52 protein-coding genes and 2 tRNA genes (1 of these 54 running past the window's edge) are annotated in these 57,671 nt (G+C 38.8%); 19 read left to right on the plus strand and 35 right to left on the minus strand.

What is annotated here, in order from left to right:
* Positions 1–89: 89 nt before the first annotated feature.
* Positions 90–1,025, minus strand: a complete 936-nt coding sequence (dmeF, locus tag G9371_RS16350) for a CDF family Co(II)/Ni(II) efflux transporter DmeF (RefSeq protein WP_001175951.1) — start codon at positions 1,023–1,025, stop codon at positions 90–92.
* Positions 1,026–1,080: 55 nt separating this feature from the next.
* Between dmeF and G9371_RS16355 the strand changes: the two genes are divergently transcribed.
* Entirely contained in the window at positions 1,081–1,350 is a 270-nt protein-coding gene (locus G9371_RS16355; protein ID WP_000018740.1) for a metal/formaldehyde-sensitive transcriptional repressor, read from the plus strand.
* Between the two features lie 31 nt (positions 1,351–1,381).
* On the opposite strand, the gene G9371_RS16360 is transcribed toward G9371_RS16355, so the two are convergent.
* The 14 genes from G9371_RS16360 to G9371_RS16425 form a co-directional block, all read right to left on the minus strand.
* Positions 1,382–1,507, minus strand: coding sequence for a YHYH domain-containing protein (locus G9371_RS16360; RefSeq protein WP_000733641.1), 126 nt, complete (start codon positions 1,505–1,507; stop codon positions 1,382–1,384).
* A gap of 91 nt (positions 1,508–1,598) precedes the next feature.
* Positions 1,599–2,906 (minus strand): MFS transporter, encoded by a 1,308-nt coding sequence (locus G9371_RS16365; protein WP_000895211.1) that lies wholly within the window; start codon positions 2,904–2,906, stop codon positions 1,599–1,601.
* 80 nt (positions 2,907–2,986) lie between these two features.
* A complete protein-coding gene (locus G9371_RS16370) occupies positions 2,987–3,625 on the minus strand; it encodes a hypothetical protein (protein WP_000282061.1) in 639 nt (212 codons plus the stop codon).
* A gap of 11 nt (positions 3,626–3,636) precedes the next feature.
* The gene (locus G9371_RS16375) at positions 3,637–4,350 is read right to left on the minus strand and encodes a HupE/UreJ family protein (RefSeq protein ID WP_001165581.1); all 714 of its coding nucleotides are present in this window, start codon (positions 4,348–4,350) and stop codon (positions 3,637–3,639) included.
* A gap of 5 nt (positions 4,351–4,355) precedes the next feature.
* Complete coding sequence (locus tag G9371_RS16380) at positions 4,356–4,727, minus strand: hypothetical protein (protein WP_000181823.1); 372 nt, start codon at positions 4,725–4,727, stop codon at positions 4,356–4,358.
* A gap of 11 nt (positions 4,728–4,738) precedes the next feature.
* Entirely contained in the window at positions 4,739–7,867 is a 3,129-nt protein-coding gene (locus tag G9371_RS16385; RefSeq protein WP_000460236.1) for an efflux RND transporter permease subunit, read from the minus strand.
* 14 nt (positions 7,868–7,881) lie between these two features.
* Positions 7,882–9,357, minus strand: a complete 1,476-nt coding sequence (locus G9371_RS16390) for an efflux RND transporter periplasmic adaptor subunit (RefSeq protein WP_001041870.1) — start codon at positions 9,355–9,357, stop codon at positions 7,882–7,884.
* Positions 9,358–9,367: 10 nt separating this feature from the next.
* Positions 9,368–10,567: a TolC family protein gene (locus G9371_RS16395; RefSeq protein ID WP_000039774.1), complete on the minus strand. Its 1,200-nt coding sequence runs from the start codon at positions 10,565–10,567 to the stop codon at positions 9,368–9,370.
* Between the two features lie 48 nt (positions 10,568–10,615).
* Complete coding sequence (locus G9371_RS16400) at positions 10,616–11,071, minus strand: hypothetical protein (RefSeq protein ID WP_002086797.1); 456 nt, start codon at positions 11,069–11,071, stop codon at positions 10,616–10,618.
* 156 nt (positions 11,072–11,227) lie between these two features.
* The gene (locus tag G9371_RS16405) at positions 11,228–12,124 is read right to left on the minus strand and encodes a hypothetical protein (RefSeq protein WP_000589670.1); all 897 of its coding nucleotides are present in this window, start codon (positions 12,122–12,124) and stop codon (positions 11,228–11,230) included.
* A gap of 212 nt (positions 12,125–12,336) precedes the next feature.
* Positions 12,337–13,380: a YqaJ viral recombinase family protein gene (locus tag G9371_RS16410; protein ID WP_001090272.1), complete on the minus strand. Its 1,044-nt coding sequence runs from the start codon at positions 13,378–13,380 to the stop codon at positions 12,337–12,339.
* Positions 13,381–13,548: 168 nt separating this feature from the next.
* A complete protein-coding gene (locus tag G9371_RS16415) occupies positions 13,549–14,592 on the minus strand; it encodes a DUF932 domain-containing protein (RefSeq protein WP_000951122.1) in 1,044 nt (347 codons plus the stop codon).
* 58 nt (positions 14,593–14,650) lie between these two features.
* Positions 14,651–14,938: a hypothetical protein gene (locus G9371_RS16420; protein ID WP_000058781.1), complete on the minus strand. Its 288-nt coding sequence runs from the start codon at positions 14,936–14,938 to the stop codon at positions 14,651–14,653.
* Between the two features lie 215 nt (positions 14,939–15,153).
* Positions 15,154–17,301: a glycine zipper family protein gene (locus tag G9371_RS16425; protein ID WP_001009680.1), complete on the minus strand. Its 2,148-nt coding sequence runs from the start codon at positions 17,299–17,301 to the stop codon at positions 15,154–15,156.
* Positions 17,302–17,905: 604 nt separating this feature from the next.
* Here G9371_RS16425 and G9371_RS16430 point away from each other — a divergent pair.
* Genes G9371_RS16430 through G9371_RS16445 form a run of 4 tightly spaced genes read left to right on the plus strand, consistent with a single transcriptional unit; the run spans position 17,906 to position 19,186 of the window.
* On the plus strand, positions 17,906–18,160 hold the full coding sequence (locus G9371_RS16430) for a hypothetical protein (protein ID WP_000701730.1): 255 nt from the start codon (positions 17,906–17,908) through the stop codon (positions 18,158–18,160).
* Positions 18,161–18,162: 2 nt separating this feature from the next.
* Positions 18,163–18,303, plus strand: a complete 141-nt coding sequence (locus tag G9371_RS16435) for a hypothetical protein (RefSeq protein WP_001259410.1) — start codon at positions 18,163–18,165, stop codon at positions 18,301–18,303.
* Positions 18,293–18,520: a hypothetical protein gene (locus G9371_RS16440; protein WP_001087629.1), complete on the plus strand. Its 228-nt coding sequence runs from the start codon at positions 18,293–18,295 to the stop codon at positions 18,518–18,520. The genes G9371_RS16435 and G9371_RS16440 overlap by 11 nt, the downstream gene beginning before the upstream one ends.
* Before the next feature lie 12 nt (positions 18,521–18,532).
* A complete protein-coding gene (locus G9371_RS16445) occupies positions 18,533–19,186 on the plus strand; it encodes a hypothetical protein (protein WP_000838342.1) in 654 nt (217 codons plus the stop codon).
* A 57-nt stretch (positions 19,187–19,243) separates the two neighbouring features.
* Here G9371_RS16445 and G9371_RS16450 read toward each other — a convergent pair whose 3' ends face one another.
* Together G9371_RS16450 and G9371_RS16455 are read right to left on the minus strand one after the other, a co-directional pair.
* Positions 19,244–20,194 (minus strand): inovirus-type Gp2 protein, encoded by a 951-nt coding sequence (locus G9371_RS16450; protein ID WP_000284561.1) that lies wholly within the window; start codon positions 20,192–20,194, stop codon positions 19,244–19,246.
* Positions 20,195–20,568: 374 nt separating this feature from the next.
* Positions 20,569–22,296 carry a hypothetical protein gene (locus tag G9371_RS16455; protein WP_000344079.1) on the minus strand — a complete coding sequence of 576 codons (1,728 nt, stop codon included), beginning with the start codon at positions 22,294–22,296 and terminating at the stop codon, positions 20,569–20,571.
* Positions 22,297–22,480: 184 nt separating this feature from the next.
* Here G9371_RS16455 and G9371_RS16460 point away from each other — a divergent pair, with 184 nt between their 5' ends.
* Entirely contained in the window at positions 22,481–23,218 is a 738-nt protein-coding gene (locus G9371_RS16460) for a hypothetical protein (protein WP_000101621.1), read from the plus strand.
* Between the two features lie 31 nt (positions 23,219–23,249).
* On the opposite strand, the gene G9371_RS16465 is transcribed toward G9371_RS16460, so the two are convergent.
* Positions 23,250–24,170: a hypothetical protein gene (locus G9371_RS16465; RefSeq protein WP_000022452.1), complete on the minus strand. Its 921-nt coding sequence runs from the start codon at positions 24,168–24,170 to the stop codon at positions 23,250–23,252.
* A gap of 177 nt (positions 24,171–24,347) precedes the next feature.
* On the opposite strand from G9371_RS16465, the gene G9371_RS16470 reads away from it, so the two are divergent.
* Positions 24,348–24,614, plus strand: coding sequence for a helix-turn-helix transcriptional regulator (locus tag G9371_RS16470; RefSeq protein WP_000572501.1), 267 nt, complete (start codon positions 24,348–24,350; stop codon positions 24,612–24,614).
* Positions 24,615–24,669: 55 nt separating this feature from the next.
* On the opposite strand, the gene G9371_RS16475 is transcribed toward G9371_RS16470, so the two are convergent.
* The 3 genes from G9371_RS16475 to G9371_RS16485 all read right to left on the minus strand — a co-directional run bounded on the left by G9371_RS16475 (position 24,670) and on the right by G9371_RS16485 (position 28,258).
* Entirely contained in the window at positions 24,670–25,884 is a 1,215-nt protein-coding gene (locus tag G9371_RS16475) for a tyrosine-type recombinase/integrase (protein ID WP_000235462.1), read from the minus strand.
* Between the two features lie 168 nt (positions 25,885–26,052).
* Positions 26,053–26,142 (minus strand) — tRNA-Ser (locus tag G9371_RS16480).
* An 85-nt stretch (positions 26,143–26,227) separates the two neighbouring features.
* Complete coding sequence (locus G9371_RS16485) at positions 26,228–28,258, minus strand: NADPH-dependent 2,4-dienoyl-CoA reductase (protein ID WP_000205086.1); 2,031 nt, start codon at positions 28,256–28,258, stop codon at positions 26,228–26,230.
* Positions 28,259–28,523: 265 nt separating this feature from the next.
* Between G9371_RS16485 and argG the strand changes: the two genes are divergently transcribed.
* Positions 28,524–29,882: an argininosuccinate synthase gene (argG, locus tag G9371_RS16490; protein ID WP_009518994.1), complete on the plus strand. Its 1,359-nt coding sequence runs from the start codon at positions 28,524–28,526 to the stop codon at positions 29,880–29,882.
* A 59-nt stretch (positions 29,883–29,941) separates the two neighbouring features.
* On the opposite strand, the gene G9371_RS16495 is transcribed toward argG, so the two are convergent.
* Entirely contained in the window at positions 29,942–31,204 is a 1,263-nt protein-coding gene (locus G9371_RS16495; RefSeq protein ID WP_000013374.1) for a diguanylate cyclase, read from the minus strand.
* A 149-nt stretch (positions 31,205–31,353) separates the two neighbouring features.
* On the opposite strand from G9371_RS16495, the gene pyrC reads away from it, so the two are divergent.
* From pyrC to G9371_RS16515, 4 genes are all read left to right on the plus strand, one after another.
* Positions 31,354–32,388: a dihydroorotase gene (gene pyrC / locus G9371_RS16500; protein ID WP_001084867.1), complete on the plus strand. Its 1,035-nt coding sequence runs from the start codon at positions 31,354–31,356 to the stop codon at positions 32,386–32,388.
* Entirely contained in the window at positions 32,373–33,035 is a 663-nt protein-coding gene (gene rnt / locus G9371_RS16505; RefSeq protein WP_001982681.1) for a ribonuclease T, read from the plus strand. Before pyrC ends, rnt begins: the two co-directional genes overlap by 16 nt.
* 18 nt (positions 33,036–33,053) lie before the next feature.
* Positions 33,054–33,129: transfer RNA gene (locus tag G9371_RS16510), tRNA-Glu, on the plus strand.
* A gap of 183 nt (positions 33,130–33,312) precedes the next feature.
* Positions 33,313–35,427 (plus strand): TonB-dependent siderophore receptor, encoded by a 2,115-nt coding sequence (locus G9371_RS16515; protein WP_029423843.1) that lies wholly within the window; start codon positions 33,313–33,315, stop codon positions 35,425–35,427.
* A 58-nt stretch (positions 35,428–35,485) separates the two neighbouring features.
* Here G9371_RS16515 and G9371_RS16520 read toward each other — a convergent pair whose 3' ends face one another.
* The 6 genes from G9371_RS16520 to G9371_RS16545 form a co-directional block, all read right to left on the minus strand.
* Positions 35,486–36,730, minus strand: coding sequence for an NADH:flavin oxidoreductase/NADH oxidase family protein (locus G9371_RS16520; protein ID WP_029423842.1), 1,245 nt, complete (start codon positions 36,728–36,730; stop codon positions 35,486–35,488).
* A gap of 185 nt (positions 36,731–36,915) precedes the next feature.
* On the minus strand, positions 36,916–38,505 hold the full coding sequence (locus tag G9371_RS16525; RefSeq protein ID WP_029423841.1) for an ABC transporter ATP-binding protein: 1,590 nt from the start codon (positions 38,503–38,505) through the stop codon (positions 36,916–36,918).
* Positions 38,483–39,493, minus strand: coding sequence for an ABC transporter permease (locus tag G9371_RS16530; protein ID WP_029423840.1), 1,011 nt, complete (start codon positions 39,491–39,493; stop codon positions 38,483–38,485). The genes G9371_RS16525 and G9371_RS16530 overlap by 23 nt, the downstream gene beginning before the upstream one ends.
* Positions 39,493–40,545, minus strand: a complete 1,053-nt coding sequence (locus G9371_RS16535) for a microcin C ABC transporter permease YejB (protein WP_029423839.1) — start codon at positions 40,543–40,545, stop codon at positions 39,493–39,495. Before G9371_RS16535 ends, G9371_RS16530 begins: the two co-directional genes overlap by 1 nt.
* Positions 40,546–40,577: 32 nt before the next feature.
* The gene (locus G9371_RS16540) at positions 40,578–42,410 is read right to left on the minus strand and encodes an extracellular solute-binding protein (protein ID WP_029423838.1); all 1,833 of its coding nucleotides are present in this window, start codon (positions 42,408–42,410) and stop codon (positions 40,578–40,580) included.
* A gap of 15 nt (positions 42,411–42,425) precedes the next feature.
* Entirely contained in the window at positions 42,426–45,641 is a 3,216-nt protein-coding gene (locus G9371_RS16545) for a lytic transglycosylase (RefSeq protein ID WP_029423837.1), read from the minus strand.
* 232 nt (positions 45,642–45,873) lie between these two features.
* Between G9371_RS16545 and dnaQ the strand changes: the two genes are divergently transcribed.
* From dnaQ to nudC, 3 genes are all read left to right on the plus strand, one after another.
* Positions 45,874–47,253, plus strand: coding sequence for a DNA polymerase III subunit epsilon (dnaQ, locus tag G9371_RS16550; protein WP_002036374.1), 1,380 nt, complete (start codon positions 45,874–45,876; stop codon positions 47,251–47,253).
* Between the two features lie 133 nt (positions 47,254–47,386).
* Positions 47,387–49,030, plus strand: coding sequence for a hypothetical protein (locus G9371_RS16555; RefSeq protein ID WP_029423836.1), 1,644 nt, complete (start codon positions 47,387–47,389; stop codon positions 49,028–49,030).
* A complete protein-coding gene (nudC, locus tag G9371_RS16560) occupies positions 49,030–49,773 on the plus strand; it encodes an NAD(+) diphosphatase (RefSeq protein ID WP_001292948.1) in 744 nt (247 codons plus the stop codon). Before G9371_RS16555 ends, nudC begins: the two co-directional genes overlap by 1 nt.
* A 22-nt stretch (positions 49,774–49,795) precedes the next feature.
* Here the strand turns inward: nudC and G9371_RS16565 are convergent, their stop codons facing one another.
* The 3 genes from G9371_RS16565 to G9371_RS16575 all read right to left on the minus strand — a co-directional run bounded on the left by G9371_RS16565 (position 49,796) and on the right by G9371_RS16575 (position 51,852).
* Positions 49,796–50,659, minus strand: coding sequence for an alpha/beta hydrolase (locus G9371_RS16565; protein ID WP_029423835.1), 864 nt, complete (start codon positions 50,657–50,659; stop codon positions 49,796–49,798).
* Between the two features lie 3 nt (positions 50,660–50,662).
* Positions 50,663–51,370: a BON domain-containing protein gene (locus G9371_RS16570; protein ID WP_000919363.1), complete on the minus strand. Its 708-nt coding sequence runs from the start codon at positions 51,368–51,370 to the stop codon at positions 50,663–50,665.
* An 80-nt stretch (positions 51,371–51,450) separates the two neighbouring features.
* Positions 51,451–51,852 (minus strand): YraN family protein, encoded by a 402-nt coding sequence (locus G9371_RS16575; protein ID WP_000959396.1) that lies wholly within the window; start codon positions 51,850–51,852, stop codon positions 51,451–51,453.
* A 193-nt stretch (positions 51,853–52,045) separates the two neighbouring features.
* Here G9371_RS16575 and rsmI point away from each other — a divergent pair, with 193 nt between their 5' ends.
* Together rsmI and G9371_RS16585 are read left to right on the plus strand one after the other, a co-directional pair.
* Positions 52,046–52,882: a 16S rRNA (cytidine(1402)-2'-O)-methyltransferase gene (rsmI, locus tag G9371_RS16580; RefSeq protein WP_029423834.1), complete on the plus strand. Its 837-nt coding sequence runs from the start codon at positions 52,046–52,048 to the stop codon at positions 52,880–52,882.
* 93 nt (positions 52,883–52,975) lie between these two features.
* Entirely contained in the window at positions 52,976–53,362 is a 387-nt protein-coding gene (locus G9371_RS16585) for a hypothetical protein (RefSeq protein ID WP_029423833.1), read from the plus strand.
* A gap of 2 nt (positions 53,363–53,364) precedes the next feature.
* Here the strand turns inward: G9371_RS16585 and G9371_RS16590 are convergent, their stop codons facing one another.
* On the minus strand, positions 53,365–54,255 hold the full coding sequence (locus tag G9371_RS16590; RefSeq protein ID WP_000887357.1) for a LysR family transcriptional regulator ArgP: 891 nt from the start codon (positions 54,253–54,255) through the stop codon (positions 53,365–53,367).
* A 107-nt stretch (positions 54,256–54,362) separates the two neighbouring features.
* On the opposite strand from G9371_RS16590, the gene G9371_RS16595 reads away from it, so the two are divergent.
* Complete coding sequence (locus G9371_RS16595) at positions 54,363–54,965, plus strand: LysE/ArgO family amino acid transporter (protein WP_000950251.1); 603 nt, start codon at positions 54,363–54,365, stop codon at positions 54,963–54,965.
* A 57-nt stretch (positions 54,966–55,022) separates the two neighbouring features.
* Here the strand turns inward: G9371_RS16595 and G9371_RS16600 are convergent, their stop codons facing one another.
* Positions 55,023–55,664, minus strand: coding sequence for a cation transporter (locus tag G9371_RS16600; protein ID WP_000896580.1), 642 nt, complete (start codon positions 55,662–55,664; stop codon positions 55,023–55,025).
* Positions 55,665–55,729: 65 nt separating this feature from the next.
* Here G9371_RS16600 and G9371_RS16605 point away from each other — a divergent pair, with 65 nt between their 5' ends.
* On the plus strand, positions 55,730–56,131 hold the full coding sequence (locus G9371_RS16605) for a MerR family transcriptional regulator (RefSeq protein WP_000058923.1): 402 nt from the start codon (positions 55,730–55,732) through the stop codon (positions 56,129–56,131).
* A 54-nt stretch (positions 56,132–56,185) separates the two neighbouring features.
* On the opposite strand, the gene G9371_RS16610 is transcribed toward G9371_RS16605, so the two are convergent.
* Both G9371_RS16610 and G9371_RS16615 read right to left on the minus strand, forming a co-directional pair.
* A complete protein-coding gene (locus tag G9371_RS16610) occupies positions 56,186–56,437 on the minus strand; it encodes a hypothetical protein (RefSeq protein ID WP_000129799.1) in 252 nt (83 codons plus the stop codon).
* A gap of 209 nt (positions 56,438–56,646) precedes the next feature.
* A protein-coding gene (locus G9371_RS16615; RefSeq protein WP_021511454.1) for an FAD-dependent monooxygenase crosses the window boundary here: on the minus strand, positions 56,647–57,671 show its 3' portion. The gene runs 208 nt beyond the window's last position; the window shows 1,025 of its 1,233 coding nt (coding positions 209–1,233); its start codon lies beyond the right edge, outside the window — the gene reads right to left on this strand; its stop codon occupies positions 56,647–56,649.

The raw sequence follows: 57,671 nt of genomic DNA on the forward strand, positions 1-57,671 counted from the left end.
TATTGATGTTTATAACATCATTTGGGGAGCAAAATATCACTTATAAGTGTTGTTCAAATTTCCTGATCCACCTCTAACCATTCAATAATTCAAATAAAATGTATTTCAACACTTGCATGCACAATTTCTTCATGGATAGAGAGTGCCTGTTTCACTACATCTGGTGTTAAATCTACACCTGTACTCTCTAAAGCCAAGATGCAAGAAAACTTGCCTCTACCAACTTTCCAAACATGTAAATCAGTAATATTAACTTGAGGAAATTCCTCTATAACCTCTTTGATTTCATCAACCACAGGGTGAGACATTTCTGCATCGAGTAGTGTCTTTCCTGTCTCATTTAATAATCCCCATGACCATTTAGCGACAAGAATAGCTCCAACTACACCTAATAGTGCATCTAAGAAACTCCAACCAAAATATTTCCCCGCAAACAATGCAACAATTGCCAATACAGAAGTAACCGCATCAGCTACTACATGCAGAAACGCCGCCTTTTGATTTAAGTCATGATGATCGTGGTGGTGGTCGTGTTCATGGTGATGATCATGCTCGTGGTGATGGTGGTGGCCTCCGTCATGTAATAACCATGCACAAACCAAGTTTACCAATAAACCAACAATTGCAATTGGTATTGCCTCATTGTAATGAATATTCACGGGATTCATTAATCGATCGATAGATTGAATACCCATTAAAAGTGCTACAACCATAAGTAAAATAGCACTACTGTACCCTGCTAGAATCTCAATTTTCCAAGTACCAAAACTAAATCGCTGATCATGAGCATAATGTCGGGCCATTCGATATGCGAAATAAGCTAAGCCGAGAGCAACCATATGTGAACTCATATGCCAGCCATCTGCGAGTAAGGCCATCGAATTAAAAATCCATCCCCCCAATATCTCTAGTACCATCATGATTGCTGTAAGAATTGTCGCAATCAGTATTTTCTTTTGTGCTAAAGGATTTCCTTCATCGAATTGATGAGAATGACGACGATCTAAGTTACTATGAAGTTGCATAAATTTTATCTTTCCAAGATACTCCCCCCAGTATATATTTTTTTTAGGAAAAATCATGTCTCATTTGCATCAAGATAAAAAAATACTTAATCGCATCAAGCGGATTCAAGGACAGGTTACTTCTGTTGAAAAGTCATTATTAACACCTGAAAGCTCTTGTCTTGAAGTATTACAACAAGTTGCAGCAATTAAAGGTGCTGTTAATGGGTTAATGCAGCAACTTCTTGAACAACATTTAAGAGAACATGTATTGAAAGGGGATCAAAATTTTGATGAAGAAGAAATGAAACAGTACTTATTATTATTAGATCGTTATTCAAAATGAGTAGAACAAAATGTTCTACTCATTTTTATTATTAATGGCAGTGACGATCCCCTGTCTTGCTATTCGTGTGGCAGCCTGAAGAATCAGTACCACCTGAATGAGCAAAAGCATTTGTTACCGCAAGCCCCATTAAACATACCAAGATTAGTTTTTTCATGTTGTTCCCCTTTTTTTATTGAACAATAAAATAAGCTTATAATTGTACAACAAACAAACGGAATCTTTCTAAGTCATTAGTCGAAAAAGAGTTATTTAGGCCACTTTTCATGATAGTCATCAATAATATATTCATGGACGTGTACTCCATTGATTCGATGCTGCTGCAAATGCTCATGATCTGGAGGTAAATCATCATGACTGTGGGGTAAAAGAGCCTCATCCTGTGATGGCCACAAACGCATTGCAAGTAATAAAGAAATCGTTGCAATCACTGCCATCGGTATAAAAGTTTGTAATGTTCCTATGTTAGTAGTGAGCCATCCAACCAAGGGATAAGTCACTAACCAGCAAGCATGTGAAAACGCAAATTGCGCTGCGAATAGAGAGGTCCTACTCTCACTCGATGCAGATTTTCGAATCAAACGGCCTGTAGGTGTTTGTGAAACAGAATATCCAATACCAAGCACAAACCAAAGTACAAGCAAACCATTATAAGATGTAATGAAATAACCACTTAACAGCCCAATTACAAGAATTGTTGTTCCCGTCAACATCACTGATCGATCTGGGAACTTATCCAATATCTTAGGCAAAATGAAAGCCGAAAGCATTGAACCAAATCCAAATAAACCAAAAGCCCAAGTAGTCGCATTTTCAGTTAGCTTAAATGTCGATTGAACCAATACCACGGTATTTACAATCACTACAGCGCTTGCTGACGCAATTGCTAAATTGAGAGCAAGCAATGCTTTAAGTCTAGGCGTATTAAAATAAATTTTAGCTCCCTGCTTAATACGGCTATAAACACCTCTAAACGCAGGTACTTTGGCAACTGGTAATTTCGCACTTACCACAAACAAAGCAGAACCGATAAAACCTAATACCGTTCCCAAAAATAAGTTGTGATAACTCATCAAAGTTAATAAAAATGCCGCGAGCATCGGACTAATAATATTTTCTAAATCATAGGCCAATCGTGATAATGATAGCGCATTGGTATAGTCTTTTTCTTCAGGTAAAACATCTGGAATCATTGCCTGAAATGTTGGTGTAAATGCAGCAGAAGCAGATTGCAAAATAAAAATGAGAATATAAATTTGCCAAATTTGTGTCACAAACGGTAGACACAATGCTGTTAATGCTCGAATAACATCTAGCCCAACCAATACTTTTTTTCTTGGTAATCGCTCAGCAAATGCAGATGCTATAGGCGCTACACCGATATAAGCAATCATCTTAATTGCCAATGCAATACCAAGAACTTGGGCTGCTTCCCCCTTTGCAATATCGTACGCCTGTAAAGCTAGGGCGATTGTGATTAACCCCGTTCCGATTAGCGCTATTACTTGGGCCAAAAACAAATGCCGATATGTTGTGTTTTTTAGTACTTCTAGCATCTTATGGATTCCTTTTAGAACCTGACTTCTTTAGCAATTGAATCTCCTTGGAATATTATTCCAAGGAGATTGATCAAAACTTAAAAGACTTTCTTCATTTCACTAAACTGCCCTTCTACAAGTAGAGTTACAGTCACTGGATTTTCCGTACGGTTACGCCAGAACCAACCATGCTTGCCATCAAAAGCTGCCTTTAAGACACCCTGCTGAGTTGTTTCATTCTTTCCTTTTCCATAGCCATGATAGAACCCTTTAGGAGCGTTCACTGGATCACCATGGGTATCATAATTAAGACCACCTCCAACAGCTTTCCAGTCAAAGTTGACACTTGCACTTTGTGGCATCGTCAGTTTCACTTCGGTTGCTTGGCCCGGTTTAAGCTCAATACTAATGCTCTCTTTATTAATAGCAGGCATAATCATTTGAGCATTATCAGTTGCCGTTTGAGTCGAAGTTTCTACTGATATTTGTTCAACACTATTCACTGCCTGTGCAGCATTGATACCATTTTCTGACTCTTCAGTTAGTGATTGTTTGATTTCTCCCATTTTCGTTAAACCAAGCACTTTACCCATACCTGTCGGATCAATTGCATACTCCGCAGGCATGACACAGGTAACTAGCACAATAACGGCACTTACGGCAGCAATTGCTGTTGATTTAATTAACTTTTTTGATGAAGGTAATTCGATATCTTTTGGAATTTCAGCGTTATACATAATTTAGATCCTTATTGAGTAATGAAGCCAGTAAGTTGATAGCCAACAAGTAAAAAACCGAGGAACATGAGGAAGACATTGCTTTGATAAGCTGTTTTAAAGAAATAAGGTGTCTTTCTCCAAAACGTCATTAATAACAAGATGATGCACAGAGCCATAAACTGGCCTAATTCAACCCCAATATTGAATGAGATTAAATTTGCCAACAGTCCATCACTCGGAACTTCATATTCCTGAATTTTTACTGCGAGTCCAAAACCATGAATCAGACCAAAAATTAAAGTCGCGATTTTCGTGTTTGGTTGAAAACCAAACCAACGCTGATAAGCCCCCAAGTTATCTAGAGCCTTATAAACAATCGAAAAACCAATGATTGCATCAATGATGTAGGCGTTTATCGAGATATTGTAATAAACACCCACCAGCATCGTAATCGAATGCCCAAGTGCAAATAGGCTGACGTACAAGCCGATATCTTTCATTCGGTATAAGAAGAAGATAATGCCAACAAGAAATAGTAAATGGTCATATCCAGTGACCATATGCTTCGCACCCAAATAGATGAATGGAATCACATGAATGCCATAAATTTCTTGAATATAGCCCTTATCACCTTCCGCTACTCCATGAGCAAAAAGTGTAGGGCTTACCAATGTAATGAATAAAGCAAGTAATAGCTTTATGTAAGCACTTAATTTCACAATGTGTGAAGCAATAATTTGCATGTATATCAAACTCCAAAATTTAAAATGAATTGAAAATCCATTAACTTTTTGGGCGGTTTAAAAATACGACTCACCATCAGATAAACATATTCTTTTGACCAATCTAAAATCGAAATCCCTTTTAAGAGATGAGCTAAAGCGGCCGATTTAAGTACGTCATAGCCAACAAAATGTTCATAGTAATTATCTTGGTGACTATGTGAATGTTGTTGGCTTATCTCATGATGGTGAGAGTTAATTGCATCAATTGAAACGTGTCTCTGAAATTCATTTTCAGTTACATGCTCTTTAAAGTGCAAACATAAAGCGAGACTGATCATGCAGACTAGCAACATCATCACAAATTTGTTTTGTTTATCTCGCAATATATTTGTCATTAAAGATGCCCCTAAACAACCTGTTTAGCAGCTTCGTTTGATTTTCTTGACCTACCTTGGTTAAACCACACATATAAGGTTGGCAAAATAATCAAAGTCAGTAAGGTTGATGAAATAATCCCACCAATAACAACAGTTGCAATTGGGCGCTGAACTTCAGAGCCAATGCCTACGTTTAAGGCCATCGGAATAAAACCTAATGAAGCGACTAAAGCTGTAATCAACACGGGACGGAGTCTTTCCATTGCACCATGTTTCACTGCATCAATGACACTTTCACCTTGAACTCTAAGTCGCTGAATGGCTGAAACAAGAACCAAACCATTCAGCACAGCAACACCCGATAAGGCAATGAAACCCACAGCCGCAGAAATTGAGAATGGAATATCACGTAGTGCTAAAGCAATCACACCACCTGTTAGTGCAAATGGCACACCTGTGAATACCAAGATACTGTTTCTAACATTACCTAAAGCCATATAGATCATGGCAAAGATCAGAATTAAAGCAATCGGTACTACAACCATAAGACGATTTGAAGCAGATTCCATTTGCTCAAACGTACCGCCCCAAGTCAGCCAATAACCATCTGGTAATTTAAAATCAGCATTCAGCTTAGATTGTGCTTCTGAAATGTAACTACCAATATCAGTTCCACGAACATTTGCTGTAATGACGATACGCCGTTTACCATTTTCGCGAGAAATCTGGTTTGGTCCTTGAACGTTTTTTAACTCGATCAATTCTGATAAAAGAACACTCGAACCATCAGCTAAGCTCACAGGAATCTGATACAGCTTTTCTAGATCTGTTACCGAGTTTTGATCCATACGTACCACAATGTCGAACTTTCGATCTCCTTCAAACACCTTACCTACTGTCTCACCTGTGATTAGGCTAGAAACCTGTTTTTGTACATCCTCTGCATCAAGCCCATAGTTGGCAATCATGTCTTTTTTCAGCTCAACAGAAACCATGGGTAAACCAGACATCTGTTCGACTTTAAGATCAGCAGTACCTTTGACTCCCTCTAAAATCTTAGCGGCAGCGTTTGCTGATTCAAGCAACTGCTCTAAATCATCACCATAAATTTTTACGGCAACATCTGTTCGGACACCTGAAATAAGTTCGTTAAAACGCATTTGAATCGGCTGTGTAAACTCATAATTGTTTCCATATACGCCTTTAGATACGCGTTCAATTTCAGCAACAACCGCAGACTTTTCCTTATCAGGATTAGGCCACTGACTACGAGGTTTCAGCATGACAAAGTTATCTGCTACGTTAGGTGGAACAGGATCAGTCGCAATTTCAGCAGTCCCCACTTTGGCAAAAATAGTCTGAACTTCTGGAATTTTCTTAATCTCTTTTTCTAACGTGTATTGCATTTCAATTGCTTGAGTCAACGACGTACCAGGGATACGCAAGGCATGTAGTGCTACATCTCCCTCATCCAAGGAAGGTATAAACTCTGAGCCTAAACGAGTCGAAAGACTTGCACTAAAAACAAAGAAAATAGAGACAAAAGCGATTAGCAAATATCTGTGATTTAAAGACCAATCTAGAATTGGGTTATAAAATCTTTTGATGCCATGGACGATTTTTGACTCTTCTTCTTTAATTTCACCAGTAGTGACCAATGCCACCATTGCAGGGACAAACGTAATTGAAAGAATCATTGCTGCCACTAAAGCCATAACCACTGTTGCAGCCATTGGTGTAAACATCTTTCCTTCAACACCAGTCAGAGTCATTACAGGTAGATACACCAAGATAATGATCAATTGACCATAGAGAATCGCTTTGCGGGATTCTTTAGTCGCCTCAAACACAGTCGTAAAGCGTTCTTGCCTTGTTAAAACTCGCCCAAGCTCTTTTTGTTTAATTGCCAACTTTGCTAAGGAGGCCTCAACAATTACAACAGCACCATCTACAATAATCCCGAAATCTAGTGCCCCAAGACTCATAAGGTTTGCACTAATTTTCTGGTTCACCATACCTGTGATTGTCATCAGCATGGATAAAGGAATGACCAAAGCGGTAATCAGCGCAGCACGGAAGTGACCAAGAAATACAAACAGAACAACGATTACCAGAATCGCACCTTCTAAAAGATTCTTTTTCACCGTCTGTATCGTTGCATCAACCAAAGTTGTACGGTTATAGACAGCTTTTGCTTCCACACCTTCTGGTAATGATTTTTGAACCTGTTGTAGCTTTTGATCAACAGCGTGAGCAACATTTCGTGAGTTCTCACCAATAAGCATGAATGCTGTACCCAGTACAATTTCTTGCCCATCTTTAGTTGCAGCACCTGTACGTAATTCGTGACCAATAGATATTTTGGCAACATCTTTCAATCTGAGGATATAACCATTGCTCGTCGTAATCGGGATATTCTGGACTTGCTCAATCGAGTTAATTTGAGAATCAGAACGAATTAAATACTGTTCACCATTTTTCTCAATATACCCCGAGCCTTTATTCATGCTGTTCTTAGAGATAGCCTCTAAAATTGTCTTCTGATCCAGCCCTATGCTACGTAAATAAGCATAATCAGGTTGAACTACAAATTGTTTGAGATAACCACCAATGGTATTGATTTCATTAACACCCTCTACATTTCGAAGCTGAGGTTTAATCACCCAGTCTTGTAAGGTGCGTAATTCCGTTGGTGAAAGTGGATTAGGATTGTTCTTGGCATTTTCAACGGTATACATGAAGATTTCGCCAAGTCCTGTAGAAACAGGCCCCATAGAAGTTGCAATTCCAACGGGAAGATTTGGTGTCACTCCTTGTAGCTTCTCATTGACTAATTGTCGGGCAAAATAAATATCCGTCCCTTCTTTGAAAATTGCCGTTACTTGAGATAGACCATATCGAGATACGGAGCGTGTATAGTCTAAATTTGGAATACCTGCCAAAGCAGTTTCAATGGGATAGGTCACTTGAGACTCCATCTCCATTGGAGAGAGTCCTTGAGCTTCACTATTAATCTGGACTTGTACATTCGTAATATCAGGGACTGCATCAATCGGTAACTTGAAATAGTTATAAACCCCTAATGCACCAACAAATAAAAATACGATAAGTACAAGCCAACGATTCTTAATCGAGAGCTTAACAATCTGGTCAAACATAGTCGCTACTCCCCTTAGTGGTCATGAGTAGCGCCAGATTTCCCTAGCTCTGCTTTTAAAAGATATGAATTTCCAGCGGCATAAACCTGTCCTACGCGTAATCCAGATTTAACTTCCACATACCCATTGTACTTTTCACCAAGCTCCAGAGGCCTAGCTTCAAAATCATTGCCAACACGAATGAATACAACATCCCAATCACGGAAGCTCTGTAGAGCATCTTCACGCACAACCATCGGCTTCAAACTTTGATTTTCAAAAATTTGGGCCGTGATTAACTGTCCTGAGCGCCACTTAAACTGGTTTGGTACTTCAATAAAGACCTGTGCTGTACGTGTCTTTGGATCAATGACATCACTGATATATTTAATTCGTCCTAAAGCTTCTTCTGTATCCACAGGGCTTTGAGGTTTAACTTTAACCTTATTGTTAGGATTTATAGCATTTAGCCTGTCAGCGGGAACATTAACAACTGCTAAAAGTTGAGAAGTATTTGCGATTTTAAAAATAGGTGTTGAAGAACTTACATTTGATCCAACAGCACCAAGGACTTCTAATATTGTTCCAGACATTGCAGCACGAACTTCAACAGTACCATTACTAGAACCACCATAAGAGTTGATTAAGTTATTCAACTCATTTGCACGAGTTTGTGCTGCGTCAAAGTCTCGTTTTGCTGAAATATAATCAATTTCAGGTGATACACGCTTTTGCCATAGCGCTCGTTCCTGTTCCATTTTTTGACGAGCAAACTGTAGGCTGTCCAAAGCAACTTTACGATCGGCATTCAAACGAATTACATCTTGGCTTTGAACTACAGCAAGTAAGTCTCCCTGACTCACCTTATCACCTAGATTACGGTAAGTTTTGATCAATGTCCCACTGGCTTTAGGCGTAATAAAGCTTTCAAAATTATCAGGAAACTTCAGTTCGCCTTTTAACTCCAAAGCATTTTCAAACATCTTTGATTCAACTTTTAAAAGCTCTAATCCACTGCTCTTAATACTACTGTCCAACATGGTGACACGGCCTTCCTTCGTATCCCATTTCCAAGTATGCTTTTTCCCTTGATAATCAACGTTTATCATCATTAAAAAGGAATGTGGCTCGTAAACAATTTCATTCCCAATTAAGTAATCACTCTCAGGTTGAAATTGAATATTTTGCTCGGCATCCAAACGTTTGATGTAGATATTTGCTGTTAAGTCTTCAGGTTTAAGTAGTTTATCTTTCAAATACCCATAAACACGGAGGTGTGGTTCCACTCCTTCCTCAAATATCTTGACCTCAGCAGAGAAATCTCCATCTCGATATAAACGACCACCGTGAGGCCCTTTCTCATCTCCAGCCACAGCTACTTTTTCTTCGGCGACCTCACCATGTGCGCTCGCTTGTGTTTTATTGCCCGATTTATACCAAGCAATTGCACATAAGACGATAAGTAAGGCAACGACACCAGTTGCAATCAATGTATTGGTTTGTTTATTCATATTCTTGCCCTTATTCTTGATCTAAATGAGTAATGTAGTTACGTTCGACATCTGCAATTTCAGTTTGCAAAGCCAACCACATATCGAATCGAGCAAGATGTTTGTCTAACCAAATTTGCTTAATATTATTGAATTCAAGTAAAGAGTTTTTCCCTGCTTGGTATCCCATTTCAGCAATTCGGAGACTCTCATTTGTTGCGGGCAAAACCGTTTGATCATATTGCTTAATCGCATCAATCAAGTTGGAAACCTCAATAGCCTTGTTTTCCAATTCAATTTTAGAATTACGATTCACAAGCACCGACTGTGTTTCTGCTTTCGTATGCTCTGCTTGAGCGATCGCAATATTGCCTTTATTTCGACTAAAAATATTGAGGGGTATTGATGTCGAAACCTGAAAGACTTTGTCATTGGTTTCTTGGTAGTTTCTAACCCCTACTCCCAAAGTAATATCTGGTATTGCTTCTTTACGAGCCAACTCAAACTGAGCTTTTTTCAGCTTTGAACTTAAAGTTGCTTCTTGCTCAGACAAACTTATTTTGTCTGTGAAATTAAAGCTTAGCGGAACCTCCAATGCACTACTGGGCAGGTTGGAAGTGAACTTAGAACATAGATTTTTCTGGAACTGAATCTTCTTCACTTCATTTTGATGGCGCAATTTCGACTCAGATGAAAGTGCTATGCTTAGTTGAGCATCGGAAGGAATTACTCGCCCGTACTTAAGACGTTCGGAAAGAACGTTAGCTTGTCTGGCATTCAATTTACTCTCAGAAGAATAAATTTCAGCACGCTGAGTAGCTACATACCAGTTCGCCATACAGATTCTTAAATCTGCTTTGAGTTCAGCCTGACGCTTTGCTATTTCGAACTGATTACGATCACCTTGAAAACTCGCAATCTGTTTTCTCAAGGAAAGTTTATTACTGAGGGGGATCTCTTGTGATAGCCCCAGCAAGGTTGTTGGGCCATCCAAATCTTTCAATTTTGAATTACCGAGATTATCCAACTCCATATTGAAAGTCGGATTAATTAATCTGCCAGCAAACTTTTGATTGATTTCATAAGCTTGCTCGGACTGCTGTAAGCTATTGAGTACAGCATCATTTGCGATTACCTGCTTTTGTAGTTCTGCATAATTCGTTTCTGCGAATACATTTGCTGCTGTTGCTACAAATCCACAGGTAAGAAATATCTGATATTTTTTAGACATGACTTTACCTATACAAAAAAATTAAAAACTATTTTTTGTATAGAAAGATCAATTACGTAGGACGATTAAATCTTTAGAGAAAGTATAAGAATTACTAAATACTAGAGGGGATCGCCGCTTTAAAAAGACTCGATAAACGGGCTTTTCAAAAAGCTGGAAAAAGAATAAAACTAGTGGAAGTGCGAAACTAAGAATAAAGATTGGATCTATGCTGAAATCACTATCAGAAGAAATTGGCTTTACTGAATGATGATAGATCGGCTCATCAAAATTCTTCCACGTATGTGCTTCTGCATCATGATCAGCAGAACTTTTTAGAGAATCATCTGAGTGCTGTAAAGACCAATGACTAGAAGCATCATCCTCTACAATGATACTCAACTCATGCTGATGTTCAATATTTTCAAGTAGAACAGGCGCCCACGCATGAACTCCCGTAATTGTTATGGTAAACAAAAACAGGACAAATGCGAGTATAAGCTTAGAAAACCTACTTGAACGCATAGTCATGAACATACTTCTGATTTGCTACCAAAATACTAAAAAGCGTTATTAAAGTAAATCCATCTCTCAAAAATTCTAGGAGTGAGTATTTTCTTATCTACAGTCCAAAATCTGCAAAAAAAAGAGTACAAGTACTCTTTTCTAACTAGGTCCATTTCAATTGAGAGCCTGCACAGAATGCTGCAACCCTTTCTGAATGTCTTGAACATGAGTTAAATCACTAAGCTGCTGACCCTGCTCTGGTTTTGGTTCATTGATATAAAACTCCTCAACAATATCCAGTCCCTCCTCACCTCCTACCTCAAATCTGGCATTACCATAACCTAGCCTTGCCACATGATCTAAAGCCTCCTGATAAAACCCTGCTGTCTTGCTTTGTCCATCGATCTGTTTGGCTGAAGTAATGGCTTCTTGTAGATTGATTCCATCACGTAAGGTTAAGTCCACGTAATAAATTGGGGTACGGTAACTTTGCGTTGTGCTTTTTCCTCGTAAGGTCAGTTGCAATGGCAAACATGAAAGTAAATCACCTGAAGCCGCATGGTAATAACGAAGCCGTGCAGCTAAGGTACGAATGCTATTGAAACCTGTAGTCCTAAAAATGAATGTACCCAACTCATCCGACTCATCTAGATTGACGTAAAGCCGCCCATAAGGCTTGCAGTGTCCACCTTGGGCCAAGGGGCATAAATCAGGTGATGGACATGGATGCTGTTCAACCCCGTTTTGTCCAAGTCGCTGACAGGTTTCACCATTACCAGTACAGATGGGCCGACCAGTTTGTCGGTCGAATAGAGTGTACTCAGCTCGCAAGTTGAGTTCAGGATCATTAAAAATCATCCGGACAGGAATGGTTCTGAGTTTCTGGTTTTGTGCCTTGGCTCTTAGCTGCTCATCCAGTGGGTGTTTCACCCAGCCATCCTTATTCTGAATTTGGCTAGTAATCGTAAATTGATCATCTTTTTCAGGCAGACGTTTACCATTCTTTTCGACCACTTTACCGATACTAATTCTGCCGAGTATTGGCGGTGTAATCGCTAAACCTTTGATCATGTTGTTTGTCCTATAAGTAAAATTTTACTGATTACCCCTTGCTATGTAAGTAAACAGAAATATGAAAAGCTACGACTTCGCAAAAACCGCCATTGTTGGTCTACCGCTCCTTCGGGAGTCGGTAGATCGGGGGTGGTTTTTTTGCGCTTTTGGGAAGAATGGATATTTCATGCATATATAGTTAGCGATATAGATGCATGGTTTTGATCGGGTCAGTCATCATTGCTATAGATTTGAAAACGTCGTGTCCCCACCTTGTTTTGTGGAAACTCATTGATTAGTTCAGGATGCATTTTCAATACAGCCTTATTATCTAAAGCAATGGAGTCTTTAGATCGTTTCCACGTCACTGAACCATTGGCAAAAGTTGCTCGTTCAGCATCTTTCATTAACATCTGAATTTGATGCTTAGTTTCATCAAAGCTGTTTTGGTGTTTTTCAATATGATGCTTTTCTTGAATCAGTTGAGCAAACAACTGATTGGCTTGTTCATTTTGACTGAGATCTTCGACACTGAGTGGAATATGTTGAGGATAGAGTTGCTGAATGGCTTTAGCTGCCGATTCACTGGCATCGACTGAAGGTGGCGTGTCATTTTCCACACACTCCCAAAAGTATCGCTCTGCATTCACAATATGTTGAATGACTGATTCACTGCGTGCCACTTTATAGATACGAGTTTCATGACCACAGATCAGCACACAAATATGCGCTGCCTTTTTGCCTGTTACAGCGAGTTGATGTTGCACCTGACACAATACGTATAAAGGCACACCATCTCGCCATAACTTTGCTCCATATTCCCCTGCGGTTTTGCATTCTAAAATCTGTACTTCCTCACTACCTACCACCGAGTAATCTAAGTTAGCCAGCATAAAATGCTTATCCTCATCAGGATGTTGTAGTACGGCATTGATACGACGAACTTTGTTGTTGGTATGCATGCTGTAGTATTCAGCGACCAAAGGTTCAAGTTGTTTACCCCAATATAAAGGGGCATGACCTGTGCTTTCATCTTCAATGGATTGTTTAACTCGACCTGTCTTGATCATCCACAGTTCTAGCATCGACATATAGGGATTAAGTCCACAGGCTGCGGCACAGTCACTACTGCCAATACCTTGGCGTCTGACTTCAAGCCATTCTGCTTGAGTCATATTCTTTGTATTGACCAAGCGTTTGGCTGTGAATAATTTTGGGGCAATAAATGGGGTACTTGCCTGTTGCATAGATGGATTTAAAATTGCGGTATTCATATTGAAGTCCTGATTATTTTGCTATGTAAAATGATGGGGATCACAAAAAATGGGCATAAAAAAACCACAGCCGAAGCTATGGTTTTAATAATTTTTAAAATTCGAAATTCCATTTAAAAATGCTTAGTTAGGTCTAACTTTCCATGATTGAAAAATGTATATTCCGCACTATGCAAGCATGTTAAGTGCCTGTTCCAATCCTCGTTGTTTGATCGATGCGCCAGCACCAAACCAAGCTGAATCAAGCCGGTGATCGGTACTCATGGCACGACGTTCGTGGTCTATAAATTCTGTGATTGAACACAGTAATCCATAGGCTGTTCCTTTGGCTGAACTTAGCTCCGCACCTCGTCCTTGACCATTAAACATTTCCATAGCTCGACTCATCGATTTGGCATTTGGTTCAGCTTTGTCCTTGCCATTGGCTTGGGCTTGTAAGGCTACATCACGGTAGAACTGGATGATGTTGTCCTCCTGATCCACCACGTTGTTCATTGTGCTGTTATTGAACACGGCATCAAAGTAAGCGGATGCTTCCATCTGACTCACTTTACGTTGTGTCAGTTGCTTCATTTCATACATGTGTTCATCCCATGCACGTACTGAAATACCGAGTTGCTGTTTGACCTTATCAGCATCAAATTTAGTACTGTGTGGAACTTTGACCACACCTGCACTGCTGTTCTGTCCTTTTAAGGCAATCGCTAAAGTATTGTTGCACACTACTCGGATCGAGGTAAATTGTGCGGTGGTGGCAAGGGTTCCGTCACATGCTGTTGCCAAGAGCATATAGCCATTACTGACATCTTTGCCCTTCAACATGGATGTTTGCCCTGTACGTGCTAGTGCCCAGAATTTCTTGCCACCTTTGAGTACACCTGCGGTTTCAAGTTCAAAACCTGATTGCTCGGTGAGGTCACGATAGAATTCTAAAATCTCTCTCGGTTGCACTTCCTGAAAGCGTTGACTGACGACTGACAGTGGAGCATGGGTATCAGAGCGATATAAAACTCGTTGTTCTTCATAAGGCATGATGATGCTTTGCCCACGGTCATTCTGCGCCATATAACTGACATTAGAAGATTCAATCCGCCAATCCATACCTGCCTGCTGTGCCCAGACTTCAATCGGTTGGTTTTGTGTCAGTTGATTCCCTAGTCCGTGCCAAGGGGTTTCTCCGACATACGCCATTTGTTCAAGTTGATGTGCCATAGTTTTATTCCTTTTAATTTGAAAATGAAATTTGAATTTGTGTGGTTACTAACGATCTTTAATGCAAAAGGTGCGCTGGAAACTTTTGGTAGCAGTTGTGGCAGAAGCATAAATTCTGCTGTGGTGGTGTGCTTTGTTCGGTAAATGAATTCAACACACTGCCGAGTACCGTTCCTGCTATTCCACCGACAATCGGTGGCAGATTGAAAGACTTTGCGACCGTGGTTCCCAATGCACCCAATGTGGTCGGTGTGACCAAATTGGTTAAGGTCGTATTTGATTGTTGTGTACTTGCTTCAACCAATATCACATTCGTTGAATGGCAAAAGGGACAGCTCAAGCTCATAGCTCGACTCCTTAAATTTTGTGCATAAAAAAAGCCTGCTCGATGGCAGACTTTGTTTTCATATTTTCATGAAGAACTCAAAAGAGTTTCATGATTCTCATTAGGATATTATGTGTCTGAAATTATTTGGAATAACTTTTAATTTACTAATTCAATTAGTAAATAATCTCTCCAATTTTTTATTTCAAATACAACTATCAATATTATTCCAACACTCAAGCAGGTTTAAGCTGATGAGTACGATTAGGCTGTGCTGAATCAGGTTTGGCAAGTTCCCTATAAATCTCTAATTGACGATTAATTTCATTAATTTTTGGCTGTAGATCAACTGATATAAAATTACTTGACTCATCAATAGCCACCCAACCAGCTTGAACCTTTTCCATTTCATTACCTTTTTGCAACTTATGTAATATCCATTGGTTCAGATGATAGGCACGCATATAAGCTTCATGTTGATAGATCAATAAAGTACTAAAAGTAATAATACGATCAGCATTATTCAACATATGAGTTTCAAAACTTTGTAGCTGTTTGAATAGCACATTTGTTCGATGAACCAATAAATTTTCATTGAACCACGCTGCGAATTCAATGAGTAATTTCACTACGATATCTCTCTGATTACACAAGGCTTCTCGATTCATACTATTTGCACCTGTAGAACCAGCAACCCCTCCCATATATGCACCAATACCACTCGCAACAATGACTCCAACACCACCTGTAGCAAGACCTGCTAATGCGCCGAGTAGCATTGACCCTGTCATTGCACCTCCAGCAATTGCAGCAGTTTCTTTGCCAACATTTTTTAAGTATTGCTCGCCATCCACTTTACCTGAATTAAAATCACCATAATTACGATATGCCGCTAAACCAATCGTTAATAGTGGGATTGGTAGCATATCTCCTACATCCGCAAAATCTGAAACTTGCTCTAGTCCTACACCAGTAGTTTCCTGAACAGCTTCATAGCTTAAAGTGGTATCCACTAACACCATCGGATGATTACCTAGCTGCTCTGCAAGTTCACTGTTCACAATCACTGGAATATCTGGATACTTATCAAAATGACTTAATACATAATCAGCATCCATTGAGCACTTAACTTGCATCGGTGTGCCATCAACAATCAAATCATAACCAGCTTGGTTTGCGCTATCGGGAAATTCAACTGTATGTCCTTGTTGTTGTAAATTCAGTGCAACCTGTTGTTCAGCAACATAACCAGTTAAACGAGTCACTGCTCCTGCACTATCTAGTGTATTCGCTGAAATGTCTTGTAAAGTATTTAAGTTTTCAGGATTTCCTTTTGATGCAAAGCTCAATGCATCTAATACAGATGGATCAATATGTGCATAATCCCAAATTAATCCTAAAGAATATGCGGATGCCGTTAAGCCCACACCCACCTTTAGCCCTTGATCAGATAATATTTTTTCTAGCTCTTTTTGTGCTTTTTGATTTTGGTTAAGACACTCAACAATTTTTTTATTTTTCAAAAGTTTTGGTGCACTCGCAATAATTCCTTCACTATATGGAATCTGCGAATCACGCCCTCCAAAAAATGTACCAACTCCCTTACTAAAACTATTTAGCCCACGTCCCATGTCAGCTAAGAAATTCGTATCTTCAGGACGAGTTGCAATAACGTCTTCTGGTAAAAGGGCTGTTATAGCACGATTGAGTAGATTCCCTTGTAATGCTCTATCTTTCGCATCGTCTATAGAGCAAAGTAAATATACAGCATATTGCAAATCACCAAACTCTCCTTTTTCCTGATTATAGATAACATTCTTCCGCATTATTAAACATTCAAGATAATCAAAATATAATGTTTCTTGATAAGAACAATGCTCAAAATAGTACTCAAACTTTTCTATAGCGCTAGTATAGATTTGACTACGTTTGTACACTATCGCCTGTGCTTTAATGACAGCATTGCTAGGCTCACGCTCAAATAAAATTTTTAAGATCTCTCGACTAATCTGTAAATGTTCACTTTTTTCAATCTTCGATAAATACCGACTGACTAATTCAGAAATATTCATCGACGCTTGATGCTTGAGTTTGAATAAAATACATTGCTCTAACCAAGCATAATTTTTTGCATGCCCCTGATAGTGAGGGATAAATACTGTTTCAATCAATTCAACCAATTCTAAAGCAACGCCAATTTCCTCAGATGAATTGATAGAAAATTCCCATTTTTGTGGAATAGTCACACTAAATAAGCGAGAGAAAAACCCCGAATTAAGATCAGCTTTTTCTTGAGTAACTAACATCAACATATCTTCTGGAGTAAGTGTATGTTTTTGAGTTTTAATTCTATCTAGTCGTACTTTAAGTAATTTAAAATTCATATATCCCCCTAATTTTTTGAATTTTCAGATAATTTACTATTTTAGACACCAGAATTATATTACTTAAAATTGAAAAAGTACTAGTGTATTAAAAATAATAAAATTATTGATTTATTTATATATTTTCATAACCTCGATTGACTAAACTCACCCTTAATTTTATCATTCGACTGCTGACCTACATCGTCAGTCGGTTTTGACAGACCGTTTACAAAAGGCGCACAACAACGCTGTGATGGTTTTGTGCGTTCTCTTAAGTCACGCCTTTACGGTGAGACTGGGAGGGGCACGCTTGCGTGCGCTGATTTCCTTTTGTATCAGTCTGTCAACCCGCCCAGTCTTGCCACCATTATTTGACAGTAATTTGGTAAGACTCTCTTTCATACAAAAGGAGTAGTCACCATGACTCAGCACTTTCTATCTATATTATTTTCCCTAAAACGATTTTCTATTCCTCTGTTGCAATAGCAACTTTCAAAATTTTTTGCTTATTTGACTGATCTAAACGCTATCTAGCCTTGGAAAGCTTTTTCAGATCTACACTTTAGTCAATTCAGCAAAATATATTACACATCAAATAACACAATAAAAATTAGGGGAAATGATGAAAATTCAAACTTCACTCATTGTTGTCTCAGTTGCACTTCTAGCATCAGGCTGTGCCAGCAAAACCGAACGCCAGTTTATCAGTGGTTGTAAAACAGGCGGCATTAATGACAGCACTTGTTCATGCATCTACGACAAACTTGAAAAGAAATATGGTGAGGGTGGACTGAAAGAAAATATCTACACCTTACAACAAACTGAATCCTTCCAGATGGATATGGTCAATGTGTCCTATCAGTGTATGAAGGAGTAGCCATGAGAACACTTGCAGGCATTATCTGCGTCATCGCTGTGATTTGTGTACTGGGTCTACCCTTCATTAGCTTCATGATCGTGATGGGAATTTTTATTGCATTGGCAAAATTTGCAACTGGGGGGGAAGTAAATGAATTCTAATCTTAAAGCTGGACTGATCAGCACTTATCTGGTCATTGGATTCTTTTTTGCCATCTATCAACATTTCTGGGGGCAGTATAACTATAAGCCATTTACCTACAATTTAGGGCAAGGCTTAGTGTGGCCTGCGGTGATGTTTCCTGTAATCGGTAAAATTGTTGGTGGAATTTTGATTCTACTATTCGTCTGGTTTGTTGTTATTCGTCCTAAATTATAAGGGAGTGCAATCATGAAATCATTATTTTCCACCATTGCCTTGTGTTCCCTGTTAATGGCATGTAGCCAGAACAATCAACCACCAAAAACTGATACTTCAGGTGAGCCTACCAATAATGCTGCTCAGCATACTCAATCAATCTATGCTCCTTATACCGAGGAAGCAGTTAAAGCTAAACTCAATGAAATGCAGATGATTATTGACAATGGTCATGTCTATTTACCTGCTGAGGTCAAGGAAGCGGAGTCTTATATCAGTGGATGGAATAAGTATCCTGATGTGCTGAAAGCCATGATGGAAACTGACCTTAATCCAAACAACACTCAGGAAGCTGCTGACATTCCGCTTGAGAATGAATCTGCACAAGTTAGCGATCTAAATGTTAAGGCTCGCATTAGTGCTAGAGAATCTCAATCTGCTTTTAATGTACAAGGGGCAATTGAATATATTCTTGAAATTCAATCGACCAGCAATCAGCCTTTTGTTCTACAAGGCATGAAAATTAATCGTGGTCGTTGTGGTTATTACACCGCTGACTTTCATAGCAAGATGCCTGTGCAAATGAGCTATAGCTCTACAGTATCGTACTTATTGAAATGCCGTGGTGATCAGGTGCTTGAAGCTGAATTAATCACCGATCAAGGAAATGTAAGTTTGTCTTTTTGATGTCAAACTGTACAAGATAGAGAATACATCTGATAGTCGTGTTCTCTATTTTTAATATCATAATGACTCATTTTGTTCAATATCTCTGCGCCATTTTACTTCAAACTGACCTGTACCAAAAGTCCGCATCTGTGGAGAGGTTTTAGCCCGTAAGCGCTGATCTTCTTTTTCAGGATTGACCAAGTACATCGCTGCACGAATCGCATTTGTAACTTGTATTGGTTGATCACGATGAATCATTCCAACCCCAAGCAATCCATTTTTATCAAATTTTTCCTTGTTGTCTTTGGTATTACAGTTGTAGTGAGTACCCTGTTGATTGGTGATGTGCTTCCAATACTCAGCCACCAGTTTTGCTAAACCTGAATCCTCTATACGACTATTCCCATCATAGATGAGTAATAAATGGCAGTGATAGCCTTTTTCTACACCCTGCTCTAATGCCCATACATAACCTTGTAAGTGCTTAAAACAGGTATCTTTATTTGACATACGATTACATAGAATATCCAATGCATACTTAAAGTCTTGAATACCCCAATGGATTTGATATTCTTTAAGAATAGAGATATCTACTCGAACAAACTGTAATCTAGCATAGTGTGTAAGCAGTTTATTTAGGTAGCATTCCAGTTTAAAGCGATTACGTTGTTCTTGACGCTGAAAATCGAATTGTTCTCGTATTGTATTTTTCATCTCATGTTGAATTATGCCTTGAATATGGAAGATGTGGTTTAGTTCAAATCGTAAAATATCTTCATAAAGATGGGAGTCCAATTTATCCATAATGTAATCTACGAGATTAATCACTCTTTTGAAAACATTAATGATTCTGGAATAAGTAAAATCTTCTCTGTAAATCACCTTAAAAGCACACACAGCATCCAACAGCTCTCGCTTGAATTCTTCATGATCATCAACAAATTGCTCATGGCATGTACTAACCATAAAATCTTCGATTGAGATAAGAATGGATGATTCACTTTCTAATGGATTATTCTGGTACATTTAGGTTCTCACTGAAACATAAGGTTCATATCTAAGTGAGAGATGTAAAATTTTACTGATCATGATTCTAAAGCAGGATGTTGTGGTCATCCTGCTTAGCTGAACATGCTTAGAGACTTTGGAACATACTATAGGGTTAATTTAGAATGCTTTTAGTGATTTGATATTGATACATTGTCTATAACCCATTTGAGTATGGGCTATACTTAACTAAATAACTCACTGTATTTAATCAACGATATAAGTTATTGTTTATATTATTAATAGATAATAATATATATTACCTGTTAAGCAAACCTGTCTAGACTGACCATTACACCACTGCGCCATACAGCGAGAATAACCAAATTATGGGAATATTACAGAAGCTAAACTTACGCTACTTTTTTATTCAGCAATTCAGTTCCTCCTGTATAAAACTGATCCAGCAATCCATATTTTTTCATGTCATCAACACTAGGTTCAATGAATTTCAGCAAATAGTCTTCGTTCGAATATTCCTCCTCTTTCCCACGAATTGGATGAGGGATATCGATCAGAAAAAACTCATCTTTAGTGAGTGTTGAATCGGGCACATAGATACAACTATACATTTTCTGCGACTCGACTTTTGGTATAATTTGAAAAAACTTGCCTGCTACATGACTGAGTCTTCGCGTACTTTTTAAAAATGGTAAAATCTGATTTTTGGCAATCAAATTCAAACAAAATAATAAGAATTCTAGGATGAACCGTTGCTCCTGTTTCTCTAGCTTCTGAATCTGTATTTGGATGTCCGCATCTGGATCGCTGTTTCTGATTAAGTCAGGATTTGTAATCAATTCCAAACGGTATTTTTCTTGAAAGACAAAAGGATAAATATCTTTTTCAATTGTAGTCCGATTTAAAATATCTACACCATATAACAGTGAACCTTGTAAGATATGCTGACGTAAACCCCGCTGATCAAGCAGTCTGCAACACCATGATTCAAAATAGCATTGCATCATTGTCAAATTTGAATCCAAATCATTCAACTTGATATGTTGCTTCTTTTTATTGATTAATGCTTGTTTGAACACTTTTGCAAATACTGTCAAATCTCCTTGTTCCTGATGGCATTGTTGTAATTGCAAATAATGAATTAGACATTCTTTAATGAAACTAGAAATCGTCTCCTGAACTTGTGATGAAGACTGGATACGCTCAATCATTGTTCCAGAAATAATGTTGATTTTATCTGAATCAAGCCCCTTAAGAACCAATGTCGTAAGGTGATTGAGATCGCGTGAGTTGTCAGAATCCAACGGCTGCACCTGCTCAGAAATTACCGTAAAAATATCAGCAATCATTTTTATTTCAAAATGATGTCTTTCACTCGCTTCCAATATATAAAACCGACCATACCGAGCATGATTACCCCAAAAGGTATGAGATAAATTCAACACGTAGGTTGGCGTTATATTTTTTATAAATTTGTTATTGATCGTCCCATGCACATGTACCCGAAGCAGACCTATCTTTTTCAAAAAGTAGATCGAATCAAATATTGCTTGCTTATTTAACCCTGTTTTAGCAACCAGTTGTGTTGTACCTATATTACGTATCACCCCATAAGCATCACATGAGCGAGTCAAGTTTGATAATGTCAACAATACCCTAAAATCCAGTTTTTGTTCGGGTAGTAAATCAAACTTTTTAGTGGTCACTCTGACTTGAGATAATTTGATTAAAATAAGCATTAAAAGGTCAAACTGCTTAATCGCTCTCTTAAGGCGGACATACCTATGATGGGATGTTTCATGTTGATTAACTTTACTCAATAGCAGATTTAAATAATCTAAATTCAGCTGTATTGTTCTAACTCTTGCCCGCCGACCTGTTTCTGGATATGAAAACTCCAATATCTCAAAGCCTGATAACTCCTCCAATACCAGTTTTAATTTTTTATGTTGCACACCTATCTTTTCAGACAATTCCAACAATGAATCGTTGGTTTTTTGTGTACCAAAGAGACTAATAAATTTAATCAGCACCAGTCTAGCGTAGGAACTTAATCTATGTGGTGATAACTCATTAAAATTAAAAATGAGCTGCTTATGCTCTTCTGTCATTTCATCCATACATTTTTATTCATTCAACATTGCTATTAGTAAATTTTAGAATTATTTTTAGATAGGCACAAATATTTACTATAAAATAAATTTAAAACAAATAAACATTTACTAAACGTATTTAGAAATGTTTATTCCACCTTAATTAAAATCTATAATCATATTAGAATTTCAAACATCATAGAACATCAAAATGGCAAGAAAACAACTGACATTGCAACAATGGCTTGATAAAGATCAGACATTAAAATCCTTGTTTTTAGAGCACGAATGTAACAAAGAGCAGGCACTACTGCAGATAGTTCAGCTTCCTGATGGACGATTGCAAATTCAGCCCATCGAAACCATGATCCACCCATTACTCGTAGCAGAAATAACGAATCAATGGGTACTTTTACTCAATGAAAAATATTTTTCCGATCTAAAAAATAGATTCAGAAATTTCAAATATTCCAAGAAAAATCATGCGAATGTGAGAAAGCAATTTTATCTAACCTCACATACAGCCAAAAAAATGGAGGCATTGACTGAAAAGCTCAAACTTAAAACTGAGGCAGAGTGTCTAGAATTCCTGATGAATACGTATGAGGCAAAGCAAACGCTCCCTCCACCCTATAAGCAAAAATTAAATGAAAAAGACATGATTATTGAGGAATTGAACCAACGCATCAAAGCCCTTGATAAAATGCTTTATATTAAACAGCTTCAGGTACGCAAACAGGATGAAGTCATCCAGAAGTATCTCATTAATGAATTAATCAACAGTAAAATTACCATTAATGAATTAACCAATAGCCCCCTTCAGGACGCCAGTGAAATTCAGAAATTAAAACTCCAGTTTTTAAAGGAAATACAGAAAAATATTCAGCTAGAGCAAATCAGGCACCTATCCGTTGATCAAATTGCTTCTGATACTTTTGGTAATGAATAAGCTGATGATTGTTTTTTATGAGTACTTCTTATCACTTTTGAATAAGAATATCCTGTAACAGTTCAGTACAATCCCTTAAGTGGTGAAGAATACTTTCATCATTATAAATGGTGTTATAGGGTATTTTTTTCCCCAGCAGCAAAGCAGGGTCAGTTGACTTCTGAGCAATGATTAATTCGTTTATTTCTAACTGAAGTTTGTCGATCCTGTTCTGATATTTACGATTCTGATAAACCTTTCCATGATAATTTTCATTCTGTTTATTATGGGAATTAATGAGTCGTCCCTTTTCCAATTCTTCAATCAATGCCAGCTTAGAATCTATTTCATTCTGAATCCAGACCAGATTATTTTTTTGATATTCAAGTCTAAGTATTGGCAAAATTGATTTTACCGCCTGTGATAAATTCTCCCACCGACCATTTTTATGAGCTTCATCCCTTAAAACCCGATACAGAATTTGATGCCGTGGGTATACATTCTTATCATTACGAACTTTGACTGCCCGAATACCTCTCATTCGTTTCAAAATCTTTAAATTGCGTTGGGTGCAAATATTTTCATCCAGAGCCTGATAAGCCTGTAAAATGACACTATAACGTTTTTTTTGAATTGTATTTGAAAGCGTATCAAACTCGTCTTTTAATGCATTTAGCTGTTCCAATAGTACTACTATCTGCATAGGTGAAATGACAGTATTCTCACCTAAAATCAGTTGATGAAATTCATTTATTTCTTTCAGAATTAAATCATTGAGGTGTAGTCGCTCGTTCAGCACCTTTCGCTGTATATCGCTTAACTCAGCAACGATGATTCTTTTTTCTGGCTCATCAGCTGTTTTTATATTTCCACATGCCTCATTTTGTAAAAAACTGGATTCATAATAAGTAAACAGACAATCAATGAACTCCTGTTCCAATTCATTTAAGTCTTCAAATTTTATAATAGACATATTTTTATATTCCAATATGTTAACAATGTATAATAGTAATGTTTTTTTATAATTATGCACTGTTCTTTTATCACTGTATACCACTGTCTATCATGAGCCATATGAAAGTATGCAATGTTCAATATCAATACTTTCATACTGTTAATATTTATGTGTATAAAATCCTAGAGGTGGAAAATGATAGAACAGCATTATCGTGTCAAAGACTTAGTCAACTACCCTGAACGCCCTGCCAAGGACTATGTAGATCGTGGTGGTCGCAGACGAAAGCTATCTTATAAGCCTGCAACCAAAGGGATATTGAATATTGCAGAATCCACCTTCTGGAAAATGATTCGTCGGGGTGATTTTCCTGAACCTACCTATTTAACAGCAAGTATGCCCACATGGGCTGAAAGCCAGATTATTGAATGGCTTGAACTCAAAGAGCTTAAAGCAGCATAAATTAAATAGCCTGTCGTTTGACAGGCTATTTTTTTATCATTGGATTTTCATCTTTTTACTGTTGCTGATCCAGCAATGATTCTAGGTAATTCGCCCACTCCTGCATCATCTCCCGACGATTGTTTAAAAATTTGGTTCGATTGTAGGCTGTACCATTATTATCTTTTACTTTATGTGCCAATTGATGCTCAATAAAGTCTACACGTTGTTCTAATATTTCATCCAACATGGTTCGTGCGGTTGCACGTAATCCATGTGCCGTTTGCTTCCCAGCATAGCCCAAGCGTTTTAACGCTGAGTTAATCGTATTATCAGAAATAAAAGTTTTACCATCCCGACCCACGAAAATGTATTCACTGTATGGGTGCAGATCAATAATTGAATCAATTAAGTCAAAGGCCTGATCTGACAATGGTACAATATGAAGCTGCTTGGTTTTACTAGCTGTAAATTTAAAGCATCTTTCTTCACAATAGAAATACTCCTTTTTCAGCTTGCGTATCTCCCCAGGTCGCTGAAAGGTCAACACGGAGATTTTTAACGCCACTTGTGTGATATGTGAACAACGTGGATAAAGTTTGGAGTAGTTCCAAATTTTATTGAGCATTGGAGCTAGTTCCTGCTCCTCTGTCACGGCTGCAAAGTTCCCACCCTGTGGTTTGGGCAGTTCAATATCCTCAATAGGATTGTATTGAATCAGCTTCTTTTTACGTGCTGACTTAAATATCTGGTTCAAGTCCGATTTTAGGCGTTTGGCAACTGACAATGCACCACGTTCAATAATGCGCTTAAAGACCTTAATCTCAAGAATTTCCAAGGTAAGCTGTGGAAAGGTTAAATCACCAATATAGGGATAGACATCGTGCTTTAAACGACGGATCGTCTCTTCATCCTGTTTTTGCTCTAGCTCACGTTTATATAGCCATGCTTCAGCAACAATACGAAAGGTATTTTCTGCTTCTTTCTGTTTCTGGGACTTGGTTTCAATCCGCTCCATTGCTGGATCGATGCCCTGCTTAATGAGCTTCTTATATTCATCACGAATAGTGCGAGCATCATCCAGTGAAACTTCAGGATAAGTACCTAAAGATAAATCATTACGTTTGGCTAAAAATGGACGTGTGTAATTGAATATCCAGTACTTGCTACCACTCTGATCAATACGCAGGTACAGGTTTCCCCCATCAGACAGCTTATACATCTTGTCAGGATCAGGTTTAGCTTTTTTAACTTGTAAAGCACTAAGCTTATTGATTCCACGAGTCGCCATAATTCAGACATAAAAAAATGCAGTAAGAAATAATCTTACTGCATTTTTTACTACTTTATAACTACCGATTGGCGTAGTGCGTCACGGCTTGTCATATCGTATATTTCCAACTTTAACCTTATAAATCATAAACTTATATAGTGTTAAACAGTGTCAGAAACTTGAATTTGGCGGAAGCGGTGAGATTCGAACTCACGGAGGACTCACACCCTCGTCGGTTTTCAAGACCGGTGCATTAAACCGCTCTGCCACGCTTCCATGTGCGTAAGAATACAAAGCTTATTCATTTTATTCAAGAAAAAAATCATCGCTTTGTGTTCAAGTGCATATTGTTTCATCAATTTTACAACTGGGCAGCCAATTCTGCTCCTTCTTTAATCGCACGCTTCGCATCTAGCTCTGCTGCGAGCTTTGCACCACCAATAATATGGTAGTTCGCTATAGTCGACTCCCCTTCTTTTGGCATCAAGTCTTTTACCGACTCTTGCCCCGCACACACCACAACGGTATCTACACGTAAAAGCTGGTCTTGACCATTATGCTCAATCCAAAGCCCTTCATCGGTAACTGCTTTATATTGCACGCCACGAAGCATGCGTACACCATGCTTTTTAAGCTGGGCACGATGTACCCACCCCGAAGTCTTGCCAAGACCAATACCGAGTGGGGTTGTTTTACGTTGCAATAAATAAATTTCTCGTATTGCTGGCTCAACTACTGGTGGTTGCATACCACCTTCAGAAACATAATTTGGATCTGGGTCTACACCCCACTCACGTTGCCACTCGGCTAAAGGTTGAGGCTGTGGTTGATGTGGTGGTTTAAGTAAAAATTCTGAGACATCGAAACCAATACCACCTGCCCCAATCACTGCAACCTTTCGTCCAACTTCAGCGCCCTGTAAAACTTGAGCATAAGAAAGAACTTGAGGTGAATTACTTCCTTCAATCTTTAATGCACGCGGCACGACTCCAGTCGCCACAATCACCTCATCAAAACCTTCACGTTCAAGTTGTTCACGATTAACACGAGTATTTAAACGAACATCTACCCCAGTTTTTTGAAGTTGTACTTTAAAGTAGCGAATCGTTTCGTGAAATTCTTCTTTACCCGGCACAACCTTTGCAAAGTTAAATTGACCACCTACATCTGCATTGGCTTCAAACAGGGTCACTGCATGACCACGACTTGCAGCAACAGTTGCAGCAGACATACCGGCTACACCACCACCTACAACGGCGATACGCTTTGGTTGTTTGGTTTTTAAATAAACCAATTCAGTTTCATGGCCTGCACGTGGGTTTACTAAACAAGATACACGCTTATTTTTAAATGCATGATCTAAACATGCTTGGTTACAGGCAATACACGTATTGATTTCATCTACACGATTGGTCGCAGTTTTATTTACCCAAAAAGCATCCGCCAATAAAGGGCGAGCCATTTGAATCATATCTGCTTTGCCAGTTGCCAAAATCTCTTCAGCAGTTTCAGGCATATTAATACGGTTAGACGCAATTACCGGAATTGAAATATGTTGTTTTACATGAGCCGTATAATCGACAAACGCTGCACGAGGGACCGAGGTGACAATAGTCGGCACACGTGCTTCATGCCAGCCAATACCCGTATTTAATAAAGTGACACCCGCTTTTTCTAAAGCTTTCGCAACCGTAACCACTTCTTGCATGGTGTTACCGTCATGCACAAGGTCAAGCAGCGATAAACGGAAACAGATAATAAATTTTTCGCCAACTTTTGCGCGGATCGCTTTGACAATTTCAACCGGGAAACGCATACGGTTTTCAATTTCACCACCCCAACGGTCTGTACGCTGGTTTACATGGCGACTTAAAAACTGGTTAATCAGATATCCTTCCGACCCCATAATTTCAACGCCGTCGTAGCCTGCCTTTTTGGCAATGTCGGCACACTGTGCATAATCTTCAATGGTACTGAGAATATTTTTTTCAGAAAGTTGACGTGGTTTAAATGGTGAAATTGGTGATTTTATTGCACTCGAAGACACTACAAATGGCTGGTAACCATAGCGTCCTGCATGCAAAATTTGCATCAAAATTTTTGAACCATGTTTATGGACGGCATGAGTCACCAAACGGTGCTGCGGAATATCAAATAAACTATTCATGGTTCCGCCAGCCGGAGCCAACCATCCTTGACGGTTCGGAGAAATACCGCCAGTCACAATCAAACCAACTCCACCTTTGGCACGCTCTTCAAAATAAGCTGCCAGTTTTGGGTAGTTAAAAAAGCGGTCTTCAAGCCCCGTATGCATAGATCCCATGACCACACGGTTTTTAATGGTTGTGAAGCCCAAATGTAATGGTTTTAATAAATTGGCGTAACTTGTCATGCTGCGTCCCAATATTTTTTTGCAACTTGTTGCATAGTACTTTAATACTTTTTTGATAATTTTGGATGACCAAGAATTATTTTTTATTTGAGATTATGGTCAATCTATAAATGAAGCAGATAATCCCATATTTTTCTTTAAATAATAAATAGCCATCAGAACAAGTGAATTAATGCTTTTTTTGCCAAAAAAAGCACCATGAATAGTGCTACAATAGCCGCCATTCAGAATTCTCGAGACCGCCTCAACGGGGTCTTTTTCATAAATGTTAGGATTAGCAATGACTGATAATGCAACTATCTTGCAGCATGTACCAGTAGGCAAAAAAGTTGGGATTGCCTTCTCTGGTGGTCTAGACACTTCAGCTGCTTTATTGTGGATGAAACAAAAAGGCGCTGAGCCTTATGCATATACTGCAAACTTAGGCCAGCCAGATGAAGATGACTACGATGCAATTCCAAAGAAAGCAGAACAATACGGCGCTGTAAAAGCTCGCTTGATTGACTGCCGCTTACAATTGGCGCTTGAAGGTATTGCTGCAATTCAGTGTGGTGCATTCCATATCAGTACAGGTGGTGTTCCTTATTTCAATACGACTCCACTCGGTCGTGCAGTAACAGGTACTATGCTCGTTACTGCCATGAAAGAAGATGACGTAAACATCTGGGGTGACGGTTCAACTTATAAAGGTAACGATATTGAACGTTTCTATCGTTATGGTTTGTTGACCAACCCAAATCTTAAAATTTACAAGCCGTGGTTAGATCAAAACTTTATTGATGAGCTTGGTGGCCGTGCAGAAATGTCACAGTTCCTCATCGACAACGGTTTTGACTACAAAATGTCAAAAGAAAAAGCGTACTCAACTGACTCAAACATGTTGGGCGCAACTCACGAAGCAAAAGATCTTGAATACCTAAATGCAGGTATCAAAATCGTTGACCCAATCATGGGCGTTGCTTTCTGGAAAGAAGAAGTTGAAATCAAACCAGAAGAAGTGACTGTACGTTTTGAAGAAGGTGTACCTGTTGCATTAAATGGTCAGCGTTTTGAAAATCCGGTTGAGCTTATTCTTGAAGCAAACCGTATTGGTGGCCGTCATGGTTTAGGTATGTCTGACCAAATCGAAAACCGTATTATCGAAGCGAAATCTCGTGGTATCTATGAAGCACCGGGTATGGCCCTTCTTCATATTGCTTACGAGCGTTTGGTTACTGGTATTCACAACGAAGATACGATCGAACAATACCGCATTAACGGTTTACGTTTAGGCCGTTTACTTTACCAAGGCCGTTGGTTCGACTCACAAGCGCTTATGTTGCGTGAAACTGCACAGCGTTGGGTAGCTAAAGCGATTACTGGTGAAGTAACACTTGAACTTCGTCGTGGTAATGACTACACCATCATGAACACTGAATCTCCAAACTTAACGTACGAAGCTGAACGTTTAACAATGGAAAAAGGTGATTCAATGTTTACGCCAATGGACCGTATTGGTCAGTTGACTATGCGTAACCTCGACATTACCGATACACGTGCAAAACTAGGTATCTATACAGATGCTGGTTTACTTTCAATCGGTCAAGGTTCTGCTGTACCTCAATTAGACAATAAGAAAAAATAATTTCTTATAACGTCAAAAAAGCCACCTCAATAGGTGGCTTTTTTATATTTAAAATTAAGTTAGGCAATTTCGGCGACTTGTAATGGCTGATAATAAATTTGATTACGGCCAAGCTGTTTTGCCCGGTATAAAGCCTGATCTGCCGCATGAATAAGCCTATCTTGTCCCATCTTTAGCCCACCCGTATATACGGTAAACCCTAAACTGATAGTGACATACTTTGACACTAAAGAAGCTGCATGAGGAATCGCTTGCCGTTCAATGGCTTTATAGATATTTGCAGCTACTGAATAAGCACCCTGTGCAGGTGTTTCAGGTAATAGTACAACAAACTCCTCGCCTCCATAACGCGCAACAAAATCGACATGACGAATTGAGTTTTTAATTGCTGCGGCAATGCTAGAGATGACTTTATCTCCCATCTGGTGCCCGTAAAAATCGTTATAGTTTTTAAAAAAATCAATATCAATAAATAAAACAGCTAAAGGACGCTTCTCTTGATTTGCTCGGTAGTAGAAAAAATCAAACATCTCATCAAATGTACGTCGATTCGAAATTTGAGTCAGGGCATCCTGCTGGCTTAAATGCAATAACTCCGACGCTTCAATCCGTAAGATCTGCTCATTAATTTCAGCAAGCTGGTTATTTAAAAAAAGGCTTCTTTCTCTTGAGATGAGCATACTGCTAATCGAGAAACCTAAAATACAACTACCGAACAAAGCACGACCCAGTGCAATATAGTCACAATTTACGTCTAACAAAATAAGAAAAGCAAAAACTAAAAATGCTGCCAATAAACCAACACAAAGCATGTGCAAAGGTTTAATACCGCTTAATATGAACCCGAGCATATATAAAAATGAAAGAAGCAACATAGACTGGTTCTTAAGCGCCATATTTCCGACACTAAGCAATAACATCGCATTAATAATAATGGTTAAAAATACAATGCCACATGCAGCTAAATAAAAGTGCTCGGAGAGTTTTGTAAATTTGGCAAAAACCCAGAACAATAACAGGGCAAGTGCAATATTCATTGCGCTAAGTAAGCAATGAATAAAGTCCAAAGTAATATAAGGTACCCCAATCACTAAATAGTCGGTCGGCAGGGCCAATAAAATAAAAATTAAATAAGTGAGTACACCACTTGCTAGAAACTTTGAGATGTTCTGTCTAGTTCGATCAAGATTTAAACACCAGAATTTTTTTTCCAGTTGTTTGGGCAAAGGCATATTGGCATAACGATGGGTATGTAGAGTGACCAAATACTCGATTTCTTCTTTAGATTTGAGTAATTGATGTACATTTCCCCTATTCGCCACTAGTCGATTCCTACATATTCTGCATTAACAAAATATAACATTATTTTTTAAAGCTCCCTGCGCTTTATTTTGCCATTTGTCCGTAATTCTCGTTACCATTTTCACACTTTATCGATTATCATTTGTTTTATTTCGAAGTTTGAACTGCCTTGAACTCTATTACCCTGCTCCAGCCAGATGATTGGCATGCACATTTACGTGATGGTTTAGCATTAAAACGTACTGTTCCAGATTTGGCTAAACAATTCGCCCGCGCGATTTGTATGCCTAACCTTGTACCGCCTGTAAAAACAGTAGAAGAAGCTTTAGCTTATCGCGAACGCATTCTTGCTCATGTTCCGGAAGGCAATAATTTTGACCCTCGTATGGTGCTTTATTTTACTGACCACACTTCACCAGATGAAGTTCGTAAAATTAAAGAATCAGAACATGTAAATGCGATTAAGCTTTATCCTGCTGGTGCGACCACAAACTCCGATAATGGTGTGAGTGATATTCGTAAAGTTTATGCAGTCATTGAGCAATTAGAGGAACATCAAGTTCCGTTATTGCTTCATGGTGAAGTAACTCATAATCATGTAGATATTTTTGATCGTGAAAAACGCTTCCTAGATGAGGTATTATCACCTCTATTGAAACAGTTCCCGAAACTTAAAGTTGTGCTTGAGCACATCACTACTAGTGATGCAGCACACTTTGTTTTAGAACAAGACCGTAATGTGGCGGCAACAATCACTCCACAACATTTATTATTTAACCGTAATGATATGTTGGTCGGTGGTATTAAACCGCACTTCTACTGTTTACCAATTTTAAAACGCCAAACGCATCAAACGACTTTACTTGAAGTAGCGACAAGCGGTAATCCTAAATTTTTCTTAGGTACAGACAGCGCTCCTCATGCACAAAATGCAAAAGAGAATGCTTGTGGATGTGCAGGCTGCTATAGTGCACCAAATGCAATTGAGCTTTATGCACAAGCATTTGACCAAGTCGGTAAATTAGAGCGTCTAGAAGGTTTTGCTAGCCATTTTGGTGCGGACTTCTACGGTCTACCACGTAATACTTCTACCATTACTTTGGTTAAAGAAGATAACCTCGTTCCAGAATCTTTTGATTATTTAGATAATCAAAAAATCATCCCGCTGCATGCCGGGAAAACGCTGCAATGGAGAAAAGTGTGACACAAGAAAACTCTGTCCCGGTCATTGGCCAACGTTTTCGTGGCTTCTTACCTGTTGTTGTCGATGTTGAAACGGCAGGTTTTAATGCCCAGACAGATGCATTGCTAGAAATCGCATGCATTCCGATTGTGTATGATGCGCAGGGACAATTTGTCCCTGGTCCTGCATTTCATGCACATATTAACCCTTTTGAAGGGGCTAACCTCGACCGCCGTTCGCTAGACTTCATTGGTATTGACCCATTCAACCCAATGCGTATTGCAATGGCTGAAGATGAAAGAACTGCTTTACGTCGCATTTTTAAATCGGTTAATGAAGTTCGTAAACAGCAACATTGTACTCATGCAGTACTCGTAGGCCACAACGCGCATTTTGACCTTGGGTTTTTACAAGCGGCCATTGCTCGCTCAGGCACAAAAAACCAAAACCCGTTCCATAGTTTTTCAGTGATGGATACGGTCACTTTAAGTGCAGTAATGTTTGGACAAACTGTACTTGCAAAAGCATGTATTCAAGCTGGAATTGAGTTTGATGGTAAAGAAGCACACTCTGCTTTATACGATACTCAAAAGACTGCTGAACTGTTTTGCTATATTTTGAACAAACTGTCTCCTTACCTCCTTGACAGTTTGGTGGCGGCTTCTTAAGATACCGCCATCCTCAACGTCCCTATCGTCTAGAGGCCTAGGACATCGCCCTTTCACGGCGGTAACCGGGGTTCGAATCCCCGTAGGGACGCCATATTCTCTTCATATAAAATTTTTCTCTCTAAGTTCTGTCTTCTTATTCTTTTTATATTTTTCTTTATTTCTAAATAAAATACACTTGTGCAAATATATCACTGATCCAGTATTTCCTTTACATAGATTTACAATATAATAATTCTTATTTTTATACTGATATTTATTATCAAAAAGGTTTTAAATGGATCTTAAGCTTCGCCTTCTCTCCCTGAGTATTGCACAACTATGCTGTATTCCAGCTGCTTTTGCAGACACGAACAACTCTTCAACTACTCTTGCAACTATCAAAATTAAAGCCCAACAGGCATCTGACAAGACTTATAAAGTGGATAGTTCCAGTAGTGCTACGCGTAGTGAAATTGCATTACAAAATACCCCGCAATCTGTGAGCGTAGTAACCCAAAAAGTAATTGAAGATATTGGTGCAACTCGCTTAGTTGAAGCACTTGATTTAGCTGGTGGCGTGACTCGTGCTAATAACTTTGGTGGTCAAGGTTTAACTGGTTTTAACGTGCGCGGGTTTACCAGTGGTGAGTTTTATCGAAACGGGTTTCCAATTAACCGTGGCTATCCAAATGCGCCAGATAGCAACACCATTGAACGTGTAGACGTTTTACGTGGCCCCTCTTCTAGCTTATATGGACGTGGTGACCCAGGCGGTACGTTTAACTTAATTTCTAAAACACCAAAGTCTGAGCAACAAACCACTTTAGGGGCACAGCTCAACAGTGAAGGTCTATACCGCACTACCGTAGACACGACAGGTACTGTACCCGATGCAGAAAATATTGGTTATCGCCTAAATGTAATTGCAGAAGGTGGGGATAGTTACCGTGACCATGTCGAATCTAAACGTTATGGAATTGCACCAGTCATTCAATGGCAAGCTAATGATGCCACCAAGGTTACTTTTGAAGCCGATATTTTAAGAAACCAACATCCACTCGACCGTGGTCATACACGTTATCCAACACAGAAATCTTTTAATAGCTCACCAGAAACCTATTTATGGGAAACGGGTAAATACTACAATCGACTCTACAATGATAACAATATGACTCAATTACGAGTTGAACATGACCTTGGGAATGACTGGAAGCTAAATGCTGGCGTGCAATATTTAAATGGCAAATTGCATGGCTATGCAGTAGAAGCAAATGGCATTCAAAATGACGGAGAAACTTTAGGGCGAAATTACAATTATCGCGAATTAAAATGGCAAGATACCGATGCCCAAATTAATCTCACAGGCAATTTCCAGCTTTTAGGTTTAGCCCATACTTTAGTGACTGGCCTTGAATATGAAAATTATGATTATAAGTCATACATTATTCGCTCAAGTGGAGATATCGGTAGCTACCCTATTAATATTTATAATCCAGTTTTAGGGCAACCTTTACCTGAGCTCAATCGTGTAACCACACATGACCGTGAAAACTTAAAAACAACGGCCCTTTTCGTACAAGACCAAATCGACTTAAATGAGCGTTTAAGCGCACTCTTAGGCTTACGATTTGAGCATTACGAGCACGATTACAAAAACCTATTACCAAATACTACCAACTGGAATACCAGTCATGATGCATTTATTCCACGTTTAGGCTTAGTTTATAAAGCAAGTGATGACCTTTCACTCTATGGCAATGCTGCAAAATCTTTTAAACCAAATACTGGCGCCAGCCGTAACGGAGAAGGTTTTGATCCTGAAGAAGGTACAGCTTACGAGTTAGGTTTTAAATGGCAAGCACTTGATAATATGTTATCGATTGATTCCGCTATTTTTTATGCTAATAAAGAAAATGTCTTAACATTAGACCCTGTTGATTCAGCTTATAAAGTCGCTGCTGGCGAAGTTCGTAGCCGTGGCATTGAGTTAAATATTGCTGGTCAAATTACACCAGCTTGGAAAATTATTGGTGGATATGCTTATACAGATGCGGAAGTAACTAAAGACAATACTTTGCAAAAAGGAACAGCTCTAGCCAATATTCCAAAGAATAGTTTTAACCTTTTAAATATCTATGAATTTCAGGATGGTCCTTTACAAGGCTTAGGTCTAGGCATCAATCAAAAATATATTGATAAACGTGCAGGTCAGACAGCTAATAGTACCTATACCATGAAAGGTTATGCAGTTACAGATTTGGTTTCTTATTATCAGGCGACACCAAAACTTCGTCTTAAGTTAGATGTGAAGAACATTTTTGATAAAGTTTATGATGAAAGTGCTTTCAATTTATATGCTTATCCGGGTGAATCACGTACCGTTCAATTAGGTATGAGCTATACGTTCTAAATTGAGCATAAAGGTACTATTTCATCCTTAGAAATAGTACCTTTACTTTAAGAAATTTTTACGCTGACTTACGTGAATTCACGCGTCCTTGAACAACAGCCTTAATATTACCCTTGGCATAATTTAAAAACACAATTAAAGGTGACAGTTTAGGATTTGGCTTTTTACCCTGCCCAATAGCTTTAAATTGTGCTGCATACCAAATGATTTCCATAATCGCCATTTTATCGACAAAAGGTAAACCTGTTTTAATCGGTTTTACTGCATAACGAACGTCTTGTCCTGCAATTAAACGTTCTGTTAAATCTGTTTCAACTGCAAGTGGACGAGCAATACCAATAAAATCACATGCACCACTTGCCAAAGCAGCATTCATACCTTCGACCGTACGGAAGCCGCCTGTCACCATAAGCTTACATTTAACGTGCTGACGGATTTTTTCAGCAAAATCTAGAAAGTATGCTTCACGTGCAATAGTACTTGCCTTACGTTTATCAGCTTTGGCACCAGCCATTGCAGGTGCTTCGTAAGTTCCACCTGAAATTTCAATTAAATCGATCCCGGCTTCATCAACTGCTTTAAATACCGAAATCACATCTTCTTCGCTAATACCACCGCGCTGGAAATCGGCAGAGTTGAGCTTAACGGAAATAATAAAATTATCAGAAGTTGCTTCACGTACTGCTTTATAAACTTCTAGTAAAAAGCGAGTACGGTTTTCGATTGAACCACCCCACTGGTCTGTACGTTTATTGGTTAATGGTGATAAAAACTGGCTAATTAAATAGCCATGTGCACCATGTAACTGTACCCCTTCAAAACCTGCCTTTTCACAAATACGAGCAGCGTTCGCAAAGCGTTTAATAATATCCAAAATTTCTTCATGCGTAAGAGCGCGTGGAGTACCAAACATAGTCGCTAAAGCTGGGCTAAAAGGAACTGCCGAAGGTGCAACTGTTTCTTTATTTAGGCCCTTTGGACACTGACGACCAGGGTGAGACAATTGGATAAGTTGTACCATCCCATATTGTTTACCGACTGCTGCCCATTCTTTTAAACGCTCTAGGTCACGCTCGGTTTCAATCACCACTACCCCGGGTTCGTTTTTGGCCTCTACATTGACCATAACATTTCCAGTAATCGCACAGCCCAAACCACCTTTGGCCCATGCACCATACAAACCTAAATGTAAGTCATTCGGCTGGCCTTCATAGTTTGCAAGTGCCTCACTCATTGCACCTTTAATAATCCGGTTTTTAAATGTGGTATTTCGAATTGTGATTGGTTGTGCAATCTGGCTCATGGTTAACCTCTTTTAATATTTTAGAGCAATTACTCTAATTTAGATGAGTTATAGGTCATGTCAAGGGAAAATCGATAACTGACAATAGCACATGTCAAATTTAAAAAATATAAAAAAATGCAACTTTTTGCATTAAAAATTTAAATAAAATTTATTTTTATAAAACATAATCTTATTAAATAAATTTAACAACTTGCCGCAATTAACTGCTTGGTATATTCAGTTTTTGGAGCATTAAACAACAGCTCAGTCGGCTGATATTCCATAACTTTTGCATGTCGTAATACCATCACTTTATGACACAGTGCTTTGACCACATTTAAATCATGACTAATAAAAATATAGCTCAAGTGCTCTGTTTGCTGTAAACGTCGTAATAATTGAATCATCGCTTTTTGCGTGGTTCGGTCTAAGGCAGACGTTGGTTCATCTAAAATTAAAAGTTTAGGTCGAACTACTAAAGCTCGCGCTAAAGCAACACGTTGTCGTTGCCCACCAGAAAGTTCATGTGGATAGCGATGTTGAAAGCCCTCTGCCAACTCAACTTTTATCAAAGCTGATTCAACTTGCTGTTTAATTTCTTTATCAGTTATCGCTTTGACTTTTAACCCTTCAGCAATAATCTGCCCTACCGTCATACGTGGGTTTAGACTACCAAATGGATCTTGGAAAACAATCTGTAAGTCTGACCTGATCTTGCGTAAAGCTTTTTGTTCTAAGTGGTTTATATCTTGCCCTAGAAAGTTAATCTGTCCCTCACTTTTAATTAATCGAACCAGAGCCAAAGCCAATGAAGATTTTCCGGATCCACTTTCACCCACAATGCCTAATGCTTCGCCTTGAGCAAGCTCAAAATTTACATTTTCAACCGCATTGGTATAACCCTGAATTCGGTTAAAGAAACCACGTCGTATTGGATATTTAACATTGAGTTGTTGAACAGATAAAATCTTATGACTGGTTGAACGTTGCTCAGCGAAACCAAGGTCATGTTCTAATAATTGCTGGGTATAAATTGACGCAGGATTTTTAAAGATCTGCTGAAGCTGACCTTGCTCTACAACTTGTCCTTTGTGTAATACAATCAGCTTATCAGCATAACGGCGTACCAAATTTAAATCATGGCTAATTAAAATCAGTGCCATACCATATTTGCTTTGCAAAGATTTTAATAATTCTAAAATTTGCGTCTGTAAAATCACATCAAGCGCGGTAGTTGGTTCATCTGCAATTAAAATTTTAGGTTGAAGAGCTAGCGCAGCTGCAATCATGACCCGCTGTTTTTGTCCTCCAGAAAGCTCATGCGGATAACGTTTTAAAATGTACTCTGGATTAGCAATTCCTACATCTTTTAATAATTGAATTACCTGCTGTTGAGCTTTCGCTTTTGACCCACCTTGTAAAATAAAATTTTCACCGACAATTTTTTCAACACGATGCAATGGATTTAAAGCCGTAGAAGGCTCCTGAAAAATCATGGCAATATGATGGCCACGTAAATAAGTTCTAGTCTTTTCGTCTATTTCTAAAATATTTTTTGAATCAATAATAATACGACCAGATGTTTTTAATTTTTCTGGTAATAATCCCATCATCGCCAAACAGCTTATTGTTTTACCTGAACCACTCTCACCTACAATTGCAAGCGTATCTCTGGCTTGTAAGTGTAAATTGAGACCTTCTAATAAAGGCCGATCTTGCGTAGAGATTGAAAGGTTTTCTATATTTAGCAATCTAGCATCTACATTTAAGTTATTTTCTTGGGTCAAATGCATCACGTGCCGCCTCCCCAATATAAATTAATAATGACAATACAAAAGCTAAGCTAAAAAATCCAGATAAAGCCAACCACGGTGCGTCTAAGTTATTTTTACCTTGCAACAACAACTCACCTAAAGAGGCTGCATCTGGCGGCAAACCATAGCCCAAGAAATCAAGTGCGGTTAAAGCAATAATATTTGTGGTCAAAATAAAAGGTAACTGCGATAGACTAGAACTTATGGCATTTGGCAAAATGTGCTTAAAGATAATTGCTCTATCAGTTAAACCTAAACCCTGAGCCGCACGTACATAGTCAAGTTGACGCGCTTTTAAAAATTCGGCACGGACAATTCCCACAAGTACAGTCCAGCTAAAGAACAGCATAATAAAAAATAGCCAATATACATTTGGGGTAAACATGCTGACCAAAATCATGACCATAAAGAGCATAGGTAAACCATTCCAGACTTCTACCAACCGTTGCCCTAACAAATCGACCCAGCCACCATAGTAGCCTTGTATAGCACCCACAAAAATGCCAAGTAGTGCTGCACAACCTGTTAAAGCCAAGCCGAAAAGTAATGAGACTCTAAGCCCATAGAGAATACGTGCAAACACGTCTCGCCCTTGGTCATCTGTTCCTAACCAGTTCTGCTTAGAAGGTGGCGATGGCACAGGTACAGCCAAGTCTAAATTAGGAGTCTGGTAAGAAAATCTTATAAGGGGCCAAATAGCCCATCCTTTATGATTGATAAGCTCTTGTACAGCGGGATCTTTATAATCTGCTTCTGTTTCAAACACGCCACCAAAAGTGGTTTCGGGATATGTTTTAAAGACAGGCAAATAATAAGCGTCCTCATATTTCACCAACAATGGTTTGTCGTTAGCAATGAGCTCAGCAGCTAAGGACATCATCAAAATAAGACTAAACAAGATAAAGCTTGCCCACCCTAATTTATGTTGCCTAAACTTTTGCAGCCGTGACCGCACAATAAAAGACATTATTTGCCTCCTTGTGCGTCAAAGTGAATACGCGGATCAATCCATTGATACAGTACATCGCAAATAAGACGTAAAAGCAGGCTAAACAGCGTGAAGAAAAACAATACGCCAAAAATAACCGGATAGTCTCGCTGAACAATTGCTTCAAAGCCCAACAATCCTACACCGTCTAGGTGAAAAATAATTTCAATAAAAAGATTTCCCACAAAGAAAATGCCTGCTAAAGCCTCAGGCAATCCAGCAAGAACCACTAGAATGGCATTACGGAATACATGTTTATATAAGACTTGCTGGCTATTTAAACCTTTTGCATAAGCTGCCAAGACATAAGGTTTATTGAGTTCTTCTAAAAATGAATATTTGGTTAAATAAGTTAAGCTCGCAAAACCACCTAAGATCATGGTAATAAGCGGCAACGTCATGTGCCATAAATAGTCCGTAATTTTTCCGAACCAACTCAATTGATAAAAATTATCTGACACTAGGTTTTGTAATGGAAACCACTGAAAATATGAACCGCCAGCAAAAAAGACAATAAGTAGTATGCCAAAGACAAAGCTGGGTACTGCATAGCCCACCACTAGCAATAAAGAAGTGGAACGATCAAACCATGTACCTTGTTGCTTCGCTTTTTTAATTCCAAGTGGAATTGAAATAAGATAAATCAGCAAAGTGCTCCATAGCCCAAGTGAAATTGACACAGGCATTTTTTCCCAGAGCAGCTCAACCACTGATTTATCTTTAAAAAAGCTTTGTCCAAAGTCTAAAGTCAAATAGCCTTTTAACATCAGTAAAAAACGTTCTAATGGAGGATGGTCAAACCCGTATTGGGCTTTAATTTGCTCGACCATTTCGGGGCTTAAACCTTTAGCACCTTGATAGTACATTTCAGTGCCTAATATACGCCCTGCTCCTAAGCCACTTTCTACTTCATGAATTGCCTGTTCAACTGGTCCACCCGGTGCAATTTGCACGACCACAAAGTTGATCAATAAAATAATGAACAACGTTGGAATCATTAAAAGAAGTCGCTTTAGAATATATGAACCCATATAACAGGATTTCCTTTAGGTACGTGCTTTTATTATTGATGTAAATATTGAGCAACTTTCTTAGCTTGGTTTGCATTACTCCACCAATACTCTATACCGGCAGAGAGCACAGGTTTCACTTTAGGCTGCTGATACATATTCCAGTACGCATACCAATAATCCCCTTTTCCATAAGTCGGGATCTGGTAATATCCTGCACGAAGCAATCGGTCAAGAACATGAGTATAAGTGATTTGCTGTTCACGGTCTTTGGCAGTGACCAGTTTTGAAATCACCTCATCAATTACGGGATTACGAATACCAGCGTAGTTATAGTTGCCATTTTGAACTGCTGCTGCACTTCCCCAGAACTGAGCCTGTTCATTGCCCGGGTTTAAAGATTGCGGCAAATTCATCGTAGTCATGTCAAAGTCATAACGGCGTGTACGTTCTAAATATTGCGGCGCATCAACCTGCCGTAAATTAATATTAATTCCTAATTTTTTTAAATTTCTTACAAATGGCATCAGTGTTCTTTGTTTGCCATCTTGCTGAATGAGAAACTCAATTTGTACAGGTTTGCCTTCGGGCGTATATAACTGCCCTTCTTTAATTTTATAACCCGCCTCAATCAGCAACTGTCTAGCAAATAATAGGTTTTGCCGGTTAAAACCACTGGCATCTGAGGTTGGATATTTCCAATCAGCCAAAACAGCTTTTTGCATGACTGGAGAGAGCTTTGGTAACAGAGGCTTTAATATGGCCATTTCATTGTTTGAAGGACGACTTGTCGCTGCCAAATCACTATTTTCAAAATAACTTTGTAGTCTTTGATATTGTCCGTAAAACAAAGCTTTATTTTGCCATTCAAAATCATAGGCATAAGTTAAAGCTTGTCTAAAACGGATGTCATTGAAAGGTTTGCGCCGTGTGTTAAAAACATAACTCTCGGTTGCAATGGGGTTATGATGTCTAAATTTATATTGCGTTACCAAACCTGCTTTTACAGCCGGAAAATGATAGTCAGTGACCCATTTTTTTGGATTAGTTTCTTCATGCAAAGTATATTGCCCAGATTTAAAACCTTCGAATGCAATATCCCAATTTCGGTAATAAACATACTTTAAATGATCGAAGTTATAGCGCCCTTTATTAATAGGTAAGTCTTTTGCCCAATAGTTCGGATTACGTTTATAACTAATACTTCGACCTGCATCAATTTTCTCAACCACGTAAGGCCCTGAGCCTATAATCGGTTGCAAGCTAATACGGGTAAAATCACGTTTCTGCCAATCTGCTTTTGAGTAAATCGGTAAACTCGCCACAACAAATGGCATTTTAGGATTATGGCTGGACTTAAAAGTGAATTTAACTTGATGTGGGTTTATCACTTCTGTTTTCGCTAAGTCTGCAAGATACATTTGTAGACCAAAATTAGATTTGGTTTGATAGGTATCAAAGCTAAATTTCACATCTTCAGCTGTTACGGGCAGCCCATTACTAAATCGAGCTTTTGGGTTTAAATAAAAAGTAACTGACTGAGTTTTTATAGGATCATACGAAACTTTTTCTGCCAGAAGTGGATATAACACCCCCACTTCATCAAGTGACTGGGTCATTAAGGTATCAAAAAGATAATTTACCCCTTCTGTCGCATTTCCCTTACCGTTCATACTGTTTAAGTTATCAAATGTCCCTTGCGCAGCCTGACTCAATACTCCGCCTTTAGGTGCATTCGGGTTGGCATAAGGCATAGCAGCCATTGCCAGATATTTAGGCTTAGAATGAATTGCGATATACGGCGTGGTTTGCTGAGCAGCGAATATAACTTGCGAAAAAACACTGAGCCCGACTAGCAGGCTCAGTTGAGAATATAACTTTTGCATAAAGTACTAATTATTCTATAAATTAGGCACTTTAATGATATCGCCAATACGCAATTGAGTCGACGGTGTTAGGTTGTTGAGTTCCGCCAGTAAAGTGGTTTCTAAACCATATTTACTCGCAAGACCAATTAAGGTATCACCACGTTTGACTTTGTATTCCACTACAGTTTTTGGAATCACAATATTTTGTCCACGCTGTAAATTGGCATTTGCTTTTAATGCATTCATTTCAGCAAGTTCACGAACTGAAATACCCGCACGACTCGCAATAGCATTTAACGAATCACCAGCTTTAACCGTGTACTTTTCAGTATTTTTTCCTGCAACTACAGCTTTTGGAGACGATTTTGCCGTATCCGTTTTAGCTGTTTCTACTGTTGGTAAATCACCTGTTAATTTTAAGCGTTGACCAACACGAACATTACTGTTGCGAGACAAACCGTTCAATGCAGCGAGGTAATCTAACTGTAAATGATAGCGGTTAGCGATATTTCCTAGGCTATCACCAGATTTAACTGTGTAGGTCTCTGGTGTTTCTTCTTTGGTATTTTTAGCCGAAACTTTGCTAGTTGTTTCAACTTCACCAGTTAATTTTAAACGCTGACCAGCACGAAGGCCTGCAGTACGTGACAAGCCATTCAAATCTGCCAAATAACTGGTTTGTAAGTTATATTTAGCTGCAATTGCATTTAAGCTATCGCCTGACTGCACAACATATTGGTCAGGAACTGATGCACCAGCCGGAACTTTTAGAGTTTGTCCCAGTTGGACATGACTGTTGGCTTTTAAGTTGTTCAGTTCAGCAAGCTCAGCTAGGCTAATTTTAGATTTGGTCGCAATGCTTGATAATGTATCACCACGCTGCACTTTATAACTTTCAGTTTTATATGATGGACCTGCTGCAAGCTTTTCATATTTACCAGAAGCCTTGCTGTCATCAACTTCATCAACAGTGATTTCTTTTGCAGGTACATTAATTTTTTGGCCTACAATTAAATTACTACCAGCTGATAACCCTGGTGTTAGGTCTGCCAACTCTTGATTAGATAATGCATAACGGTCTGCAATTAATTTCAAATATTCGCCACGTTTAACCGTATAACTCTTTGTTGCAATACGACGTGTACTTGCTTGAATTGCCTTTGGCTCTACTTTAGCAGCACGATTACCTTTAGGCTCTTTTAACTGTAATTTTTGCCCTACAAACAAGCCATCTGTTACAGACAAATCGTTATATTCAGCTAGCTGTTTCACTGACAAATTAAATTGATTTGCCACTCCTGTTAAACTGTCATTTGCTTGAACAACATAGACATCAGGTTTAGCTGCCGATTTTGCCGTAGTTTCCACCTCTTGAGGCTTAGCATCATAGAGATATAGACTGGTTCCTACAAATAAAGTCTTTTCAGGATCAATCTGGTTCCATTTAGCTACATCACGCCAGTTCACACCATTCTTCATGGCAATAACTGCTAAAGTATCGCCAGGTTGTACTGTATAAGTACTACGCTTACCTTTAGGTTGTACAACCACAACATCTGTATCAGTCTTAATATAAGGCTTATCTTTATTGCGCTGAGCATCTTCAGAGTTTGCAAGAGTTGCATCTTCAGCTAAAGTTTTTGGATAAGCAAAACCTTTACTTACTTCTTTACCTTGCTGCTCAGCAACAGATTGGCTGGTCTGAATTGCGGTTAACTTAATTTTGCCGTCATACGGATCGACAATTTCTGTACCCTGAGGTGCAAGTGCTTTTAACTCGGCAACAACTTGATCTTTTTCAGCTTGAGTAGCTTGAGGCTCTAAAGCTTGATCAACTGTTTCCTTTTCCCCTTCAGCACGCACTGCCGCTAAAATTTTCTCGCGTTCAGTTGCTGAAATTGGCGGTTCCGTTCTCACAGGTTTGATATTTGCAGCCGGAGTGACCGCAACAGGAATACGTGGTGCACTTGGTACATCAGCTGACGCTGCAAAAGCAGCTAGCGCATCAGAACCACGAGGGGTTGCAGTTTTTACCGTTACCGAGCTGCTACTTGTTTTAGCAGGTGTCGATGGTCTTACTGGCTGAGCTGGAGTTGATGGAGTAGTTCGAACTGTGACTGAAGTTGAAGTCGTTGTGGTCGGTTTAGACGGCGAAGTAACACTTGCCCACCAGCCTGAACTTCCACCGGCTTTCATTCCTTTTAGCTTGTTATCCACTGAAGGACTTATATCAGCTGGAATCAAAATACGCATTGGACTTGCAGGGTCTACTGTTTCACCACGATAGCCTGGGTTTAATGCATATAACTCAGCACGACTAAGACCCGTCACCGACGCGATTTCATTTAAAGATAATGGTGCAGATAAGGTAACTTCACGGAAATGGGGTCTGTTTGCAATCGGAGGTAACGAAACCCCATAAGCGCGTGGGTTTTTAATAATTTGTGCAACAGCCAAGAAACGCGGAACATAGTTCATGGTTTCTTGCGGTAATTTTAGTGACCAATAGTCTGTTGGCAAACCAGCAGCCTGATTTCGGTTAATCGCCTGTTGAATACGACCCGGACCAGCGTTATAAGCAGCCAAAGCTAATTCCCATGAACCGAACTGGTTATATAAGCTTCCTAAAAACTCATAGGCAGCACGAGTAGATTCCACAACATCACGGCGTCCGTCGTACATACCCGTTTGTTGTAAACCATAAATACGACCAGTACTAGGAATAAATTGCCATAAACCCGCCGCCGCCGCACTACTTGTTGCAGCTGGGTCATATGAACTTTCAATCACTGGTAATAATGCAAGTTCGGTTGGAAGACCACGGCGTTCTGCTTCTTTAACAGTATGATATAAATAACGACTTGCGCGAGCACTTAAGCGGTCAAGGTAGGGCTGACGTGAGATAAACCAACTACGCTGCGCTTCAATACGTGGATCCCAATGATTGAGGTCCATTTTGAAGCCTACGGCCATACGCTTCCAGACATCACCGTGTTTTAAAATAAGTAAACGGTCACCCTCTACAGCACGCATATCTGTTGCTGAAAGTAAGTCTTCTAAAGAGTCCAGACTGCTTGCATCAAGATAGCCTGCTCCACTCACCTGTTTTGTTTTCGAGGTTTTTGCAGATTGCGGAGTCGAAGAACAGCCTGTTGTAATACCCAACGCAGCTAAAGCAGAGCTAAGGACTGTAATTTTGAATAATGATGCTGCAGATGGCTGCCACACAAATGTGGTTGGTTTATACATAAAAACTTCCAAACAACTCGCGTAATATTTCTTGGGGTCTGCCCACAAACCCTAGGTCTTCGATGCCATTGTAGTAAAGCATGCAAGATAGACAAGGCAATAATTTAATGTCATTTGCATGGAAATGTTACAAGAAATTAAAAAAAGCTTGCTTTGTAACGATGGAACCGAACTTTTTGCGTATACAATACACCAAATTCAGCTCTTTTTCTTTCAGTTTAGGTTTCGATTTATGTCTCAAACAATCACACTGTATGTTGATGGTGCATGTCGTGGCAATCCGGGTTTAGGCGGTTGGGGTGCATATGTCATTACCGAACAGGGTGAACATAAATTATTTGGCGGTGAACCCGACACAACAAATAACCGTATGGAACTTACTGCGGCTATTGAAGGAATTTCTTTTTGCCCTCCTGATGCTCAATTAATTGTCTGGACAGACTCAAATTATGTGAAGCAAGGTATTACAGAATGGATTCATGGTTGGAAAAAGAAAAACTGGAAAGATGTTAAAAATCCTGACCTATGGCAAAAACTCGATGCCGTTTGTGCGGGTAGAAATATTGAATGGAACTGGATTAAAGGCCATGCAGGACATGCAGGTAATGAAATGGCTGACCAACTTGCGAATTTAGGTGCAGACAAAACTGCTCAAGAACTTAAGCAACCACAGTCAGCCACTGTATCGCAAGATATAAAAAAGCCTGAACAGGACTGGTTACTAGACGATCCTTTCGGATTCGATCTGGTTGAAACAACCGAAGATGAAACAGTCACTTTAGAGCAGACACAAGAAGTTGAGATGATTGTTGTGGATGAAGAAATGAATCTAGTTGAGGCTGTAGAACAAGAAGAACAACAGCAAAATACCAATATTCATCCACAAATTGTGATGACTGAAGCCAAGCTTAAATTACAAGGCCCAAGACAACTCATACTCGATACGGAAACAACTGGTTTCTATTTCCAAGATGGTGACCGCATTATTGAAGTCGGTGCGATCGAAATGATTAACCGTAAGCTTACGGGTAGTTCGATTCACATTTATATTAATCCTGAAAAACCAGTGGGTGACTCTGTTCAAGTCCACGGTATTACAGATGAGTTTTTGGTCGACAAACCAAAATATGCAGAAATTGCAGATACCTTATTTGAATACCTAAAAGGCGCAGAAATTATTGCCCATAACGCAACCTTCGATATGAACTTCTTAGATATGGAGTTTAAGCGTGTTGGGTTACCTGCTCTTTCAGAAGTTTGTGAAGTTACCGATACTTTAGCTTTAGCGAAAAATAAGCATCCTGGGCAGAAAAACTCACTTGATGCCTTAGTTAGACGTTATGAAATTCCAGCGCGTGACCGTACTTTCCACGGCGCATTACTCGATGCTGAAATTCTTTCTGATGTTTACTTGGCAATGACAGGTGGTCAAGTTTCCTTTGATATGGATGCCCTATCGCAAAGTGAAAGTGACCAGCAAAAAACGACCAAAGCTAGAGTTCAAATTGAATTACCTGTTATTTACCCTTCAGATGAAGAGCTAAACATACATGAGACTTGGGTCAAAGAATTTGAGAAAAAACATGGAGAACCTTGCCTTTTTGCAAAATAAATTTTTGATTCTCTAATGTTTTTTTAGTTTCCCCTTTTGCAAGTTAAGTTATATTAGTCGTATAGATTTTTAGCTCAAACTATTGAGCCATGACGAATATAACAATTGATTTTTTTTGCAAAGGGGAATTTTTATGTCTGAGCATAATTCGATTCAATTTGATCCAACAGCGTTACTCATCATTAAAAATGAAATTGATAATTCAATAAAACTGGTGGAAGGCGCTGTAAGTACCTTAATTGAAGAACAGGCTCTCCCTTTTGGTATTGATGATGCATTAGAACAATTTAAACAATGTACTCAAGTCTTACGTCTCATTGATATTCCATATTTGGCAAAAATCACTCAATATTCAACCGAGTTGATGCAAAAAATTATGGCGAATCCAGAGCGCATCAACACCGATGAGGTTGTTGCTCTAAGTGAAGGCACAACCATGGTTAAACGTTATATTGAGTTCATCTGTTTACGTGAAGTCGAAGTACCTCAGTTTCTTTTAGACACCTTAAATAATTTAGAAAAAGCCTTAAATAAGCCACTAACCTCTTCTGGACAACAGATTGCGTCAAAGCTTTCAACAGTTTCACTTGAGTTACCGTTACCCGAAGTGCTTATTAATGAAAGAACTCAGTTTATCCATCAGCTTTATAAATTATCACTACATCAATTTTTAAATAAAACTGAAAGTGCTCGAGACTTTCAAGCATTTAAACTGATTGGCGGTTATTTAGTGAGTATGGCTCAAGGTCAACCAAGCCAGCAATACTGGCAATTGGTAAACTCTGCCTTTAGTCATATTGATGAACTTGTTTTAAATGATGCTCGCCTACGTGTGTTCATTAACCTTGAAAATGCCATAAGTTTATTTTTAGCTTCACCTGAAGGCTTTGAAGCAAACTTAACTGCTCTAGCAGATATCCTGAGTATTGTGATTGGACAAGAAGACCAACTTGCGCAGCAAATCCGTAGTCAGTTAAACATTGGTCATGAGTTTCTCACCGACACTCAACTCAAAACCCTGAGCCAACACTTGTATGGTCCAGACTTTGATACCATGCAAACGGTAAGTCAATTAATCTTAAGCGAAATGAACAAAGTTCGTAATGATATTGAATATAACTACCAAAACATGTCACCAGAAAAAGCTCAGCAACTACAAAGCAATCTTATGCAGCTTGCTCATACTTTTAAATTACTCAACTTAAACGAGGCTGCTTCAGAGCTTTCTCAACAAGCCAGCAGTTTAAGCCAAATCAATATATTGAGTAACGAAAACTATGCTCAGCAGTTGATGAAAAGCATTTTATCTGCCATGAATGCCATTGGTATTTTGGTGCGCCATTATTCATCTAACCGTCTACAAATTCGTGTAAACAATACCAATATCTCTCTAGATCGTTTAGATGAAGCACATCAGACATTATTGAATGAGACCAAAAATTTAATCGATTTTGTATGCCAAAGTTTGACTCTCTATGCCAACGATCAAACTCAAAATATTGAAGCAATTGCAGGCTCTTTAAAAGAGTTGGCTGGCGCGGCTGAATTTTTAGGAAGTACAGTTCAACAAAATGCTTTACTTGAAACTGCCAAGTTTGTACAACAGCAAATCGATCAAAATCAGCCTTTCAATCATGATCAGATTCACTGTATTTTTAACGTTTTAGCTGGGCTAGATATGTTAGTTGACAATTTAAAAAATAAACAGCCTGTTCTACAATCCATGTTTGATGTAGCATTGCTAAGTAGTCAACAACTTCAAAAAAAGGCAGCTTAATGTCTGAGTTATCACTTGCTTATATTTTTCATCATCAACAATTATTGGTTGACCAAAACCTTCAATTACCCAAAGTCGAAAAGTTAGCAAGTGATCTGCTTTTCACTCATGATGAACAGGTCATTGCACGTGACCTGTTGAGTGAAGAAGCCATTCCGGAAGGCCTGCAACTCGTTCCAATTCGTCAACTTATTTCCAACTGGTCAAAAGAACAATTTTTACAGGCAAGTCGTGCTGTACAGTTGCTCGAATGGCGACGTAATCACAAGTTTTGTAGCCACTGTGGGCATGCTACCGAAGTACACCCTACAGAATATGCTATGGTGTGCCCTTCTTGTCGCTACCACCAATATCCGCGTGTAAACCCATGTATTATCACCATCATTACTAAAGGCGATGATGAAATTTTATTGGCGAAATCTATTCACAATAAAACCAATATGTATGGCTTGATCGCAGGATTTGTAGAAGTTGGGGAAACGCTTGAAGAAGCTGTTCAGCGCGAAGCTTTAGAAGAAGTGGGACTTAAACTCAAAAATATTCAATATATGTCAAGCCAACCCTGGCCTTTTCCAAGCAATCTCATGATTGCATTTAGAGCTGAATATGAGTCAGGTGAAATTTCTTTGCAAGAAGATGAAATTGCCGATGCGCAGTTCTTTAAATTTGATCAGCTACCTGAAATTCCATTTAAAGGCAGTATTGCACACGCAATGATTACGCAGATTACTCAAGCGAAGTAATCTGCGCTCTCAAACAGATGTTTTAGAATACTTCATCCAGAAAGTGCAAAATGGTCCGTTTAGTTCGGAAGTAATGACTTACAAAACTCGATAAACTCGCCAAAATTGTAATATGACCTGTTTTAGGAATCACAGCGATATGACTGTGATTTCCGCTTTGTCTAAGTGCCTGATCAAGATCAAAGGTATTTTCTTTTTTTACAAGCTGATCATTTTCAGCCATGAGCAGATAATGCTTAATATGATTTTGATTTACAAAATAATATGGCATCACTTCTTTATAAGAAATGCTTTGATCAAAAGCATCTTCGGCAAGCGGATCACCTTTATAATCAAAATGATAAGGACCTGCCAAACCAAAAATTGCTTTAATATTACCTAAACATTGAATTGTATTTGGCTTTGGATGATAAACAGCAGACATCACATTAAATGCACCTGCCGAATGTCCCATAAGCACAATATTCTCTGTCGAGATTTCCAATTTTTCTTGGTTCTGGTGTAAATAGTTTAACGCTTGCGTTAAGTCATCTACATAACTTGGAAAAATATTCTTTGGTGCGAGCTGATAGTTAATGACAGCAACGTCATAACCTTCTTTCGTAAACGCTTCACCCACAAATAAATAGTCTCGTTTATTACCATGTTGCCAAGCACCACCATGTACAAAAACAATGAGTGGTCGATGAGCTAAGCGCTTAGTAGAACGATAAATATCTAGACGATGGCGAGGCTTTAAGCCATAACGCACATTTAAAACCTGCTCAAAACCATCTTTTGGTGTAAAACGGTTTAAAGCAAAGCTCCCCAAATTATACAGACGGAACTCTTTATAAAGAGTTCTCGCCTGCTCAATTTTGCTTTGTAATTGTTCAATCAGGTTCATATTTTATTGTGCAGAAGATGCTGGATCTGTTTGGTCCGGATCAATTGCAACAGGAGTTTGAACTGTTGGTTGAGCAAGAACATTATTAATTACTGGTGTAGTTGTTGCGCTGGCAGTACTCGCTGCCGGAGCAGGCGCTAAATCAATATTATCAATGAGCGTTACAATCTTAGTTACGTTACCGACATTTTGAAGCACATTGTTTAAGTCATTAATTTCAGCTGTGTTTAAACGCCCCATCACATATAAAACACCATCTTCGGTATGGACCAGTACTTTACTGTCCGATACTACTGGCGCTTTCATTAATAAAGCACGTGTATTTGCGGTTACCCCAGCATCTTGCATGATCGTGTTATAGCTTACTTTGTTACCCACCGTAATATAGTTATGTACGGCTTTCACATCACTCATGGCTTTAACGTTGTCTTCTGCCAACTGTTTTAAGTATGGGTCTGGCACCTGTCCAGTTAACAATACTGTGCTATGGAAGCTTTCGATGTTAATACGAGATTGTTTAAAACGCTGATCAAGCTTATAGAGGTTAATATTCGCTGTACGCTTAATTGAAGAATCAATAAATACTTGGCCTAAGCTACGTACACCACTATCTGTTCCAACTGGAGCTGTACCTGTTCCACCAGAAATAAAACTTGCGCAACCTGACAAACTTGCGACACAAAGCGCTGTTACAGCAATACGTTTCAACACTCCACCAGACTCCTATCAATCTCTTCTTGGCTTGATCATAAAACATCAGTCTTTAATTTGCTCAAAAGAGTAATGAACTCTTAATCCAAAGTAAATGCATTTTCGATCCATTGCAGATCATAATGGAATTTCGAAAAGTCTTGCTGTACTGTTTTTGCAATTTTCTGTGGAAAATCAAAACAAATCACATCAAAACGACAATAAAAATCCTGATAAGATGGGTAGCGCTGTAAAAACCTCATCGCCGTCTTAATTATTTTTTTCTGTTTGCTCAAGGTGACCATTTCACAAGCTTGACCATAATTTCCCTGCCCTCGCGCTTTTACCTCAACAAAAATCAATTCGTTACCGCGTTTTACAATCAGATCGACCTCTCCACGGCGTGAATGATAATTACTGGCGACCCATTCATAATTTTGTTCTTTTAAAAGTTTTAGTGCTGTTTGTTCCGCCCATTGGCCCAACTGCTGTGCAACTAACATAATTTTTTTGTTTCCCCAATTAAAAATGTAAATACTGTTAATGCCGGTTCTATACCTTTTTATTTTTGAATTGAACAAATCAAAAGCAGATGTTTCGAAAAATAAAAAGCCTACTGACATTGTTCACGCCAAAAACATAATTTCGGGTACACTAACCCATTAAAATTGTTTATCTGTACGGAGTAAAAACCAAATGAGTGCTCAGTTATTTGTTGTAGCCACCCCAATCGGGCACTTAAATGATATGACTTTCCGTGCAATTGATATCTTAAAATCAGTTTCTGTTGTTGCTGCCGAAGATACACGCCAATCAGCTCAATTATTCAAACACTATAATATATCTACTCCACTTACCGCATGCCACGACCATAATGAAAGCAACAAAATTGAGCAGTTAGTTCAAAAGCTACTTGCTGGTGAAAATATTGCTTTGATTAGTGATGCAGGCACACCACTTATTAGTGACCCTGGGTTTAAACTGGTTCGTGCTGCTCAAGAAAATGGTATTAGGGTTGTACCTGTACCGGGTGCATGTGCTGCAATTGCTGCTTTAAGTGCTGTAGGCCTACCAAGTGACCGTTTTAGTTTTGAAGGCTTTTTACCATCAAAGGCTTCTCAACGTATTTCGCAACTCGAAAAGCTTAAAAATGAAACTCAAACCTTAATTTTCTATGAAGCGCCACATCGTATTTTAGAATGTGTAAAAAATATGGCTGAAGTATTTGGTGAAAACCGCCCTGTAGGTTTCGCACGTGAAATTACCAAAACATTTGAAACGATCAAAAAAATGACCTTAAAAGATTTGGTTAGTTTTATTGAAAATGACCATAACCAAGAAAAAGGTGAAATTGTTCTTGTAGTTGGCGGTGCACCAGAAAAAACCGATCTGGAACAAGAAAAACTAGATGAGCTTTTAAAGCGCTTACTTCAAGATTTATCAGTTAAAGCAGCATCTCAACTGGCTGCTGATTTAACGGGTATTAAGAAAAAAGTCGCTTATCAACGTGCGCTTGAGTTAACACAATCTTAATTTATTAACTAAACGGTGATGACCAACGCCTATGTCATCACCTCGCATAAATTTTGCATAACAATATTAAAGATAAAAAATAAGAGTATTGATATGACTGAATCACTTGGAAAACTTGGCCCGCATGAAGGACAAGAACTAGAATTATTACTTTCAGGCAAAAAACCTATCGCTTATTTTTATGAGTTATTACCCATTGAATTTATAAAGCATCTTGAACAAGGGTCTTTATCTATGATCAGTAAAGACATTGAAACTTCTCTGTCTCTCCCCTTTTCAATTATGTTGATCTATAAAGATGCGTCTTTAGCAGATTTGAATGAACTCATGTTATGTATTGAAAGGTCATTAAAAGCAACTCAACTTGAAGAGCGCCTAGAACTCGACCGTAGAATCGGACAACTTTTAGATTACTCAGTACAAGATATAGAGTTTTATATTCAACACATTTTAAATCGTCATTTAAAAACTAAGATCTAAAATTATCTTAGTATCTGTTTTGCTGATTCAACAATGGTCTCAGTCAGTACATCAAGTTGCTTAGACTGTCTTTTCCAGTGATGCCAATATAAAGGAACATCAAGTTGAGCCTCAGGCATAATATCAACAAGTGTTCCATTTTCGAGTAATGGTTGAACCTGAAGCTCAGGCACCATGCCATAACCTAAACCTAGTTGAATTGCTTTAACGAAAGCATCTGTTGCCGGAATAAAACTATAAGGATAACTCTGCATTGGTAAACCGTATCCTTTTAATAAAACCTCTGAATGCATTAAATCTTTATGGTTAAAAATAACCGCCGGTGTTTTTCTTAAAACTTCTCGGTTAATTCCACCACTAAACCACCGATTTACAAACTCGGCCGATGCCAGCATTTTATAGCGCATTTTACCAAGAGGCTGAGCTAAACAGCCTGCCATCACCTGCTCTTCTGCTGTGATACATGCATTGACCTGCCCTGTTTCTAGCAAAGTATGCGTGTGTGATTGATCATCAATTTTTAGCTCTAACACTATTTTTTCTTTAAAAAGTGTTTGCTGAATACTGGGTAAAAGCCAAGTTGCTAATGAGTCTGCATTTGAAGCCAACGCAATTTTATAAAATTCTGAGTCGGATGATTTGCCCATTAAGCCTTGTAATAGATTTTGCTCCATTAGCCTTGTATGACGTAAATGCTGGAGTAAGGTTTGCCCTGCTTGTGTAAGTACACAAGGACGGCCACGTATAATTAAAATCTGACCTAAATATTTTTCTAGCGCTTGTACACGTAGTGATACAGCAGAGGGAGTTATACATAAGTGCTCTCCTGCCGCATCAAAACTCCCGACTTCTGCAACCGCCAGAAAAGCTTCACACTGCTTACTATCTAACATACAAAACCTAAATTATTTTTAGCCAAACCTAAATATTCTTAATTTTACTTATTTCTTAATAAAAAGTCAGATAATTCCCCCATCTGATTTGTTTCTGCTTAATGGTTATGCTTTCTCTGAGTGTGTTTTTTAAAGGTTTAGGTATTGGTAGCGGCCTAATTGTAGCAATTGGTGCCCAAAATGCTTTTGTTCTAAAACAAGGACTTAAACAGCAATATGTATTTTGGCTATGTTTAATTTGTGCCCTGTCCGATTCAATTTTAATCGCCTGTGGTGTATTAGGTTTTGCCGAAATTATGACAGCATCACCCATCTTAATCACAGTCGCTAAATATTTAGGGGCAACGTTCTTATTCGTCTACGGTGCAAAAGCCTTCTATGCCGCGTTTAAAACTAACCAAGGCATGGAGCTTGATAGCAGCCAAAAGCAGACTTTAACCCAAGCACTTATAACCTGTCTTGCCTTTACTTGGCTGAATCCACATGTTTATTTAGATACCATTGTACTGATTGGTTCGGTTGCGACACAGCTAGAAGATAAAATCAGTTTTGCCTTAGGTAGCATTCTTGCCTCTTGGATTTTCTTTTTCAGTCTAGGCTATGGTGCAAGATTTCTAAAACCATTATTTATCAATCCAAAAGCTTGGAAAATTTTAGATTTCATGATTGGTTGCGTTATGTGGAGTATCGCAATATCACTTCTCATCTAATGCATTCAAAAACAAAAAAGTACCATGCTTATATGGTACTTTTTTATGCAATCAAAATTAAGCTTCTGAACCCAACATTAACTTTGATTGTTTTCTTTCTTGTAATGATTGCTTAATCACAGCATAACCCGAAGATACACCTAAATATGCAATAACAAAGGCTACGAACAAATCAGGAAATATAGTGCCTGTTCCAAACACGCCTACAGCAGCCAAAACAACAGCAATGTTGGCGATAGAGTCATTTCGACTACACAGCCACACAGAACGCATATTGGCATCACCATCTCTAAATGCATAAAGCATTAAAGCAACGGAAACGTTAGCAATTAAAGCCATTACCCCAATTGCCCCCATAACCATCGGTTCAGGTGAAACTCCATGAAAAAATGACCATACCACTTTTGCAATGACGAAGAACCCAAAAGCGGCCATCGTTATACCCTTAACAAGTGCTGCGGTTGCACGCCAGTAAAGGCTCATCGAAAGCACGACTAAAGACAGAGCATAATTTGCAGCATCTCCGGCAAAATCTAATGCATCTGCCCATAATGAAACAGATTGGGCTTTATAACCGCCGACTATCTCAACGACAAACATGAGTGCATTAATTACAAGAGCAATCCATAACGCTTTTCTAAAGCGCGGGCTTGCTTTCTTTGTAGGAGAGCAGGTTGAAGCACATCCACATCCAGCCATTTTATTTCCTCAAAAACTCTTTTATAGTGATTAGAAACCCTTGAGTAGCTCCAGAGTCAAGTCTTATGAGTCTTTCTATTGGTCAATTATCAAAAAAAGCGGATGTCCCGATCGATACTATTCGTTATTACGAAAAAGTAGGTGTATTGGACCGCATTCAGCGCTCAGAAAATAATTATCGTGTTTACACAGATCAAACACTCGCAGACCTATTATTTATTAAACATTGCCGTGAATTAGATATTTCTCTCAGTGATATTAAAACGCTAAAAGAAATGAAAGCTCAGCCGAAACGGGCTTGTACGGAAGTTGATAATTTGGTGAATAAATACTTGATAGAAGTATCGGAAAAGATTGAGCGACTGTTGCTTTTAAAAGAAACCCTAATCGATTTAAAACAACACTGCTCTACCGACCGTACAGTAGATGAATGCGGCATTTTAAAAGAACTACAAAACCACCCTTAAATCATCATAAAGTGGGCAATAAAAAAGCATCACTCAAGTGATGCTTTTTTAATATTAACGATCGCTATGTTCATCTGGTGGAACTTCTGTGATTCTTCCGCCACGAGCTAAAAACGCAGCGACTTCATCTTCCAACGCTTGGCGTTGTTTTTGTTTCGCAGTTACAGTAAGCGTTTCTGCTTCTGCAAGATCGGCATCAGTTAAGTTGCCTGCTTCTTCATCAGCTGCGCCACTTTCAGCCGCTTTGGCTTCATCTTCATCTACAGCAGAATCTTCTGCATCTTCATAATCATTGATATCTGTCATTTTTACACTCCCCACAATGATTTGTATTGCATCATCGCTATGGTCTTCGAGACCTCAGAAATTTAGCAATCTCTTTGCATTTAGCAAAGAGCCAAATTGGTCAAATCCGTATCTTTTCTGACCGAATTGGTAATGATATATAAATGATTGTTTAAAAAATATCTACTGATATTTATTTAGATCAGTAGAGCATAAACTTCGTAATTATTTTAACGACTATACTGGGTGTTTTGTAAAGCCCCTAAACCATTTGCTTGTTGCATAAAACGCTCTTTTAAGAACGAAATTTGTTCAACTTGCTTGAGTCCCACATTCCGGGCCCAAATCAATGGAAATAGCTCACTGCTTTCTAGCCAACCAATTGCCGACATACTATGCATCATCGCATCATTCTGTCCTTTACGGCGGTGTTCATAACGCATTAAGGTTTGTTCATGCGCCCATACACCACGACCTAAATCATGCAATAGTGCATCACAGAGTACAGCTGCATCTAAACAACCAATATTCACCCCTTGTCCAGCAAGTGGATGAATCACATGAGCTGCATCGCCAATGAGGGCTAGGCCATCTTTAACGTATTGTTTTGCGGCACGCGCTTTCAATGGAAATTGGGCTCTTGAACGAACATCGAGCACTTCACCCAACATATGTTGGCTTTCACGAGTTAGAAGTTGCATAAACTCAGCATCACTTAAAGCTGAATATTCATCGGCATAATCATCTGGTAGTGTCCAGACAATGGACTGCCAGTAGCCATTTTCACTTTCTTCAAGACTCGCCATTGGCAAATATGCTAAAGGCCCTGTAGGTAAGAAGATTTGACGGGCAACATAGTGATGAGGTTTGGAAGTCTTTATTGCACAGCTAATGGCTGCTTGCTTGTAATCTAGTACGTCGAGGTCAATAAAAGCTTGCTCACGTACAAATGAATTTGCACCATCTGCACCAATAAGTAGTTTAGTTTTAAGCGTAGAACCATCTGCCAATTGAATATGCCAGCACCCAACACCTTGCTCAATACGGGTAACGCGAACTTGAGTACGATAATCTGTTAACTGCTCAATCATTTTTTGTTGAATAGCAACATTCAATACACTTGGCTCAACCATAGAACCCAAGGCTTGCTCTGGCATTGGTCTTTGTACAGACTCATGGCCAAAATTAATTTCACCATAGCCATTTAAATTCCACACTTGCATGCCGGTATAAGGCATTTGACGTGCCAGATCAT

The organism is Acinetobacter sp. EKM10A (assembly GCF_011075215.1).
GTDB lineage: Bacteria > Pseudomonadota > Gammaproteobacteria > Pseudomonadales > Moraxellaceae > Acinetobacter > Acinetobacter baumannii.

Coding starts and splice junctions, on each gene's coding strand:
- G9371_RS16475 (WP_000235462.1), bottom strand. CDS start 25,884: ATGGCGACTCGTGGAATCAATAAGCTTAGTGCTTTACAAGTTAAAAAA.
- G9371_RS16430 (WP_000701730.1), top strand. CDS start 17,906: ATGAAAATTCAAACTTCACTCATTGTTGTCTCAGTTGCACTTCTAGCA.
- G9371_RS16460 (WP_000101621.1), top strand. CDS start 22,481: ATGGCAAGAAAACAACTGACATTGCAACAATGGCTTGATAAAGATCAG.
- dnaQ (WP_002036374.1), top strand. CDS start 45,874: ATGTCTCAAACAATCACACTGTATGTTGATGGTGCATGTCGTGGCAAT.
- argG (WP_009518994.1), top strand. CDS start 28,524: ATGTTAGGATTAGCAATGACTGATAATGCAACTATCTTGCAGCATGTA.
- G9371_RS16595 (WP_000950251.1), top strand. CDS start 54,363: ATGCTTTCTCTGAGTGTGTTTTTTAAAGGTTTAGGTATTGGTAGCGGC.
- G9371_RS16455 (WP_000344079.1), bottom strand. CDS start 22,296: ATGGATGAAATGACAGAAGAGCATAAGCAGCTCATTTTTAATTTTAAT.
- G9371_RS16610 (WP_000129799.1), bottom strand. CDS start 56,437: ATGACAGATATCAATGATTATGAAGATGCAGAAGATTCTGCTGTAGAT.
- rnt (WP_001982681.1), top strand. CDS start 32,373: ATGGAGAAAAGTGTGACACAAGAAAACTCTGTCCCGGTCATTGGCCAA.
- G9371_RS16465 (WP_000022452.1), bottom strand. CDS start 24,170: ATGTCTATTATAAAATTTGAAGACTTAAATGAATTGGAACAGGAGTTC.
- G9371_RS16520 (WP_029423842.1), bottom strand. CDS start 36,730: ATGAGCCAGATTGCACAACCAATCACAATTCGAAATACCACATTTAAA.
- G9371_RS16365 (WP_000895211.1), bottom strand. CDS start 2,906: ATGCTAGAAGTACTAAAAAACACAACATATCGGCATTTGTTTTTGGCC.
- G9371_RS16410 (WP_001090272.1), bottom strand. CDS start 13,380: ATGAATACCGCAATTTTAAATCCATCTATGCAACAGGCAAGTACCCCA.
- G9371_RS16395 (WP_000039774.1), bottom strand. CDS start 10,567: ATGTCTAAAAAATATCAGATATTTCTTACCTGTGGATTTGTAGCAACA.
- G9371_RS16370 (WP_000282061.1), bottom strand. CDS start 3,625: ATGTATAACGCTGAAATTCCAAAAGATATCGAATTACCTTCATCAAAA.
- G9371_RS16425 (WP_001009680.1), bottom strand. CDS start 17,301: ATGAATTTTAAATTACTTAAAGTACGACTAGATAGAATTAAAACTCAA.
- G9371_RS16450 (WP_000284561.1), bottom strand. CDS start 20,194: ATGTACCAGAATAATCCATTAGAAAGTGAATCATCCATTCTTATCTCA.
- nudC (WP_001292948.1), top strand. CDS start 49,030: ATGTCTGAGTTATCACTTGCTTATATTTTTCATCATCAACAATTATTG.
- G9371_RS16530 (WP_029423840.1), bottom strand. CDS start 39,493: ATGTCTTTTATTGTGCGGTCACGGCTGCAAAAGTTTAGGCAACATAAA.
- G9371_RS16440 (WP_001087629.1), top strand. CDS start 18,293: ATGAATTCTAATCTTAAAGCTGGACTGATCAGCACTTATCTGGTCATT.
- G9371_RS16385 (WP_000460236.1), bottom strand. CDS start 7,867: ATGTTTGACCAGATTGTTAAGCTCTCGATTAAGAATCGTTGGCTTGTA.
- G9371_RS16435 (WP_001259410.1), top strand. CDS start 18,163: ATGAGAACACTTGCAGGCATTATCTGCGTCATCGCTGTGATTTGTGTA.
- G9371_RS16405 (WP_000589670.1), bottom strand. CDS start 12,124: ATGATCAAAGGTTTAGCGATTACACCGCCAATACTCGGCAGAATTAGT.
- G9371_RS16590 (WP_000887357.1), bottom strand. CDS start 54,255: ATGTTAGATAGTAAGCAGTGTGAAGCTTTTCTGGCGGTTGCAGAAGTC.
- G9371_RS16555 (WP_029423836.1), top strand. CDS start 47,387: ATGTCTGAGCATAATTCGATTCAATTTGATCCAACAGCGTTACTCATC.
- G9371_RS16485 (WP_000205086.1), bottom strand. CDS start 28,258: ATGACAAGTTACGCCAATTTATTAAAACCATTACATTTGGGCTTCACA.
- G9371_RS16585 (WP_029423833.1), top strand. CDS start 52,976: ATGACTGAATCACTTGGAAAACTTGGCCCGCATGAAGGACAAGAACTA.
- G9371_RS16360 (WP_000733641.1), bottom strand. CDS start 1,507: ATGAAAAAACTAATCTTGGTATGTTTAATGGGGCTTGCGGTAACAAAT.
- G9371_RS16400 (WP_002086797.1), bottom strand. CDS start 11,071: ATGCGTTCAAGTAGGTTTTCTAAGCTTATACTCGCATTTGTCCTGTTT.
- G9371_RS16535 (WP_029423839.1), bottom strand. CDS start 40,545: ATGGGTTCATATATTCTAAAGCGACTTCTTTTAATGATTCCAACGTTG.
- G9371_RS16605 (WP_000058923.1), top strand. CDS start 55,730: ATGAGTCTTTCTATTGGTCAATTATCAAAAAAAGCGGATGTCCCGATC.
- G9371_RS16600 (WP_000896580.1), bottom strand. CDS start 55,664: ATGGCTGGATGTGGATGTGCTTCAACCTGCTCTCCTACAAAGAAAGCA.
- G9371_RS16565 (WP_029423835.1), bottom strand. CDS start 50,659: ATGAACCTGATTGAACAATTACAAAGCAAAATTGAGCAGGCGAGAACT.
- G9371_RS16515 (WP_029423843.1), top strand. CDS start 33,313: ATGGATCTTAAGCTTCGCCTTCTCTCCCTGAGTATTGCACAACTATGC.
- G9371_RS16355 (WP_000018740.1), top strand. CDS start 1,081: ATGTCTCATTTGCATCAAGATAAAAAAATACTTAATCGCATCAAGCGG.
- G9371_RS16390 (WP_001041870.1), bottom strand. CDS start 9,357: ATGAATAAACAAACCAATACATTGATTGCAACTGGTGTCGTTGCCTTA.
- G9371_RS16575 (WP_000959396.1), bottom strand. CDS start 51,852: ATGTTAGTTGCACAGCAGTTGGGCCAATGGGCGGAACAAACAGCACTA.
- G9371_RS16525 (WP_029423841.1), bottom strand. CDS start 38,505: ATGCATTTGACCCAAGAAAATAACTTAAATGTAGATGCTAGATTGCTA.
- G9371_RS16545 (WP_029423837.1), bottom strand. CDS start 45,641: ATGTATAAACCAACCACATTTGTGTGGCAGCCATCTGCAGCATCATTA.
- dmeF (WP_001175951.1), bottom strand. CDS start 1,025: ATGCAACTTCATAGTAACTTAGATCGTCGTCATTCTCATCAATTCGAT.
- G9371_RS16445 (WP_000838342.1), top strand. CDS start 18,533: ATGAAATCATTATTTTCCACCATTGCCTTGTGTTCCCTGTTAATGGCA.
- G9371_RS16415 (WP_000951122.1), bottom strand. CDS start 14,592: ATGGCACATCAACTTGAACAAATGGCGTATGTCGGAGAAACCCCTTGG.
- G9371_RS16380 (WP_000181823.1), bottom strand. CDS start 4,727: ATGACAAATATATTGCGAGATAAACAAAACAAATTTGTGATGATGTTG.
- G9371_RS16470 (WP_000572501.1), top strand. CDS start 24,348: ATGATAGAACAGCATTATCGTGTCAAAGACTTAGTCAACTACCCTGAA.
- rsmI (WP_029423834.1), top strand. CDS start 52,046: ATGAGTGCTCAGTTATTTGTTGTAGCCACCCCAATCGGGCACTTAAAT.
- G9371_RS16420 (WP_000058781.1), bottom strand. CDS start 14,938: ATGAGCTTGAGCTGTCCCTTTTGCCATTCAACGAATGTGATATTGGTT.
- G9371_RS16540 (WP_029423838.1), bottom strand. CDS start 42,410: ATGCAAAAGTTATATTCTCAACTGAGCCTGCTAGTCGGGCTCAGTGTT.
- G9371_RS16375 (WP_001165581.1), bottom strand. CDS start 4,350: ATGCAAATTATTGCTTCACACATTGTGAAATTAAGTGCTTACATAAAG.